This is a genomic window from Enterococcus sp. DIV0183, assembly GCF_050541505.1.
GTDB lineage: Bacteria > Bacillota > Bacilli > Lactobacillales > Enterococcaceae > Enterococcus > Enterococcus faecalis.
The window spans coordinates 2,588,187-2,645,857 of sequence record NZ_CP172932.1; the positions used below are offsets into that span (position 1 = coordinate 2,588,187).

Genomic DNA, 57,671 nt, shown 5'->3' on the forward strand with positions numbered 1-57,671 from the left:
TTCTTCACGAGGCGTAAACGGTAATTGCTTGAATAACGGCACTAGCTCCGCCTCATTGACATCACCTAAAACAAAAATATCCACTTGATCTTCCGCCAGCATTTTTTGATAATACGCTGCTAATGACGCCGCAGTTTCCTCAGCTAACGCCGCAACGGTCCCGAAACTAGGGATTTTTTGATCCTCCGATTGATTGAAATAGACACTTTGAAGCGCCAAAGAAGCATAGGTTTGCTTATCCTCCACAATACTTTCCAAGTACGCTTTCAAGTTCTCTTTCTCCCGTTGGAAGGTTTCCGCTTCGAATTGACCTGCTTGAATATTGGGGGCAAAAATAATTTCCTTCAAAAAGTACACCGCTTCGGCGAGAACCTGACTATCCTGTAAATAATGATCATTGACAATGTTCATAGAAATATTAAACCAATGTTGATTGCCTTTTTTGGAAACGCCAATCCCGAAGCTGGCGCCGTAAAGTTCCGCCAAACGCTCACTTAACTTGACTTGATTCGGGTAATTCAAGCTGTTGGTTTCCATCAAACTGGACAACAGCGTTCTTTTTGTAATGGTTTCATGATTTAATCGTGTATTAAAGCGGACTAAAAGACGCACCGTTTTATATTTTTCTGTAGGAATGACGTGTAAATTCACGCCTTTAACTAATTGAACAGACATTGCCGCATCGCTCCTTCATTTGCTTCATCTTACCTAAAGAATGCTGTGAAATATATGTATCGCGTAAATTCTAAAGCATTTTTTAATGTTTTTTCCAATAGCTCCATTATAACACAGCTTCAGGTGCTTTCTGAATGATAAGAGTTTTTCAGTTCAAATTTTCAAGAAGATTCGGTATACTGTTTTTAAAGTGAGGAGGGAAAAAAGAATGATTAAAGAATTTAAAGAGTTTATCATGCGCGGGAGTGTCTTAGACCTAGCCGTTGGTGTTGTCATTGGTAGTGCGTTTACAGCGATTGTGACACAAGTGGTGGAAGGCTTGATTACCCCGTTAATTAGTCTGATTTTTGTCTTGACGACTGGGAAAAAGAGTGCCGACGATGCATTGGGTGCCCTTGTTTATAAAGTCGAAGGCGTTGAATTCAATATTGGTAGCGTGATTAGTGCACTTATTACATTTTTAATTACGGCCTTCGTCCTCTTCTTGATTGTCAAAGCGGCCAACAAAATGAAAAACCGCGGCAAAAAAGAAGAAGCGGCAGAAGAAGAAGTGGTACCAACGAGCGAAGATTACTTAAAAGAAATTCGCGACTTATTAGCGGCGCAAACACCGCCTGCTGAAACTGTCAAAACAGACAGCACCGTCACAGAGAAATAAGCAAAAAGTCATCCTGAGGAGATGACTTTTTTGTTTGGACTTAGATTGATGGTCCTGCGACGAGGTTCCAAGTGATGTTACCTGTGTAGGCTCCTTTTTTCAATTCTTGCATTGGTGTTGTGACGTTTAATGTCATATTTTCGAAACGTCCTGACCAAGTTCCTTGCCCTTTACCCACAGTGGCATTCATTAATACAGCGGCGCCACCACCAATTTTTATGCTGGTGCCAATAGCACTAGGGGCTGTTGGATCATTAGCAATATTTACGCCATTTAAAGTATCATTTTCTCTATAATAATGAACATCTTCTGAATTAGTATGAGTCCAATATTCTGCATAGGAAACTTTCAACCCAAAGTTAATATCACCCGTTAGTTCATCTGTTCCATTACTCATTTTCGTTAGTTCACCCGTTACATGCCAACCTTCTTTAGTACCACGCACATCTCCGACCATGACAGATCTGGAAAAACCTACATTTTCTTCGATAGCAGATAAATCATCATTAATTTTCATGGGAGAAAAACCAAATCTTCTTGGAATGGCTAATAAGTCAAAATCTGTATTTGGTTGAGTAGGATCTGGATCTACATTTCCAGTAATAGTGTTGTTATCTTGGTCTGGCAACGTGCCTCCCTCAAGCTCCACCTGCACAGGCGTATTCCCTGTCGTTACAGCCTGTGCTGAAAGTGGTGCCAAACTTGCGCCAACTACGGCGCTACCAACCAATAAACTTGCCATTATTTTCTTTTTCATCTATGTACGCTCCTTTGCTTTCAATTCGTCTATAAAGTACAGAACAGCAAAAGTGACGATTGCTGTTCTGTACTTGATTCTTTCAATCTTTGTGTTTAGACAGACGGTCCTGCGACGAGGTTCCAGGTGATGTTACCTGTGTAGGCGCCTTTTTTCAGTTCTTGCATTGGGGTTGTGACGTTTAATGTCATATCATCAATACGCCCTGCCCAAGTTCCTTGCCCTTTACCAACAGTTGCATTCATTAATATAGTGGCGCCACCACCAATTTTTATACTGGTTCCAATGAAGTCAGGCGCTGTTGGATCATTATCAATATTTATTCCGTTTAGGGCAAATTGGACTCCATAATATCCACTTCCAGGTTCAGGAATCATATATCGTGCATAACCAGCAGTTAAATCTATATTGATAGTCCCATCTAATTGATCTGTGCCGTTATTCAATCCAGATATCTCACTTGTCACATGCCAACCTTCTTTAGTACCTCGTAAGTCCCCTACCATGACACTTCTAAACCGTTCACTAGTAAGTAACTTGATAGCTGATAAATCTTCGCCAATCTTCATAGAAGAAAAATTCAAACTTTTCGGAATTGCTAATAAATCAAAATCCGTATTCGAAGTACTGGGATCTGGGTCTACGCTACCAACCACACCACCATGATCTGGCAATGTTCCTCCGCCAAACTCCACCTGCACCGGCGTATTCCCTGTCGTCACCGCCTGTGCCGAAAGTGGTGCCAAACTAGCGCCAACTACGGCGCTACCAACCAATAAACTTGCCATGATTTTCTTTTTCATATGTACATCTCCTTTAACATCCTGAATTCCCAGAGCGCACTAGTTGTTTCTTCGGCGCTGCTGAAGCTATGGCTTTATTATACAAGATTCCCCCTTGTCTGTGATTTTAAATATTGAACAGTTCTTGCAAAAAAACAACATTTCCTTTAAAAGCAACGTTTTCCCTTAGTTTAAAGGCTTTTTTTCAACACTGATTGATATTTTTGGCTGTTATTTAATGGTTTTTCCGAGAAAATACTTTAATAAACAACGAGAAAACGTCACAAAGTAGAGGTCAAACTCTAACTTTGTGACGTTTTCTCCTAAAATCTTATACATTTATTCGCAGATGCAGCGAAAAAACCGTAATTTTTTATTTAATGACAGCCGTTTTTATATTTGTTCGTCACTAAGACTTACAATTTACGGCGACGAGCGAATTCCACAAACTTAAATTTGTTTAAGCGGTGACGAGATTCCGTATAGCCAAAACAGCGGGTATCTTCCAAGTTCATGATACTGCGGACCACGACGACATGATTGCCTTCCACTTCACCAATCAGCTGCTTGTCCATCTCTGTGAGCGGTTCCACGGTAATTTCTTTCTGGGCGTAACTAATCGCCAAGCCAAGATCGTTTTCCAGATAATCGAAAATCGAATCTTCGGCACGGTGCTTCGGCAGTTCTGGGACAATCTCTTTAATCAAGTAATCAATATCTAAAATATCGACTTCCCCTTCAATCTCCCGTTGCCGAACTAAGCGCCACACAGGGGCCCCTTCCGTCCAACCAGTCAACTGAGCCAAGTTGCGCTCCACAGGAATTTCTTCTAAGGAAACCACATGCGTATGACTTTCAATATGTTGCGTTTGTTGTAACTCCTTGTAACTGGTCACCCCTGAAATAGGAAAATTAAACTTTTTAAAGTTGAGCACAATCGAGCCTTTGCCTTGTTTTTTCTGAATGTAGCCAGCGTTAATTAGTAAATTCAAGGCTTTCCGAATTGTTTCACGGGAAACATTGTAGGTTTCCACTAATTGATTTTCACTAGGTAATAAATCGCCTGGCTGATAGTCGCCTTGGACAATTTGTTGTTCTAATTCTAAAAATATGTCATGAAACTTGTTCATGCCGATCCTCCTCTACCAACAATTTCTTTTCTAAAAGCATAGCATATTCCCTCCGAAAAACCTAGAGCTGGTCAGAAAAATCCACCGCACTTTCTGCCTTACTTACGCCACAAACTCCCCCAGCCAAACCACTACTTGACCGCCTTTTTTTCGGACCCAGCGCAGTCGGTTGCTGCCCCCTTCTGGAAAAGTTTTCCCAAGAATCTAGGGAAAATCCTTGTAATTCTGATTCGTTCATACTATACTGTAGTCAAACGAAACATGTCTATACAAGTTCACAAGGAGGCGCCAAACATGACTATTTTAGAATTAACATTCGCAACGAACCAACTAACGACGACTTTTTTTAACCATAAATTGGAACCGCTTCACCAAAAAACGTTCCCTTTTGAAGCCTTGACTATCGAAGAAACGGTTCCTGAACTGTGCCAATTGATTGTGGCAGAGGCTGCGCCGATTCTGGGGGGGATTGTGGCTGATTTCCCAGCGGATTTCTTTTCGCCAGAGGAAACGTTGGCGCTGGTTCCGCAAGCGGTGATTCAAGCATTCGCGGAACAGTTGAACACGCCACTTTTAACGGCAGCCGAACAAGCGTCGGCACCGAATCTGCTGGCAGCATTTGAAGAAAAACGGCAATATCTGGCTTGGCATTTGGACTATTATGGCTACGTGCCTGGGAAAAATGAATATGCGGTGGAGTCCCTGTTAACTGTCGGCAATGGCTTTTTAGGCTTGCGCGGCACAACACCTGAGATGACGATTTCTGATGATCATTATCCAGCGACCTACATTGCGGGACTTTATAATACAGCGGCTTCGGAAGTTGCGGGTCAAGTAGTGGAAAATGAAGATTTCGTCAATGCTCCTGACAACCAACACATCGCTTTAAAAATTGGCGATGCCACTGACTGGTTAACGATTTCTCCAGACACGCTACAACAATTACATCGTCAATTGAACTTGAAAACGGGATTGTTTGTCGCAGAAATGATTTTGAAAGATGCGGACAATCAGCAAATTAAATTAACGACGAAAAAAATCGCCAATATGGCACAGCCGAATGACTATCATCTGCAATATACGTTTGAGCCGTTAAACTTTTCGGCCCCGATTACTTTGAAAACCGTCACGGATGGCAGTGTCTACAACTATAACGTGGCGCGGTATCGCAACTTAACAGCCAAACATTTTCAGGTGACAGCATTAAGCGCGCAGGAAAACAAAACCGTGATTGAGGTTTGTACCAATCAATCCAACTTGAGCGTCCGAGAAACGGCCTTGATAACTGGTGATTTTTTTGAAAAAGAAGCCATTATGATTCAAGAAGAAGCGGAAAAAATCGCCCAAGTGGTGACCGTGATGGCGCACCAAGGAACACGCTATACGCTAGAAAAACAAGTCTTTGTGCAAGCCAGCCACGCCGAACAAAGTTGGCAGGTACCGTTTACGCCGAAGGACTCTTTTGCGGCCGCCGCTCAGGAAAGCGCCCGCGCTTGGCAAACTCTTTGGCAACAAGCCAACATTACCGTGACAGGCGATTTGATGTCTCAAAAACTTTTACGGATTCACAGTTATCACTTGCTGGCTTCGGCTTCGCCTTTTAGTAACCAAGCCCAAGCATTGGACGTCTCGATTACCGCCCGAGGCTTGCATGGTGAAGCGTATCGTGGACATATTTTCTGGGATGAAATTTTTATTTTACCTTTTTATATTCAACATTATCCTGACACAGCGAAACAATTGTTGCTGTATCGCTACCATCGATTAGAGAAGGCGAAGGAAAATGCGGCGGCCAGCCAGTATCGTGGCGCAATGTATCCGTGGCAATCAGGTCGTGATGGGCGTGAAACCACGCAAAAACTTCACTTAAATCCGTTGAATGGACATTGGGGCGAGGATCATAGCATTCTACAACGGCATGTGTCCCTAGCGATTGCTTACAATGCTTGGTTGTATTGGCATAGTACACAGGATCATGAATTTATGAAACAATATGGCGGCGAAATGTTGTTAGAAATCGCTCAATTTTGGAACAGCGCTGCGACGTTAGATGACGCAACAGGACGGTTTTTTATTGATAAAGTGATGGGACCTGATGAATTTCACGAGGGCTATCCAGACCAAGCGGAAAGCGGCTTGAAAAACAACGCCTATACGAATTTGATGGTGGTTTGGCTATTCGAAGAATTAACCAACATTTTGGCACTTTTCTCCGAGGAAGAACAGGCACAACTTTTTGCCAAAACGCAGACCTCTTCGGCTGATCTAGCCCGCATGCAGCAAATTCAAAATTCACTGGAAATTGAAGTTAATTCTGACGGCATTATTGCGCAATATGAAGGGTATTTCGGCTTAAAAGAGATTGACTGGGCGGCGATGAAAGAGAAATACGGCAATATTTACCGCATGGATCGAATTTTAAAAGCCGAAGGGGAATCTCCCGATGATTACAAAGTGGCGAAACAAGCCGACACGTTAATGTTGTTCTACAACTTAGACAAAACTCGGGTGGATCAAATTTTAGAAGATTTAGGGTATCAATTGCCTGCGGATTATTTAGAAAAAAATCTTTTGTATTATCTAAAACGGACGTCTCATGGTTCGACTTTGTCACGAATTGTTCATGCCCAATTGGCAGAAATGGCGCAATTCCATGAGCTATCTTGGCAACTTTATCAAGAAGCGTTGTATTCCGATTATCGTGACATTCAAGGTGGCACGACCGCTGAAGGGATTCATACAGGGGTCATGGCTGCGACGATCCACGTTACTTTAGCGACGTATGCAGGCGTTGACACGCGCCAGAACGAGTTATCAATTTGTCCAAACTTACCTGAACATTGGCAATCGCTGGCCTTCCAGTTTATTCATCAAGGCGTGACGTATCAATTTTCATTAACACAAACCAGTGTCACGATTACAGCAGATAAAGACACACAATTATTGGTTCAGGGCGCGTTGATTCCGTTAACCGCCGAACGACCAAAAGAAGTACATTATCAATAAAGGAGCGAACCACAATGACGATTGGATTTATTTTTGATTTGGATGGTGTCATTACTGACACCGCCAAATTTCATTATCAAGCTTGGAAAGCATTGGCCGATTCGCTAGGCATTTCCATTGACGAAACCTTCAACGAAACATTAAAAGGCATTAGTCGGATGGATTCCTTGGACCGCATTTTAGCCCATGGCCACCGTGAAAATGCGTTTACTCCAGCAGAAAAAGAAGCCTTAGCTCAGCAAAAAAATGACCACTACGTTCAATTATTAGAACATTTAACGACAGAAGATGTTTTACCTGGTGTCGTGCCATTGCTACAGCAAGCCCAAGCACGTCACATTCCCTGTGCCGTGGCTTCGGCTTCAAAAAACGCGCCCCTGATTTTGGAAAAATTAGGCGTGCGCGCGTACTTCGCCACAATTGTCGATCCCGACTCGTTAAGCAAAGGCAAACCTGATCCTGAAATCTTTTTAGCCGCCGCTGACAGTATTGGCGTGCTACCGCAAAACGCCATTGGCTTTGAGGATGCACAATCAGGCATTGACGGCTTGAAAGCCGCGGGCATCTATGCCGTCGGCTTGTCGGCCAGCCAACCCTTAATCGGAGCCGACATGCAAGTTTCTGAAATGACTGAACTAAGCGTTGATGCACTGCTCAATCGCTAAAGAAGGACAAGAACCTTTAGCAGCAGGCACCTCTTTTCATCTACATTGTATCTATGCTAGAATGTAGATGAAAAGAGAGAGATGCGTCAACATACCTCTCTGATGTAGAGCCGTTTGAGACGGTGACTTTTTGAATTATTTAAAAATAACCGTGCTTGGTCAAAGTAAACGGTTATTTTTTATTGTCATTTTTAACAGCTTTTATAATTTCACGGATTAACGCTAAATTTATTCGTACTTTTCGGGAAAATGTGCTATAATGAAAACGAAAAGAGAGAGATGCGTCAACATACCTCTCTGATGTAGAGCCGTTTAAGACGGTGACCGATTTTGTTACAAAAAATAACCGTACTCGATCAAAGTAAACGGTTATTTTTTATTGTCATTTTTAAGCAATTTCACAATCAGCGCAATCAAAGCAATGGTAAACATACCAAACCCTAGGATCGTCTGAATTGTTTCATATGCTGACAACAGGCCTCTCCTTTCTGTAAATTTTGGAAGTACGCTCATACGCACCACCTCACTTTCAGATTAGATAGCCACCGTGTTAACTTCTCTACACTTAGATTATACCATGCAAAACTAAAAAATAATTAGTTTCAAATATATTTTTTTAGGGAAATGTGCTATAATGAAAACGAAAAGAGAGATATGCTTCAACATACCTCTCTGATGTAGAGCCGTTTAAGACGGTGACCGATTGTATTATTTAAAAATAACCGTACTGGTCAAAGTAGACGGTTATTTTTTATTGTCATTTTTAAGCAATTTCACAATCAGTGCAATCAAAGCAATGGTAAACATACCAAACCCTAGGATCGTCTGAATTGTTTCATATGCTGACAAAAGGCCTCTCCTTTCCGTAAATTTTGGAAGTACGCTCATACGCACCACCTCACCGAAAGAGGAAAGTCTCTGCTCCTACGCTTCTCACTTTGTTGCGATGCTCGTCGCAAAGCGCATGTTCCTTTGCGCTTGCCTCCGCCTTAACTACTCTACACTTATCGTATATCATGAATGCCTAATAAATATTCAGGTTACAATATATTTTTAGATAAAATGATTTAGAGAAAAACCCGCCCACATCAGAAAAATGATGTGGGCGGATTTTATAATTATTTATTTTTTGTTTCAAATAACGGACTAACTGGTTTGTTTTCGTGGATACGTTTAATCGCATCTCCGATTAATTCACCAACGCTGACTTCGTCAATTTTAGCAATTTTACGATCATCAGATAGGTAAATAGAGTCTGTTACAACTAAGCGTTCAATTGCTGAATCTTCAATACGTTGTAAGGCTGGTCCTGATAAAACGGGATGTGTACAAGAAGCGTAAACGTCTTTTGCTCCGGCTTCTTTCAATGCGTTTGCAGCAAGAGAAATTGTCCCCGCTGTGTCAATCATGTCATCAATTAAGACACATGTTTTGCCTTCCACATGACCAATGATATTCATTACTTCTGCTACGTTCGCTTTTGGACGACGTTTGTCAATGATCGCAATTGGTGCTTTTAAGAATTCTGCCAATTTACGCGCACGCGTTACACCACCATGGTCAGGGGAAACAACAACGACGTCATCGCCTTGAATGCCGTGTTCGATGAAGTAATCGGCAATTAATGGTGCACCCATCAAATGATCCACTGGAATATCAAAGAATCCTTGAATTTGGACCGCATGTAAGTCCAATGTCAACATTCTTGTTGCACCAGCTTTTTCAATCATGTTTGCAACAAGTTTAGCAGTGATTGGTTCCCGGGCACGTGCTTTACGGTCTTGACGTGCATACCCATAATAAGGCATAACCACGTTAATTGTTTTAGCACTCGCACGTTTTAACGCATCAATCATGATTAATAGTTCCATTAAGTTATCGTTAACAGGGCTACTTGTTGATTGAATGACGTAAACATGTGCACCACGAATACTTTCTTCAATATTCACTTGAATTTCGCCATCACTAAATTGTGTTACAGAGCACTTTCCTAGCTCCACACCCACAGCATCCGCAATTTTTTCTGCTAAGGGACGATTAGAGTTCAAAGAAAAGATTTTCAATCTTGGATCAAAATAATGTTTCGACATTAGAACCTCCACTTTCTATTTCAGCCAATTCGTTAAAACTGAACAATACTTTCCTTCTAAAATAATAGTAGTCCTAGCCAAATAAATCAAGAGATTTTCTGTATTTCATACAAGATATTCATCAAAAGTCGCTTTCTTCTAACTATTTTATCGTATTTGTCTAAAAAATGAGGATTATTTGAATAAAGAAAGGTACTCGCCATAGCCTTCTTTTTCTAAATCTGCCACTGGCACAAATCTCAAAGCTGCCGCATTAATGCAATAACGTAAGCCACCTTCTTGGAGTGGGCCATCAGTGAAAACATGCCCTAAATGTGAATCCGCTTCTTGACTGCGAACTTCTACTCGGTGCATGCCGTGACTAAAATCAGCTTTTTCTTTGACGCCACGTTTTTCAATTGGTTTGGTAAAGGATGGCCAGCCGCAACCAGCATCGTATTTGTCCAGGGAGCTAAACAACGGTTCGCCACTAACAATGTCTACATAGATTCCGTCTTGGTAAAAGTCATCATATTCTCCTGAAAAAGGGCGTTCTGTTGCGTTTTCTTGTGTGACGGCATATTGAAGATCCGTCAAGGTTTGTTTTAATTCTTCTTCTGTTGGTTTTGTCATTCTGTCCACTCCTTTTCTTCTGTTCAATTTATTGGGTTCAATGATACCACGTTTGCCAAACAGGCACCTAATAGTTTGCATAGTAAAAGACAGTCCTTTCTCTTTTTGACGAATGAAAAGGACTGTCTTTTATTAGTTGAATTCTTTTAGCAGTCGGGCTACTTTGGCAATTGGTAAGCCCATAATGGCGTAATAATCGCCAGCGATTGCTTCAATTAGTAATGCTCCTTGTCCTTGGATACCATAAGCGCCTGCTTTGTCGGCATATTCTGCGGTGTCTAAGTAAGCATGGATTTCCGTGTCTGTCAGTGGATAAAACGTCACGGTTGAATGAACTGTCGCGGAGCGTTCTTTTTCCCCTTGTTTCAACGTCACACTTGTATACACGTCATGTGTTTTGCCACTTAGAAGGCGCAACATGCGATAACCGTCTTCCCGAGAAGTGGGTTTGCCGAGGATTTCTCCCGCCAATGCCACAATTGTATCGCAGCCAATGACTAGTGCTTCGGGGGATTGCTCTGCTATAGCCGCTGCTTTTTGGGCAGCCATTTGCGCCACATATTCTGCTGGTAAGCCGTCTTTGCCAACAGTTTCATCGATATCGGCTGGTGCAATCGTAAAAGTTGGGACCACACGCTTTAATAACTCCTGACGGCGAGGAGATTGGGATGCTAAAATAATTTGCATAAAATGATGACGCCTCGTTTCTTTTTAATGGGGGTCTTGAATGCGTTTAAACATTCGTTCCATATCTGAATTCGTAAAATGAATCAGTACCGGACGTCCATGCGGACAATTAAACGGATTTTCGCACAAGGCTAAATCTTTTAATAGCACGCGTGCTTGTTGCTCGTTGAGGTAATGATTGGCTTTGATGGATCGCTTACAACTCATCATAATGGCAGTTGCTTCACGGAATTTTTTCACGCTGACCGAGCCAGTTGTTAGCAACATGTCAATCATCTCGCGAACAATGCTTTCCTCTTCGCCTGCAGGATACCAAGTTGGGTGCGCCCGCACAATGAAACTATTTTGTCCAAAATCTTCCAAATGGATGCCGACTTCCGCAAGGGTTTCTTTCTGCTCTTTAATTTTCAAGGCATCGCTATTTGGATAATCAATAACGATTGGTACCAATAGTTCTTGTAAATCATCACTGACTTCGCCAATTTTTTCACGGAAGTACTCGTATTTAATTCGTTCTTGGGCAGCGTGTTGGTCGATAATAAACAGGCCATCTTTGCTTTGTGCGAATAAATAAGTTCCGTGCATTTGACCGAAGTATTCTAGCTCAGGAAAACGCTCTGTCGGTCGTTCTTCTTCCAACTTGTTCAGGGCTTGTTTCAGTTCTCTTTGACTCGCAGCGCTATTGGCATCGAATTCTGGGTGAAGTTTCATTTCTTCTTGGAAAACCTCGTCAGCAGCCTCTGATGAACGCAGAGAAGGTTCTGAATCAGGCACTTCAGTTATTTTCGTTTCTTCGGCTATTACCTGTTGCTCATTACTAGCTGTTTCCCAATGATTTGCGGAATCAGCAGCTGCCGAAGAGGTTTCGTAAGCTGACGTTTCTTCCGCTACACTCGTTGATTCTGGCACTGGCGGCGCAAATGGATCGTCCATTGGGTCCACTGCTCTTTCTGTCTGGTTGACAGATTCAGGGGCGCTTGAGGCTGGTGTTTTGTCTGTCGCATGTTCCGCATAGAAGCGGCCTGTTGCGGGATTATAGCTTAAGCTGCCCGGTCGTTGTTTTACCGCAGGTTGTTCAGTCGATAAAGGAATTTCCATTTGTTCGGCTTTAGGTTCTGGCGGTAGTTTCTTTTTAAAACGCAAATTGTCTGCCGCATTGGGAATCAACTGTTCTTGGCTCAACACTTCTTGAATCGCCTGTTCAATTAATGCCATTAAATCTTTTTCTTTACTTAAACGAACTTCTTGCTTAGTAGGATGGACATTGACATCGACTAACAGCGGATCCATTTCAATTTCTAACACAGCAATTGGAAAACGCCCCACCATTAGTTTCGAACCATAGCCGGCTACAATTGCTTTATTTAACGCGAAATTTTTAATATAACGACCATTGATAATCGTTGATAAATAGTTGCGGCTGGCCCGTGTGACTTCTGGCAATGAAACATACCCTGTCAAAGTAAAATCAAGGTCTTTTCCTTCAATTTTCAACATTTTCTTTGCGGTACTAATGCCATAAATCCCGGCAATCGTTTGTTTTAAATCACCATTGCCTGTTGTACTCATCATTTTGTGGCCGTCATGAACTAAGCGAAAAGCGACTTTAGGGTGGCTTAACGCCAGACGATTGACAATGTCACCGATATTGGCCAATTCCGTTTGGATCGTTTTGACGTATTTCAAACGAGCGGGCGTATTATAAAATAAATTAGAAACGGTCATTTTTGTGCCTTTACGGAGGGCTGCTGGTCGGTTTTCTTCGACCTTTCCCCCTTTTAGAATCACATAGCTGCCTTCTTCTTCCTCAGCTGTGGCAGTTTCGACAATCATTTCAGAAACTGAGGCAATACTTGGTAAGGCTTCGCCTCGGAACCCCAAGCTGCGAATTCGAAACAAATCATCTCTTGTATGAATTTTGCTTGTGGCATGGCGTTTGAAGGCATTCAGTACATCTTCTTTGGCAATTCCTTCACCATTATCAATAATTTGAATGGTGTTCAAGCCAGCTTCTTCAATAAAAATATCAATTTGAGTGCTTCCTGCATCCAGTGCATTTTCCACCAATTCTTTGACGACAGAAGCGGGACGTTCAACAACTTCACCAGCAGCAATCTGGTTGGCTAGTTGTTCGGATAGTTCTTGAATTTTCCCCATTTCACGACCTCCTAACCGGTTCGGTTCCTAATTAGATACGTTTTTGCAATTGATGAAGCATGTTTAACGCATCTAGTGGTGTCATTTCTAATAAATTCATTTTCTTCAATGTGTCAATGACACTTAATTCTTCTGTTGAAACTTCTTTAAATAATGAAAGTTGCTCGGTTTCTTCATGGACTTCTGAAACTTCTTCATGATGAACTGAACTTGGAATCGTTGTTTCTTCCGCTTCTAAAGCGGATAAAATGGTGGCTGCTCGTTCTAAAAGCGGGCTTGGTAAACCAGCGATTTTAGCAACATGTATCCCATAGCTCTTATCAGCAGGTCCTTCCATCATTTTATGAAGAAAGACCACTTCGCCATCTTTTTCGACAGCGCCCACGTGAATATTCTTCAAGCCTTTTAAGGTTTCATCTAGAACAGTTAGTTCATGATAATGTGTAGAAAATAGCGTTTTGGCTTGTACTTCACGATGGATATATTCAATGATGGCTTGCGCTAGCGCCATTCCATCATAGGTTGCCGTGCCGCGTCCTAATTCATCAAATAAAATTAGGCTGTTAGGCGTGGCGTGCCGCAGTGCTTGGTTGGCTTCCATCATTTCTACCATAAAGGTACTTTGCCCTGCAATTAGATCATCAGAGGCCCCAATCCGTGTAAAAATTTGATCGAAAATTGGCATTTCAGCACTTTCCGCTGGTACAAAACAGCCAATTTGCGCCATGACCACCGTCAAAGCCAATTGACGCATGTAGGTACTTTTCCCTGACATGTTTGGTCCAGTAATCAAGAGAATATCTGTTTCTGGGTTCATGCGGATACTGTTTGGAATGTATTCTTGATGCCCTAAAACTTTTTCCACGACTGGGTGTCGTCCTTCGACAATCGCCAAATTTTTCGTGTTACTTCTTAACGTTGGTCGAACGTATTGATACCGTTCACTAATTGTTGCAAAAGATTGTAAAACATCAACCGCACTAATGGTTTTAGCCAGTGTTTGCAATCGATCAATATTCGTTTTCACTTGTTCTCTCACGGCCAAGAACAATTGATATTCTAGTTCAACTGATTTTTCTTCGGCTTCTAAGATTAAACGTTCTAGTTCTTTTAGTTCGGGCGTAATAAAGCGCTCCGCATTAGCTAATGTTTGCTTACGCTCGTATTTTCCTTCTTCTAAATTCGCTAAATTTGACTTAGTGATTTCAATGAAATAACCAAAGACCCGATTGTAGCCAATCTTCAAGTTTTTAATCCCTGTTTCTTGGCGTTCTTTCGCTTCTAACTCCGCTAACCATTGCTTACCATTGCGCATGGCATCACGGTATTCATCTAATTGGTCGTTATAGCCGTCTTTAATAACATTTCCTTCAGTAATTTGTAAAGGGGCTTCTTCATTAATCGCCGTCGCAATCAATGCCACTAAATCTTCAACAGGGTTTAAGTCGACTAACAAATCATCCCATTCCCCTTGATTGATCCCGACAATTAACTGTCGAATCGTTGGTACTTGTTCTAAAGAGGTCCGTAATTGAATTAAATCACGCCCATTCACACTGCCGAATGCCACGCGTCCTGCTAACCGCTCTAAATCATAAACGTTCGTCAATGCTGCTTGCAAATCTAAGCGTTCAAAATAGGCATTTAATAAGGATTGCACCATTTCTTGACGCGTCTTAATTTGACGTTCCTGAATCAGCGGACGATCCAACCATTGTTTTAATAAACGGCCGCCCATAGCTGTTTTCGTTTCATCTAATAGCCACAATAGAGTCCCTTTTTTCTGTCCTGTTCGAATCGACTGACTCAATTCTAAATTGAATTTAGAATAATGATCCATTTTCAAGAAATGATCTGGCTGATATTCCACAGCTTTCTGAATATGGGACAAGCTCCGCTTTTGGGTAACGGATAAATAAGATAATAATTTGCCTGTAATTTCAATTTCTAATGGATTAATCAGTTCATTGGTTAAAAAACTAAACTCGGCATTTTCTTCCACCGTTTCTTGTGTCGAAAAGATGATATTTAAACGTAAACTTAAGTTCTCTTTTAACGATTCAGGGATCCCTGAACCTAGGACCATTTCTTTTGTTTGCAACGCAGAAGCTTCGTTCAAAACGCCCTCTTCATCAGCCAAGACTGCTGTTTTTAATTCGCCTGTACTCAAATCTACATAGGCAAAACCGAACTGATTACCATCTGTTAGCACAGCGGTTAAGTAATTATTGTCTTTGGCTTCCAAGCCTTTACTATTCATCACCGTCCCTGGCGTTACCAACTGGACCACTTCTCGTTTGACCATGCCCTTGGTAGTCTTTGGATCTTCCACTTGCTCACAAATCGCTACTTTATAGCCTTGCTCAATCAACGTATCAATATAGCCTTGCGCGGCATGATAAGGAACGCCACACATAGGAATCGGATCATCCGCATTGCGGTTACGACTGGTTAACGTCAATTCTAAGATTTGCGCCGCATTGATAGCATCTTCATAAAATAATTCATAAAAATCACCTAAGCGATAAAATAAAAACGCATCCTTGTATTGGGCCTTAATGGATAAATATTGTTCCATCATGGGTGTATTTTTTGTCTTTTGTGGCATTTAATTCCCTTCCTTCTCTAGCTCTTCGTTCACGCGGTATTGAATGAGCGCCGTGACATGTTGGACTAAGTCATTGGCTTCGATCAGTTGTTCGCGGTAGGCTACAACGAGTGGGTGCTCATCAAACTCTTTTGTTTTCGCATCAGCTCGTTGAATGGCTTCTTTTTCAGCAGTTGGTTTGCCATAGTGAGCAAATTGAACCGCATCTTTTTGCGCAGCTTTAATTTCTTCCACTAATTCTGTCAGCTTTTTGTTTTTCTTTACCTTTTCTTCAATCGCTTGGTAGCGCTGAATGACTTCATCTTGTCCAATTAAATGTAACAATTTTTCTAATTCTTTATTACTTTGTGCATCTAAATTCAACGGCTCCATTTTTTTCACCTTCATCTTTCACCGGCACTTTTTCTATAAGAGCAGAAAAAGTTAACCTCTTAATGATCCGAGATTAACTTTTCTTCTATTATTCTTGAAACGGGCGATCTTCGCTAATCTGAATCGGCTCAATCATCTTCGCTTGGCCCGTTTGGTCATCAATCTCTAAAATACAGGCAGATAAAATTGTCCGCCCTGTTTCGACTACCTCAAAGCGCTTCGGCAATGCTGTCATAAACTTCTCAATAATCGGTTCACGCTTCATTCCTAGAATCCCATCATAAGGTCCGGTCATACCGACATCACTTAAGAAGGCTGTCCCTTTCGGTAAAATCCGAGCGTCATTTGTTTGAACATGCGTATGTGTTCCAACAACGGCTGAAACTTGGCCATCTAAAAACCAGCTCATGGCTTGTTTTTCACTTGTCGTTTCGCCATGAAAATCCACAAAAATGAGCGGTGTCCGTTTGCGAGCGATAGCCACTAGCTCGGCGGCTTTCTTGAAAGGATCTTCCAATGGCACCATAAATGTGCGGGCCTGTAAATTAATCACCGCTAGTTCCAATTGATTGACTTTCACAAAAACCATTCCTTGACCAGGCACATCTTCTGGAAAGTTCGCTGGACGAACCATTTTCTTCGCATCATCAATGAATTCAAAGATATCCTTGTTGTCCCACGTATGGTTACCCATCGTAACAACATCGACACCATCTTGCAAAAATTTCTTATAAATCTTGCCAGTAATTCCCCGACCAGATGCCGCATTTTCACCATTGGCAATGGTCACTTGTGGACGATATTTTTTCTTTAATTTAGGGACATACGTTGCTAGGGCTTCTCTTCCTAAAGAACCGACAACATCTCCTATAAATAATATACGCAAAAAGGTTCCTCTTCTCTTTTTAACATCTCTTGTTTATTATAGTTGTTTTCGCTTTGAAAAGAAAGTTTTGGTTTTAAAAGATTAAAAAAAGTGTCTCAACGAACAATCCTTGCAATTGTTCGTTGAGACACTACACGCGATACTTATTCGCTTTTTATTTTATTTCGCATAGTCAACGGCACGTGTTTCACGGATAACCGTTACTTTGATATGTCCTGGATAATCCAAGTCATCTTCAATTTTCTTCCGGATGTCTCGAACTAAACGAACAGATTCTAAATCAGAAATTTCTTCTGGTTTCACCATGACACGAACTTCACGTCCTGCTTGAACAGCAAAACTTGAATCAACGCCTTCAAAACTATTAGAAATATTTTCTAAGTTTTCTAAGCGGCGAATGTAGTTTTCTAACGATTCACTACGTGCACCTGGACGGGCTGCAGATAACGCATCTGCGGCTGCCACTAAAACAGAAATAACTGAGGTTGCTTCCACATCACCATGATGCGAGGCAATGGCATTAATAACTACTGAATTTTCTTTATATTTCGCAGCTAATTCTGCGCCAATCTCAACGTGAGAACCTTCAATTTCATGATCCAATGCTTTCCCAATATCATGTAGTAAACCTGCACGTTTGGCTAATTGAACATCTTCGCCTAATTCGGCGGCTAAAACGCCAGCCAGTTTTGCTACTTCGATTGAGTGGTTCAAGACATTTTGACCATAACTTGTTCTGAAACGTAAACGGCCTAAAATTTTAATTAAATCAGGATGTAACGTATGAGCACCTACTTCAAAGGCTGCTTGTTCTCCGTATTCACGAATCCGTTCATCCATTTCTTTACGTGATTTTTCTACCATTTCTTCGATACGAGCGGGATGAATCCGACCATCTTGGATTAATTTTTCCAAGGTCATTCGAGCGATTTCTCGTCTGATTGGATCAAATCCGGATAACACAACCGCTTCTGGCGTATCATCAATGATTAAGTCAATCCCTGTTAATGTTTCCAATGTACGAATATTACGTCCTTCACGACCAATAATGCGACCTTTCATCTCATCATTTGGTAAAGTGACCACGGAAACAGTTGTTTCAGAAACAGAATCGGCGGCGCAACGTTGAATTGCTAGGGAAAGCAAGTTCTTCGCTTTGCGATCAGATTCTTCTTTGGCACGTTGTTCTGACTCCTTGACCATCAAGGTTAGTTCATGATTCAACTCTTCTTCTGTTGACTTCATAATAATCGATTTTGCTTCTTCTTTTGAAAGGGAAGCAATTCGTTCTAATTCTTGATGTTGCTGATTAATTAAGTTTTCTACTTCTTTTTCTCGCTCATCAATTAATTGCTGTCTAGCACCAAGTTTCTCTTCTTTTTCTTCCAGTGAGCCTTCACGTTTTTCAAGAGAGTCATCTTTACGATCCAACGTTTGTTCCCGTTGAATTAAACGATTTTCTTGAGATTTAAGTTCTAATCTGCTTTCTTTCAACTCACTTTCAATTTCTGAACGATACTTCTGGTTCTCTTCCTTAGCTTCTAGCAATGCTTCTTTTTTCAGTGTTTCTGATTCTTTCCGAGCGTTCTCGAGAATACTCGACGCTGAAATTTTTGCACCATTTATTGCTTTATCATGACGTGACTTTGCAATAACAAATCCTAAACCAAGACCGACAATCAAACCGACGATAGCGAGGAGAATATTTAAAACCATATTTCCACCTCCATACTATCTTTTTGTTAATTCATATCTTGTAGTTTTTTGATAAACTAAAATCAATTATCAATATGCCTACTTGCATATTTGTGCATACACACAATTTTATTCTAATGTTTGTCGCGAAAGGTGTCAACTTAAAAAAGCCCTTTCTTTTGGAAAGGGCAGCAAATATTAGACAACGTCACATTTTTAGGTTTCCGCCGTCACGAATTGTTTAAATTTTAGAACAAACGCCGCATAGTCTGCTGTTTGACTAAGCTGCTTGATGTGGATGGGTTCGGACATGATTTCAATAAATTTTTCAAAAAAGTCATCAAAGATTGGTGCGTCTTCTTGACGAATTGCTACTAAAGCCACCAATTTCACCTCATAATTGGCCCACCGAATAGGCTCTTGTAAGGTCATGATTGAAATACCACTTTTCTCGGCTGTTCGATCAATAGCATGGGGGACAGCGATACCTGATGGAAAGCTTGTTGGAGAAAGCTGTTCTCGTTTTTTCACACTTTTTTTAAAATCACTCGAACAATATTTTTGTATACTCATTCGTTGAATCATTTGATCAAGTAACATTTCAGGGGTTAAATCTGCTGGATCAATCTGGCTAAAATATAACTCCTTAGCAATGAACTGATCTGTTCTAATTTCCATCTGCCGCTTTCGCTTTTGTCCTTTTAAAAGATACATTCGATTTTCAATTTTCCGCAGTTCTTTTGTTGTAATAAAGGAATGAATAAAGATTGCTCCTTCATATTTTGTGGCTAACCTACGATTAGTAGTGACTAGCAAATCAAATTTTTTCTGATCAATATTGGTCTGACGAACGACTTGTATATTTATTTGATTTCCAAAATGTTCTTGAAGTTTTTTCTGAAGCACTTCACGCATATTATGATAGTCCTCCACCACCAGTAAAAGGAGAAATGGTTGCTGTTCTGTTCGCTGACTTTCCAAAAATGAGCCAAGATGTAAAGCGATAAAAGAAATCTCATCTTCTGTAAACCAAATATTTAAACGTTCTTGAATAAAGGAAGAAATGTAAACAGAAATGTCATAAATCAAAGGATAGCCTGTCTTTAAGTCCCATAAACGACTATTTCTTGTAAAAGCTTCAACATTTGAACGATCGTATAGTCCCTGTAAATGAATTGCTAATTTATTGAAAAACTCTTTGTTTTTCAATTGAATAAAATAGATTTGCTCAACCTTTTGTAAAACTTCTTCTAACACTTCAATAATTTTCGGATTCACAATCTGTTGTAATTGTGTTTTTTCACTATTCACTGTGTGTTCTTTTTGAATTCCTACAAATAATAATGAAAGTTGCGCTAACTCTTCTTTCGAGAATAGAATGTCGTAAGTTTCTTCTAAACGTAGGGCAATTTCTTTGGCCATTTGATATTCTTCTGAGTGATTTTCTGCTAATTTTGGTTTCGTTAACAAGGTGTGGCCTTGTCGGATACGCTCAATGCTAATCGCATAATGTAAAACAATATTGTTCAAGACATACTGGTTTAACCTTCTTTCATAATTAAAAAAAGTTTGTTGAATCATTTCCTCTAACTCTTCTAACGAAATATAGCCAATCATTTCCCGTACACTACGGGTCAATTTTTCTTGAAAATCACTTTCTGCATATAATAATGAAACCATGTATTGCCGTTTAGCGCGTTCTGTTCCTGTTAACCAAATATTCGCTCCTTTAAAACAAATCGTTGTTTGTTGATTTGCTAACTCTTCTTTTAATTGTTGAAGGTCATTTTTGGCGGTTGATTCAGAAATGTATAAACAATCTGCTAAATCATACAGGTTCACTCCTTCAGAGGAATGTTTTAATAGTTCAAGAAAAATTCTAGCTTTTCGTTCCTTACTGGGCGTTTCCTGTAAAATCGAAATTTGATCATTTCTACGATAGCCCCGTTGACTAGACAAAATAGCTTCTGGGTAGGCTTCATTGATTTTTGCGACACGGTTGCGAATTGTTCTTGTTGTACAGCCACAAAATTCTGCTAACTCTTTGGCTGTCACCCAATGATGTTGCTGACTTTCTAAAAAAAGTATTATCTCTCTTTGCTTACTTTCCAACCTTCCCACATCCCTTTAAAAGAAAAGAAGAAGACGATTGCTTTTTATTAAAACAATAATCAACTTCTTCAATTAATCTAGATTTCTTCACCATTGGTTGCAATCACTTTTTGATACCAAGTAAAGCTATCTTTTTTCATACGTTTTCCTGTTCCCTTCCCTTCATTATCCAAATCAACATAAACAAACCCATATCGTTTTTCCATTTGCGCTGAAGAACAACTAATGATATCAATCGGTCCCCAAGCACAATAAGCAATCACATCTACGCCATCATACATGGCTTTTTTCATTTGTTGGATGTGTTCAGATAAATAAGAAATTCGATAATCATCATGGATTTGACCATCTGTCACTTTATCATACATACCAAACCCATTTTCCGCTATAATCATCGGTTTCCCATAACGATCCCAATATTGAGAAAGTGAGTTGTATAATCCCTGAGGGTCTACTGCCCAGCCCCAAGGATTGACTTTCAGTGTTGGATTTAGAGTGACAGATGCTGGATTCATTGAATTTTTTTCTGAATTAACCATCTGTGAATAATAATAAGAAATTGCTAAATAGTCCATCGTATTTTCTTTTAATATCTGTTGATCTTCAAGTGTAATATCTATCTCAATTCCGTGTTCTTCAAAATAGTTCAACGCATATTGCGGGTACTCACCACGAAATTGAACATCTGTATAAAAGTATTCCATTCGATTTCGCTTCATAGCTAAAATGACGTCATCTGGCTTACACGAAAAAGGATAGGCAGTACAGTCGGCAACCATTGTTCCCATTTGCATTTGGGGATTAATTTTTTTAGCGTACGCAACTAATTGTGCACTTGCGATAAACTGATGGTGAATCGCTTGAAAACTTGCTTCTTCATAATTATCCACTGTATCATAAGGAATTGCTGTTGAGTTAAACGGCTCAAATTGAATCAGATTAATTTGATTAATGACAATCCAATATTTTACTTTTTCTTTGTAACGTTCCAAAAGAACTTTGCCATATTTTACAAATAAATCAATAACTTTTCGATTGTTCCAACCACCATATTTCAATGAAATTTGAATTGGTGTCTCATAATGTAGAATAGTGATGATTGGTTCCATCCCTAATTCAATGATTTTGTCGATTAATCGATCATAATAAGCCAATCCCGCTTCGTTTGGTGTTTCTTCTTCCCCTGTTGGAAAAATCCGTGTCCAATCAATAGAAGTTCGGAATGTTTTGAAACCTAATTCTTTAAGCAATGCTAAATCTTCTGGATAAGTATGATAAAAATCAATCCCATGACGTTTAGGATAGTAGCCATCAGTATCTGCTAGATTCGCTTGAATGTCTGCTACAGACATGCCTTTTATTTGTTCTTGGCTGATTTCTGCATTTGTTTTATCTGGATAGTATTTGTGTACATCCGCTAAACTGATGCCTTTACCATCTACTTGAAACGCTCCTTCTGCTTGATTTGCGGCAATTGCGCCACCCCATAAAAAATCCTTTGGCATCTGATAATCTTTAAACATTATTTTTCCTCCTGACATAATTGTTGACTAAACTTTTTAAAAAGCTTCACTAAATGCTCACCAATTAAGATTTCACTTTGAGCCGTCATTAAGGTATCTTGTGCATGACAAAACAGCGTCGAGTAACGAATTTGTTCTCCTGAAGCTTCTAATTGTAACGTATCTGTCTGTATGCCATGTGCTAAAACGACTTCTTTTCGTGCCTCTATTAACTCCTTTTGTGCCTGCTCATACGAAGTCTCTTCTAATTTTTCTAACGCTTGAACTAGATGGTCTCTCGCATTTCCTGCATGAATTAAAATATTCATTGATAACTGATTTAACTGCTCATTTTCTTCCATAATAACCTCTCCTTTAACCTTAAATAATTACTTCTTTTTGCGCTTCTTTTTCTTGCTTAAGCAGTGATTGATCATATGCTTTGAAAAATGGCAAGAATACCAGCCATGTAATGACAAAAATAAGCACGCAAACAACAACCGCTCGAATATCTTGTGTCGCTAAATAAGAGGTAAATGGATATGGCATATACCATAATAAAAAGCTTTGCGTAGGAATATTGACGAATCCCCAATACATCGTAGCGTAGGCAATTGATGGAACAACGAGTGCATTAATCCACATAGGAATCATCAAGTATGGATTAAAGGCAATTGGCGCACCAAAAACTAGTGGCTCGTTGATATTAAAAATTGAAGGAATCAACACGGCTTTGCCAATTGCTTTTAGTTGTGCAGATTTGCTAAGTAAAACCATCATGACAGACAAGGACAATGTGGCACCAATCCCGCCCATCGATGAAAAAGCGTAACACGTTTCTTGTGTCGCAATATTCACTGCATGACCACCATTCGCTACAGCTTCCGCATTTGCAGCTAAACCAGCCATATAAACCGGATAGATTACAGGCATCATCACCCAACCAGAGATTCCAAATGTATAAAGAAAGACTGGAATAAACACGGATAAAACAAACCCCGGATATGATTGCACAATATTTGCTAATGGACTGAAAATTAGAATAACGATATCAAAAAAATCAATCTTAAATTGAATAGTGACCAACCAACCGACAAACAAGATAAAGGTAATTGGCAGCAGACTATTAAACCAACCAACCACAAAATCGGGAATTGGTGTATCTTCATCAAAAAAAGATTTTTTGGCAGCCAAATGCATCACAAGACTAACAAAAAGGCCTGTAATCATCGCTAAAAACATCCCTGTTGCACCAAACCTTGAAAGAATAAAGGTAATTTCGCCTTTCTCAGATAACGTTGGAAAGAGCAACATCATAAACAAAACAATGCTAGTAGCACCTGCTATTAATTTTTGTCCGCTATGACCTTTCTTCTCCATCAAATAATAAGGAATCATAAACGAAACGATTAACCCAAACATTCCAAAAGAAAAATTACTAATCATTGAAAAATCCGGCATGCTTGGAAAGAGATTTTTTAACAAAGAGACCACTGTAACTAACGAACCTACAAAAACCAATGGAAGAGCCGCCATAATTGCATCCTGTATAGCAGAAATCCAAGGATTTTTAACTACTTTATTCACTTTCGGCGCGAAAGAGTTCGTCATAAAATCCATAATTTTTTTCATTCACTCATTCCTCCATTGTCATTATTAGGTCTAAGGCTTTTTCTCCATCTAAGCTTCCATAAATAGCTTGTGGAATAACCATAGCCTTCACTTTTTTCTCAGCCATTTGCTCTTGAATATCATTTAACATATAAGCTAAATGTGGTCCAATTAACAAACAATCAATTTCATTTATACGTTCATCCAGTTGAGATTCACTTGTCGCTTTAACTGTCACTTCAATCTGTCTTTTTTTAGCAGCTTTTCTAATCGCTGCAGCCATGAATCCACTTGATGCACCCGAACCACAAATTAGTAAAATATTTTTCATTTTCTCCACCACTTTCTTTTTTGTGTCTTAATTATAGAAAAAACTTGTATCCGCTTACAAATAAATATTTTTCCTATCCTTAGGAAACAAAGAAAGACAACACCTGTCCTGTTCAGTAAGTGTTGTCTTTCTTCTTAACGAGTCGTATTCACTCGTTATTTATTCATCTAAGGGTAATTCTTCTTGACCTTCTGCTTCTTCTGTAATGGTTGAACCGTCACCGATGCCGTATGCATCACGGACCAATTTAGACACTTCTGCCATCATTTCAGGATGATCCGCCATGTATTGTTTGGCATTTTCACGGCCTTGGCCAATTCGTTCTTCTTTGTAGCCATACCAAGCACCACTTTTGCTGATAAGGTCTTTTTCCACAGCCATATCTAGTAATTCGCCTTCTTGGGAAATCCCTTGGCCATACATGATATCAACTTCTGCCACTTTAAATGGTGGCGCCACTTTGTTTTTAACGACTTTAATTTTTGTGCGGTTACCGACGATGTCTGTTCCTTGTTTTAACTGTTCTGCACGACGGACTTCTAGACGAACCGTTGCGTAGAATTTCAATGCACGTCCACCAGGAGTTGTTTCAGGATTTCCGAACATCACGCCAACTTTTTCACGAATTTGGTTAATGAAAATAGCAATTGTTTTTGTCTTATTAATTGAGCCTGATAATTTACGTAGTGCTTGAGACATTAGTCGAGCTTGTAAGCCGACATGGCTCGCTCCCATCTCACCATCAATCTCTGCACGAGGAACTAACGCAGCAACCGAGTCGATAACAACGATGTCAATCGCACCACTTGAAACTAAGGCATCGGCAATCTCTAAGCCTTGCTCGCCCGTATCTGGTTGAGATAAAAGTAATTCATCGATGTTAACGCCTAGTTTCTCCGCATATTGAGGATCCAATGCATGCTCAGCATCGATAAAAGCGGCTGTTCCACCATTTCGTTGCACTTCTGCAATTGCGTGTAAAGAAACAGTTGTTTTACCTGAACTCTCAGGACCATATACTTCAATAATTCGGCCACGTGGATACCCACCTACGCCCAATGCAACATCTAACGCTAAAGAACCACTAGGGATAGTTGAAATTTTTTGATCAGCTTTTTCGCCTAATTTCATAATAGAGCCTTTCCCAAAGTTCTTTTCAATTTTTTTCAGTGCGGCATCTAAAGCCACTTTACGATCATCTGCCAATGGATAATCCTCCTTTAATTTATATAAACTTATTTTTCATTTCCTGTTAGTAGGTCTATCATATCTCTTTTGTACCAAAAAAGCAAGAAAAAACCGAACAAACATTCGCATATTTATTTTTTATTAATGATTCGGCGCCGCAAAAGATCTAACCCTCGCATAACCGCACTCTGTCTAATATAATTTCGGTCACGGTTAAAATGGAAACATTCTGCAACGGTTGGTTGGCCTTCTTCCGCCAGCCCAATCCAAACAGTGCCTGTCGGTTGACCTTCGAGTGGGTCACCAGCGACCCCAGTAAATGATAAACCATAGTTAGATTTAGCTAACTGACGCGCTTTCTCTGCCATTTCTTTGGCACACGCTTCACTTACCGTGCCATGTTCTTCTAAAAGTTCATGAGAAATTCCTAAAAAGTTCTCTTTTGTTTCTTGCGAATACGTCACGAAGCCTCCCTTAAAAATCTTCGAAGCGCCCGCAATTTCCCCCAGTGTACTTTGGAATAGGCCAGCGGTGAGGCTCTCAGCAGCCGTGACGGTTTGTCCGTTTTGTAATAACAAATCCACTGTTACCTTGGCTAAACTATTGTCATCCCCATACCCATAAAAATAGTCTCCCACTTTAGCTAAAACCTTTTCTTCCGTCGCTGTTAATAATTCTTCGCCAGCTACTAAGTCTTTTGTTTTAACTGTTAAACGAAGTGTCACTTCATTAGGCTTAGCATAAGGCGCAATGGTTGGATTCGTTTGGTGCGCAATCAACGATTGAATCTCGGTCACCAGCTGGGATTCACCAATGCCATAAAAACGCAAGACTCTCGAAATCAATTGTTCTTCTTGTGGAAACGCATCAATCAATAAAGGTCGTGCCGCTTGTTGGAACATCGGAATTAATTCATTGGGCGGCCCTGGTAAGAGCAAATAGCTTGTTGTGCCTTCTGTTACGAAAGAACCAACCGCTAATCCTGTCGGGTTTTGAAGAACTTGTCCACCTTCAATGGCTAACACTTGTCGTAGATTATTTTCCGTCATTGGCCGCTTAGACTGTTGGAAAAACTGGTGCAAGCGGTTCAATCCTTCTTGATCTTCTACTAATGATTTATGGAGATGTTGTGCGACAACTTGCTTGGTTAAATCGTCTTCTGTAGGTCCTAGCCCTCCACAAAAGACAATTAAATCACTTCTTTGTTCTGCTTCTGTTAGTAGCGTTTCTAAGCGGCCGCCGTTATCGCCAACAACGGTCTGATAGTAAACATCGATGCCTAGCGCAGCTAACTCTTCTGATAAAAAGGTGGCGTTGGTATTCACTACTTGTCCCAGTAATAATTCTGTTCCGACTGCAATGATTTCTGCTTTCATTGATTTCCCCTTCTCTAATAACATACGTAGTTAAACTCACTTTCCATTTTAGCACAACAAAATTTTTACAAAAGAATTTGAGCTTCAGGAAATAATTTTTTTATCAGGAAATTTATTAATTATTACGAAAAAAATGTTCATTTCCTCACAATACATTGTATAATAACGTTATATCGAAAGGAGAGAAATGAATGAGTGTAGTATTAGTACTTTTGGGTCTATTAGGGTTACTTGTCAGCGGGGGACTGACTATCAAAGCATTAATTAAGAAACAACCGAAAAAACAATATGGCTATGCCGCGTTAGCAAGTGCCGCTCTATTTATTGGTGGGGTTGCCACGACAGATTCTTCCCCGACACTTTCACTTGATGCAGAGAGTGTTGAAACCGATGCCAATGGCTCAGCCACCATCAAAGGCGAATACGACGGCAACAGCAAACTAACGGCCAATGGCAAGGAAGTAAAAACGAAAGACAAAACGTTTGCTTACAAAGTAAAACTGTCCGATGAAAAAACGCAAAAAATCACTTTTGTTGCTGAGAAGAAAGATACCAAAGTTGAAAAATCAGTCGAAGTCACACCATCAAAAGAATTTATTGCGAGCATCACAGATTCTGAGCAAGAATTGGCCAAAACAGAAAAAGCCTTAGCTTACGCTGAAAAACAACCTTCTCAGAAAAACTATGATGAAGCCGCAACCTTAGTATCTTCATTAAGTCAAGAATACGAGGAATACAATGATCGCCTTGAAAAAATCAAAGAAGCAGTACCTGTTGATGAAGCAGTTACAACTGCTGAAAAATCTAAAAGTAAAAGCGATTATCAAGCAGCTGAAAAATTAGTAGCTGCTGCCCCAGTTGGCAAAGAAGGATTTCAACAACGGTTAACGACTGTTCAAACCGCTATCGTTGAAAAAGAAAAAAATGAACAATTAGTCGCCAGTGCAACTGCCGCTGTTGAAAAAGCTGAACAAGAACCAACTAATGAAGCTTACTATAATGAAGCGATCAAACAAATTGACGCTTTAAACTCCCCAAATCAAGCTTTAACAAAACGGGTAGCCGTTGTTAAAACTCAATTAGATGCCCACAAAGAAAAACAACGAAAAGAAGCAGAAGCTCAGAAACTAGCCGCTGAAAAAGCGCAAAAAGAACAAGCCGAAGCGGCAGCAAAAGCGCAAGCTGAAGCAGAGGCGCAACAAGCCGCACAGGCGCCGGCAGAAGTCGAGACGGCTGCTGCGGAAGCACCAAGCGGTAACGCCTTAATTAAAGGGTCACGTAATGGAATTTATCATGTACCTGGAAGTAGATATTATAATAGAACTACGAATCCAGTAGCTTGGTTCTCTACTGTTGAAGAAGCAGAAGCAGCAGGATACCGAGCACCCAAACAGTAAATACATTAGCAATAATTAATCAAACAAGAAAATGGGGCCTCCGTTGTTTTAACGGAGGCCCCATTTTTCTTGTTTCTTTTATTGATACACACTAATTCGTTGATTTGGGTGTGCATTACTTTCCACTTCATCTAACATGGCAACGGCGTAGTCTGCGTAACTAATGTAGCTGTCACCTTGACTATTGGTTGTTAATTCTTCGCCAGCGACTTCATAATGGCCTGTCGCAGGACCATCAGCATCAAACATGGCTGCAGGACTAATATAGGTCCAGTGGATGTTTTGAGCTTCTTTCAATAAGTTTAAAGCTTCGCCCATCGCCGAAGCTAATGGCTGAATTTCTGCTGGGAATGATGGTGTATCTTTTAATTGAGTTGTGTGTTCTGGGTCCACATACAAGGTTCCAGCGCCCCCAACGACAAACAAGCGCGTTTTTTGATTGGTTAAAATCTCAATCAAATGCTGGGTAGATTTTGGGAAATCTTGCACATCAGGGAATCCTAAGGCACTAATTAATACATCAAACGCTTGAATATCTTCTGTTGTTAATTGATAAACATCTTTTTCAATGGTCGGTGTGCCATCTGTTATTTTTGAGGCATTACGAACGATGGCTGTCACGTCCATCCCACGACGTTTAGCTTCTGCTAAAAGTAATTGTCCTTCTTTTCCTGTTGCTCCTAATACTGCTACTTTCATGTAAATCATCCTTTCATTTTTAAATAGAACTAAAATAGTTACATTTAATACTTTAAAAGTAGAGAGATTACTTATCTCTCTTAACTTCTATTTCATGAATCACATCTGCTAAGGTGATGCTTTTCAATTCTTCTTCCATTTTTTGTTGCACTTTAGTAAATTCAGTTTCTAGTACCGATTGGATATTTGCCCCAACTGAACAGTTTGGATTAGGATTTTGATGGATATTGAAAATCTCTCGTTCCAATTCAACCGCTGTATAAATTTCATACAGTGAGATCTCTTCTGGTTTCTTTAATAAGGTATTTTTATTGGCTCCACGCATGGAATGAATCAAGCCGGCTTTTTTTAACTGACTCATTAGTCGTCGAACAACGACTGGATTCGTATTCACGCTCGAAGCAATGTATTCAGAAGTCACTTGTTCTTGAGGACCTGTTTCAATCAAACTTAAAATATGAATCGCAACACTTAATTTCGTTGACATGGCCATGTCTAATCACTCCAAACCAAATGTAACGTTATTTGTTACATTTAAAGAATACGCTGTTTCGTTTTATTTGTCAATGAGAAACCTCTGACTATTCAAAATAAAAATCATTTGTTGAAACAACACGGGCCCCAAACGGCATTAACGCTAATTTCGCCAATTTAAAGGATTGTTGCCCAAACGGAATACCGATGATTGTCAGACAAAGCAACAAGCCACTAATACAATGCCCAATTGCTAATGGTAGTCCACTGATAATCAGCCAAATAATGTTTACCACCAAAGATACGCCGCTATCACTATACACGACTCGCTTTTTAAACGGCCAAAAGCTCAACCCCGCTAATTTAAAACATTGTAAACCAATCGGAATACCGATAATTGTAATACACCAAATCACGCCTGCGAATAGCCAAGATAAGCCACCAAAAAAGCCGCCAAAGATGAACCATAAAATATTGCCAAGTGTTTTCATTCTTGTTCCTCTACTTTCCTCATTAAAAATTATGTATGTGAGTAAGTATACCACGAAAGCTTCTTTTTGTTTCAAACAATATTGTAAGGTCGCTGACTCGTTAAAAGACGAAGACGCTGTTTCATGATACAATGAAGAAACTAACGATAAAGGAGTAGACTTCATGGACTTACATTTAACCGTTGATCTAAAAAAAACAAAGACACTCATTGATTTAGCCGATCAGGCCCACTTAATCATTGAACAAACAACTAAATTACCGAAAAAAGAGGCAGCGATTCTTTTCTTGCTAAGAGATAACCAACTAGTTGCTTTAGGACTTGCTGAAGAAAAAGCTACATATAAAGAAGTTTCTTTTGATCACTCGATTTTATTGAAACCGACTTGGGACACAGAACTTGCCTATTTAGCGCAAGCTTTCCTAGATGATGCGAAAGAAAGTGGTTTAACATTGGAAGCAACCCCAACGACAGTCAAAATTCCGAAAAGTGCGGTAGCGACAGTGACTAACTATAAAGAAACAGTCACCTTTATCTTGGAACGTTTTGGCTACTCTCTGTTTAAAAAACCGGCGCCGAAGAAAGCCAGACCAGCCAAAGCACGCCACAAATGGACAAAAGAAGTTAGCCAAATTCCTTTTTATATTGATACTCGACAAAGCAAAGCAACTGTTTTTTGGCAAAAGCGCAATGAAATGCTTATTAAAGCTGGCGCGACAATGATGCCAGAAGCCCCTTTAAATAAAGACGGGTCTGTCGGTTTCTCCGCTAGATTTGGTGAAAAACTTCGTGATGAACGCAAGGGCCAATTTAAAGACTTTGTCACAACGGAAGATATCGTCTTAAAAAGCGTTAATGAAGTCGGCTTGTTTCTCTATTTTGCTGGAACAAACAGCTGGTTAGAGCTAGTTGATGAGAACGGCAAAACCTTAAATGAATGGACTGTGGTGGAATAAACCTTATAAAAAATGTCGCACCTGATTTTTATGATTCAGGCGCGACATTTTTTTAATTTAAATAACTTTTTGCTATCGCTTGATACTTATCAATCATATCTAAATAATTATCAATTTCGACATATTCGTCGACTTGGTGTGCAGTAGTGGTCACACCTGGTCCAAAGACAACGCAATCAAATGTATTGTCTGATTTAGTAAATTCAGCTAAGTCTGTGGTCCCAGCGCTTGTCACTAATGGTAATGGTTGATCAAATTGGGCTTGAATGGCTTGAATTAACGCAGAATCTTTCTCAGCTTTTACAGGAATTTTATTATAATCAATCGTTAATTCTAACTGATGTTTTTCTTTTTTGTTCAATTCATCGACAATTTTTTGTAATAATGCAATGACTTGGTCGTTGCTGAATTCTGGAATTGAACGGATATTCCCTTGCAAGGCTGCTTGACCTGGAATACTGTTCACTTGTGTGCCACCTTTAATGACGGTTACATTGTGAATCGTTCGACCTAATTCAGGATTTTCATAGTTTGCTGTGACTTCCGCCATTTGTTGGTTTGCTTCTGTAATAAATTCGTTCAAATTATTAATCGCGTTAATGCCTTCTTCTGGCATCGAACTGTGGGCTTCTTTTCCGTGTGACACAACAGAATAGTTAATTGAACCCATGTGCGCATACATCAAGTTATAATTGGTTGGTTCTCCAATGACTAAGGCACTTAAATCATCCGCATAGCCTTTTTCAGTTAATTGGCCAGCACCTAGCTCACCGACTTCTTCACCAACTGTACCTAAAAATTTAACCGCTCCATTTAATGGAACTTCCTTTTCTTTTAATTCAATCATTGCTAAAACCATTGCGACTAAGCCGCTTTTCATGTCCGTTGCGCCACGGCCATACAATTTATTTCCTTCAATATGGGCCGCAAATGGTGGGAAAGTCCATTGACTTTCATCCCCTTCAGAAACCACGTCCATGTGGCCACTAAACCCTAAGACTTTTTCTCGGTTTTCACCTAAATAAGCAACCAAACTACTACGATTTGGTGCATAAGAAACAAGTTCAGAAGGGATCTCATATTTTTTCAAAAGATTTTGTAAATAGATTGCCACTTCTTCTTCGTTTCCATTTACAGATTTAATTTTAACCACATCTTGTAAAATACTAATTTTTTCTGATTTTTCCATTGCCATTCGCCCTTTCTTGTTATGCTTAATTCTAGTGTACGCTTCTCTCAGTAAAACCGCAACTGACTTGGTTAGGTCAGCAAAAAACACGCGACAGTTTTAAGAAATGTCGCGTGTTTTTTACTGAGTTTATTTTAAATAATTAGGCGCTGCCAATTCATTCTCAATGACTTGATTAGGGATCACAAATTCAGGGGTGCCCATATAGTAAGGCGCAATTTCTCCTTGAGGAAACACAATCACTAATTGGTGTTTTTCATTGATATAGAAAGGTTGGTCCTTTTTAATTTTTTTGAAGGGTTGAACATCACTGGGGGCATCCTCTTTTTCGGACCAGTATATTTTATTGCTATCGTTCTTCATTTGGTCTGCTATTTGTTGTTTAATTTCACTACTAATGACATCAATGTAAAAATCATTTTTAAAAATTAAGGGGAGTGAAACGACAACATTGGCTCGTTTGTCGATGGTGTCATATTTCGTTGTCGTCACAGAGCTGCCTTTAATTTCTGTGAAGGTTCGTTTGACCACTAGGAAGCGACGGTCGTCCACGACTTTTTCATAATCTCCAGTGACTGAAACACGAGAACCATCAAACAATTGCCCTTTGACTTGTTGAAATTCTGTTTGGGCTTCTTTCAAGTATTTTTTGTTGAGCGTGTCGGCTACTGAAGATTCTTGGGATGTTTGGATTTTAGGGACATCGATGTTTACTTCACTTTCCTGTTTTTTCGCTGTCAACGTTTTGATGGTGACTAATTGAACAATTTTATCTAACACAGGAATGTTGCGGGCTGCTTCACTAAAACCTGGAAACAAATTGACTGATAAGACAAAGCCACAAGCCACCACTAAACTACTTTGCAGTGAGCGGTTTCTAAAACGAAGCCAGGTGTACCGCTTTTTCTCTTTATGAAAACGCGCTTTGACTTCCGCTTGTAGATCCGTTGGCAACGGTTGCTGGCGGTATTCTTTTGAAAAGTTTTTAACAACACTTTTTACAAAATCTTCCATTATTTTTTCGCTTCCTTTCTTTTACTAATTCAATAGACTTCGGAGTTCATTCAAACTGCGGTACATCTTCGTTTTAATCGTATTTTCGTTAATATCCAGGATCAAGGCGATTTCTTTTAGCGTAAATCCTTCAAAAAATTTTAATAGAATAATTTCACGATTGGGACTATCTAATTGATTAATAATTTCTTCAATTTCTAAAAAACTGCGTTGGGGATTATTTAAAAGGGCTAACACATGTTCATCTTTTTCAATATGAACAGCTTCTCGTTTCTTTTTACGCCAATAATCTGTCGCTACAGAAAGCAGAATTCGAAAGAACCACGCTTCAAAATCCTTAATATCGGGTCCTTTTTGGATGGCCTTCAGTGCCTTTTCAAAGCTTTCTTGAATCACATCCAAGGCATCTTCTTTCGAATGTGTATAGTTAAAGGCAATGCGATACATTTTTTCATATTTGGTATCCACAAGCGTTTCTAACGCGCGAATTTGTTTTTTTCTTTTCCAACCATCGAAAACCATCGATTTCTGGAACCTCCTTTCCTGTACACTTATATAGACGAATCACAAGCATAAAAAGTTTCAACTTTTTTTATTATTTTTAATTTTTATATTCTAAAAGAAAAAGCGTGGTACAAAAATCACTTTGGATTTTTGCTCCACGCTCAAAATCTGATAAACGGCGGGAACAGAACCAGCTCCTTCGGAAATAAGCCGAAATTATCCAAAAATTAAAGAACAATTTCCGGAAATTTCTTCTTATTTCTCGGAGCTAAGCGGTGCTGTCCCGACCTTGTTTTCTTCTCCCGAGTGCGGTCTTAGTGCACTCAGCGTTTTAATAAAATGCGACCAATCAACAGGACGTGGTGGCGCTAGCCAAATAATTTGAGTAATCTCAGGCCAATCGACAAAATGAATATCCGATAAAATTAATTGTACACTTTCATCTACATGTGCTTTGAAAATGATATTCCATTCCGTAATTTTTTCAATATTTTTTTGTATCATACGATTATAGGCTTCACCAAAGGAAAAGTCGACACACAATGTAATCGGAGCCAAAACTTTTTTCAATGGTAACGCATCCACCATTAACAACAGATACCGATAAAATAAAAACTGTCTGGCATCCCAAACAGCGGGATTCGTTTTTTGTTCTTGAATAAATTGTCGACTAGCAGAAAAATACTCTGTATACGTTTCTGCAAAGTAGGTTATATCCATTTTGCGATAACTATAGTTTGCTTCTATTGGAAAATGGAACAATTTAAAATGTACGATTGTTACTTTTTGTTCAAAACCTTGCAGGACTTCCTCGGAAAGCTGAAATTGTATTTTTAAATAGCTTAACAAGTCACGATTCAATTGTTGAATTTCTGCAAATCTTTGGCAAAGTGCTGCTGAAGCTACTTGAAGCCACTCTTCAGCAATTAAAAATAAGAGTAAATAATTGCCTTCGTTTGTTCGTTGTGGTTCTGGGATTTGAAGACTCTCTAACCAATTGAAAACATTCTGCTGATTGTCACCGGCTAATTGTTTTAACACTTGCGAATCTACTTTTTTCTCTACATAAAACTGTTGCTGCGTTCGTACTAAAGAAACCGCCAAAAAATGAAAACATTTAGCTTGTGCATAGCCCGCACGCTGATTAAGATGAACCTTCTCAGAAAAAAATAGCTCAAAGTTCCGAATCTGCTCTAAAACTTTTTTACCGTACAATGAAAAATCACGTTGGTATAATTGTAAAAAAACCAGTGTTGTTACTTCGCGTAAATTGGTTTCATTTCCCACCAAGTGAAATTCTTTATTAATTGTAATTTGATAATTTTCCAGCATTTTCTTTAATTCCTTGAACTCCTTATAAGCCAATGTGTGACTAACAAAGTGTTCTAAAGCAAACTCATTCACAGAATCAAAACGCTGAAAAAAGAAATCTTGAAACATAGCAAAACGTAACGACTCTTTAATATAGCAATCAATCAAAGTAGCGGAAGTTTCCGTTCCTGATTCATTAAGCGTTAAGAAAATACCATCGCTCACAATTTGAAAATCCTCTGATAAACCAAATTCAATAAAATCGGCATTTAATTCAGCGACCGTTTTGTTCACGATAAATTCAGATAATTCTAACTCCTGCATTACGGTTTCTTTTGACTCTGTTAACATCGGTGCATTTTCCAGTAACTGAAATAAGGCGATTTTTCTTTTATCCACTTTATTTAAAAACATCATCAATATCATAGACTTCTCTCACATCCATTTTTTTCCCATACAATCCATTTCCTGAAAGAAAGTACCCAACCGCTGCTAAATAGCTTTCAGATTCTTCATCGCCGCCTGCACCAAGTCCGTTAGGAAAGACAAAATCTTTATTCACTTGTAAGGGATGAGCCGTTGTTTCTTTTGTTTGTTTCTTTTTTTCTTTTGACATTGCCGGTTTCTCCACAGGTTTGTCTTTTTTCTTGGGTGAAGGCTTTTTTTCTTCAGAAGGAACCGTAGTTTTTTGATCTTCCGGAGGGATCGGCGCAGGTTGTTCCGGTTCTGACTTTTCCTGAGGGGTGATTGATTCTGGTTTTGGTTGAATTTCTTCCGTTGGTTCTAAGGGATTATAAATAGGTGTCGCCAATGTTTGAATTGGTTCTATTTCGACAGCCGTAAAAATTAGCAAAGAACTAAATAAAAAAAGATACTTTTTTCTCATGGCTTCTCACTCTCTCTACCTCTACTTTATGGGAAGCAATTCCTTGTAAAAGTACCTTTACTTTTACAAGGAAAACCCTTTTTGTCAATAGATAGCCCTTTTTATTGCTCAGATTGTTGTTCTTCCTCTTTTTTCTTTTTACGATACAAGAAGAAAATCAATAAGAGCAGCGCTAGAATGATTAATGCAATCAGTAGATACAACCACCAATTGGTTCCTTTAATGGTTACGTCTTTTTCATTTAATTCTTTAGCAACGTCCCCAGAAATAGTAAATTCTTTTGTAAATTCCCATTTGTACAGGTACCGTTCTTCACCATTGGCGCCTTTGACTTGATAGGTGCCCTTTTCATCTTTTACACCATAGGCCGTTGATTTCAAGACATATTTCCCTGGCGTTAATCGTTCCCCTTTTAAAGAAATTGGGTAACTAAAGTTAGAGTTTGGCGCCACCTGCATATCCTCAGTATCGGATTGGTAAAGCGTTTCGCCTCCTTTTGAAACAGTATTGATTAAATGTAATTGGTTTAAGTAGGCCGCTTGTGGGTTTTGTAAAGAAACATTGATGACGTTTCGCGCGTTGACTTGGCCTGGTTTAACCCCCAGTAATTTTAAATCTGGTTGAACCTTTGTCTCATTTTGCTGAAGAATAATAGCCACAACATAGGAGTATTCATTATTAATAGCTAACCCTTTTGATTGATCCGCAGAAGTCGTGGTTTCTTTCTTTTTCTCTTTGAGTGTTATGCCGCCAGCCATCACGCCATCAAAAGAATCTTTAGGCATCGTGATGGTTAAAGGTAAGGTCTTTTGGGAATGCTTCGGCAAGATGATTTCTTTCGGTGTTTCCACATAATCTTTTAAGTTAAAGCGTAAAGTTTTGTCAGGTTTGATCCCGTTTTGGCCATATTCTACTACGCCATTTAAATTTGTTGTCGCTGAGTTCACCGTATTTTCAATGGTAATGTCTTCATCTGTATCATTGCGTAACTGAATTTCTACGGTTTGTTTGGCACCAGGCGCCATTTTTAAGTCAAAGTAGGTTTTTGATTTGTCCACTTGATTTTCGGGAATTGTTGGTGTGACCGCAAAATTAAATTCAGAAGCGTGCGCCTCCACGCCAATCCAGCCAAATAACATACAAGCGATTACCGTTGCATATACTTTCCATCTGTTCATATTCATTCTCCTATGTCTGTCATTCTTTGTTGTATTATAAGCACCAAAAGACCGAAAGATAAGCCAAAAATTTTTGACTTATATCCCGATCTTGCGTGTATGCTGTCGTTCTTAGTTTCCTGTGTTAGCAGGTGTATCTGTCAAAGTCCAAGTAAAAGTTGTCGTGTACTTTTTCGCATATTTTGTGGTTGAACCAGGTACTTCTAATGAAATACTTGTTTTAGCGGCATCTACACTATCGCCCCAGCTCATTAAGTACGTACCCGCACCTTCTTTATCGCCAGCAGCCATGACCACTGATTCAGCCCCAGTTGGGTTTAATTCAATCGTAGCTGGCGCTGTCGTTGGTTTTGCAGATTGTGAAGCTGAAACCACGCGTCCGTTGCTTAAAGTTACTTTGGCCGCTGTTAGTTCTTGGTTGGCTTCAGTTTTGAATTGACCATTTTGTTTTACTTTTAACGTCCAACCTGTTTCAGTCCCACGATTATCTGAGACTTGAACAAAGTTTGGGCCTTCTTGGTCGGCACCAGCGTTATCTTTGTATTTTTGTGTTTCTGCATAGTAGGTCATATTTTTTGAGGTAATCGTTTGTTCCCCAAAAGATAAGCTAGATGCATAGTCAATGGATAACGGACCTGCTGTCCCTGGCTTAGGCCCTGTCGGATCAGTTGGATCAACTGGCGTAATTGGTTTATCCGGATCTGGATTCGTCGGATCAACTGGATTCGTTGGGTTCGTATTTGGTGCAAATTGAATCGCTCCGTTTGTTTGGTATTCACCACCGTCGACTGCTAATGCACTCATTGGTACAAGTGCCAGTGCGCCTAAAGTTGTGGTTGCCATCAATGTCATTACTTTTGTCTTTTTCATTTATTTCCCTCCATTATTTACTGGTACATCTGAAAGTAGCCAAGTCAAAGTTGTTTTATATTGTACTGCATCCTTAGGGGTTTTCCCGGGAACAGTTAGTGAGATTGCCCGTGTGATTGTGGCATTTACTTGCTGTCCTTGTTGATTTTTTTCGGTCACTTTTTCTGCTTGCCCCCACAGCGTGATCCACGTTCCGGCGCCGGTCTTTTCTGGGGCTTGCATGACAACAGTTTCTGCGCCCGCAGCATCTAATTGAATGTTTGCGGTAGCAGTTGGCGGCAATACGTCCGTCGCATTTGAGCGCACACTGGGCTCAGTAAAGGCAACGGTGGCGCCTGTTAATTCTTTGTGTAATGTTTCTGCATTACGAAATTGACCATTTTGTTTCACTTTTAAAACCCAGCCAGCATTGGTTCCCCGTAAATCACTTACTTGTACATAATTAGCAGTTGCTAATTCACTTGCTGAACCATCTGGATTTCTATAGGTTTGCGCTCTGGCAAAATACGTTTGATCCTTATTCGATATCTCATTACTCCCAAAATCCAAACTTGAGGCATAATCGATGGAAAGTGGACCAGGGGTACCTGGATTAGGTCCATCAGGATTCGTTGGATCGACTGGTCGAACTGGTTTTTCTGGATCGGGATTTTCTGGATTTACTGGATCCGTCCCATCTGTGCTTGGGGTAAAAACAATCGACTGTTCGCTATCAAAAACGACCGTCGCCGCTTCAGCAGGAACAGTGGCGCCAAGCAACATTGTTCCGAATAACAAGGAGTAGACGACTGTTTTTTTCATTTACTTAGCCTCCAACATTCGTTGGTACAGATTTCAATGTCCATGTTAAGGTCGTACGATATTCTTTTGCTAATTTAATCGCTTTACCTGGGACATTTAATTTCACGGCAGTAGCACCTTCTGTCGCATCTTTCCCAAAACGATAGACCCAAGTCCCCATTCCTTTGCCATCTTCTGCTTTGACTAATTCTACTTCTGTTCCAGGAACAAAGGTATGTGCTGCTGTTGGTGTTGGCGCGTATGCGGCATCAACAATCGATGTCACACCTGCATTGGCAATCGATAAAGCGGCCCCCACTAATTCTTCATTTTGGGCTGTTTTGAATTGCGCATTTTGTACAGCGCTTAACGTCCAGCCTTCTTGTGTCCCACGTTTATCCGTTACCTGAACATAGTTGGGACCTGTTGTTCCATCTTTAAATGTTTGAATTTGTGCGTAATAATCTTTCGTATCGGAAGTGATTTTTTGGGCGCCAAATTGAAAGCTTGAAGCATAGTCAATTGATAAGGGGCCTGCAGTCCCTGGTTTTGGTCCAGTTGGGTCAGTTGGATCTTCTGGTTCAACTTTTTCATCTGGATTGGTTGGGTTAACTGGCTTCGTTGGATCTGTATCTGGTTCAAATGTAATGGCGCCATTACTTGTATAGTTCACGTTAATGTCTTCCGCAAATGCTTGTTGTGTCGCTAGGACACCGCTAAATCCTACAATCCCTACTACTGCTAATACTGTTTTTTTCATCTTCTCTTCTCCTTTTAATAAATAATATGCCTATAGTGATAAGGCTGATTCCCAAATAAATAAATGGTTCTTGATTGGTGGTACCTGTCGCTGGTAATCTTCCTTGTCGCGATCCATATACGCCAGAAGAAAGGACGGATGAAGCGCCTCCGTCAGCTGGCTTGGTGGGTTCGGTCGTTGTGGAAGAATTACTAGTCGCTGTTGTCGACTCTTCTGTGGGATATTCATACGTTCCATAAAAGGAGACAACACCACTATTTTCATAAGCTGCTTCCCCAAACGCAGTGTCTGAATGACAGAAGCTGAAAAGACCTAAAAAACAACTAAGCAAAAGGTATTTTTTCATCTCACTTCTCTCCTCCTTGTTATGGTGCCATGACTAATGACCATGACAATGTCCCTTTGAATTCGCCAACTTTTTGTTTCTCGACTGGCACAGATAGTTTAAGTCCCCGTTGGTTTGCCGCACCCCAACCTTGGTTAATTGTATAACTACCTGAACCGGAGCCTTCATTTTCTGTAACAACCGTATCTCCTTTATTGAGTAAAAATTCTCCTTTGTCTGTAACCAATGACAAATCTTCCAATTGATCTGTGCCGTTCGTTAAGGGATTCGTTACCTGAACATTCAGTTTCCAAGGCGTACTTTCTGTCCCACGTGTGTCTTGAACGACTAAATCATCTGAAAGAGTTGGCCAGTAAACTTCTGGCTTGGCAGAAATTTTTTGTTTGCCAAAATCAATTGTTTTAGGTACTTTTTCTAACGTTAATTCACCTGAAATAGACACATTGACTTTTTTATTTAACGTTTCACCAACTTCTGTAAATTGATAATTGGCTGGCACCGTTTTGGCTAATTCTTCTGGTTTCGCTTGCTGAATGGCTTGGAAGGTTGCGGCATCAAGACTTGGTGTTTGATTGGCCCGACCATCTGCGAAAATCACCGTTGCTTGTGTCCATTGTGCCAACTCGTCTGAATTCGTTAAGCCATTTGCTTCTTTTAATTTCAAATGCGCACTTGTCGCATACAAGGCAAACGAACGATCTTTGGCAAGGACACTTTCATTTTTCACAACAACTAAATGAACCGTTTTGTTTTGCAAATTATCTCCTGACGTCCCTGCTTCTAATTGAATATCATGTGTCCGCGATACAGTTTTTTCTGCTAACGGCGCTTGAATTTGTGGTAAATCCGTCTCTTTTAATGAGGTCTTGAAAAACGGCCGACCTTTTGCGCCAAGCATTTCCACTACCTTATCAACAGTTGTTAGTTGCGCTGCCTCATCTTCTGTGACAATCACCGATTGCCCCGAAAGTTCCACTTTATTTGAAAATTGAACTTTCACCTGATAACTGTAGTTCATATTCGTCGCTTTCCATGAAAGCGGGGTGGTATCTTTTTGCTCTGGAATTTGCTCTATCGCGCTCCCAACTTCACTAGACTTAACCGTTCCTTGGTGCAACCAAGAACCTGTTACTTCGTCAGGAAGGAAGCTTAGGGTTGGTGTTAAAGCACTTGAGGTCGGAATCATCAAACGTCCTTTTTGAACTTTTTGTCCAGCTACTTCGGTGCCCCACGCTTGTAAGGTTAATGGCGCATTGCCGGCTTTGACCTCTTTTACATCATGAGAAATAGTACCTGCACCTGCCACAATTCCAGGCGTTTCCACTTCGTAATCGATGATGGAGCCAGGAATTGCTATCCCATAGCCATTGGCGCCCTTGGTCACATCGTTATCGCCAATAAATGTTTTTCCAGTCGCTTTTTCAATCCCATGAAACGTTGTTGGCGTAAGTTTTGTAGCATTATTGACCGTTGGATTAATCGTCAAGACCTGATAGGCTTTGACATTTCCAAACCAAGTCCCTGTGCTATCCACCAAAGCAGTTGTATCTGTCGTTGGTTTAATCCATAAAAGTTCATCTTTTGTTGGATCGACAGCTTCAAAATCCGCAATGTTTACTTTACCTGTACCAGGAATTGTTTCTAATGTTGCATGATCCTGAACCGTTAGTTTGCTAGCTGAAATTAAATTGGCCGTGTTGGTGATCCCAATTCCAGCGTTTTTAGATAGATGAATTGATCCGAATTCATTGTAAGTCGTACTGTGGTTCGCGGCAGTAGCAGAAACGCCATTTTTGATGTTCCCACCATTAGCCATTAATTTAATGCCATTGGTGACATTTAATTCCGTAAAGTTGACAACGCCTAAGCCTGTCGCATTTAGTGGTTCTGTTTGATAGTTATTGGTGCCGTCAACGTTAGTCCCAAAGTTAAAGGCCACTTTATTTGAACTAGCATTCACAATTGCATTAGTGAAATTATCTGTTGATGAACCACCGGATAAACCGTTAATACTAACTGCACCTTGAACATTTGCGGTAACATCACGTAAGATTTTTCCGCCACTGATATTGGAATACTGTGTCGCATATAAATTTCCAATACTAGAACCCGCTGCTTGAATATTCATTGTAATCTTGCCGTTCTTGGTATACGCAGCATTGGTTCCACCATCACCGTAAATGCTGGCCCCATTTAGAGATTCCACACCTGTTTTAGTGAAAATATTTAAAGTAATTGTGTTTGATTCATCCGTTCCTAGTGTCGTATTTTGACCATAGGGCCGACCACCAGTAATGTAGGTATTACCAGGCAACTTAAACTCTCCGTTGTAATTTCTTAAATCAATTAAGAGTTTGGCATTTCCAAGAAGTGAGCCCGCATTGGTAATCCCACCTGAAAAACCGTTCGCGCCTGTCCGAGGAGTTCCTGAGAAATTTCCTCCGTAGATGCGATTGTCTGAATTACCAGTAATTGTATGGCCACCGCTTGCTCCATAAGAAGCGCCCATCGAAGCATTAATTACTCCTTCATAAACCGTTACACCGACATTCCCAACATTTTTGGCATCATTCCAGCCACCGCCTGAAAGAAACCAATCGACTTGACCATTATTAACGATTGTTTGACCGTTTCCATAAACTCGAGCTGCTTGATAGCCTGTTCCTTCTAATGTGTCAGCAATCCCGCCATTCAATGTGTTAGAAGTATTGCCTTCAACGACACCTGAAAAAGAGCCACCATATGTCCAGCGAGCAATGGTATTATTTAAAACAGTCTTAGTATCTCCTTTTATATAGATATCCCAAGTATCATTACTAGCAGGATAGCCGCCGCCACCAACAATATCCCAACCTGAACTATACCCACGACTTTTATCGGTCGTTGAATAATCTAAACTCGTCGGTTTTGCGCCTGAATAAGCCATACCATCGCCACCTAAAGACCCATCACCATTCGCTGTTCCCACTTCAATTGTTGTATTTCCTTCAATATAGCCGCCGCGGCCAGCTGCAGTTGAGTAAATTGCACCATTATTAAACGAACCGCTGACTAATTTAGAAGAAATATTTCCAAAAACTTTAAAAGCTGCTGCTGATTTGGCTAATTCTGCTCTTTGTTGTGGTGTATAAGCATCATACGTTGCTTCATTTGAGGCCCCAATTTGACTCTTGTTAAATTTCGAAACATTGTTACCAGCACCGCCGTTAAAATCATTAATACCACCAGCGGAATTCGTTCCTGCTGTAACCACATTCGTAATATCTCCGATGATCGTTCCAGAATATTGGTTGCCTCCTTCAAAATCTGCACGACCCGCACTATACAACTGTGTATTTAAATTTGTAGTAATTCCATCAGTCGCACGATTCGTTCCTATATCGCCACGGGAAGAGCCACCAATAAAACGTTGACCCGCTGTATACCAACGGCCATATCCAGAAATATCGTTTGTTACTTTTCCACCAATATTTCCGTATTGAACACCGCCATAATACGTACTTAATTGGAAACCTGTAGCAGCATTCGTAATTGCAACCTTTGTTGAGACGTTACCAGTAACATTCGCTGTGTTGGTTGCGTTGGTCCCATAACCGCCCCCATAAATTGAAGCAATTCTGCCACCAGAATCATTGACAACCAATGAAGTATTCCCAGTCACTGTCCCAATATTGGCGCCCCCACTTAATGTATTTAGTCCGCTCCGTGTATTGTTAATAACAATCGTAGGATTTCCAGCTAAATTACCACCATTTTGGTTTCCGCCATAGAAATTCCATGTCCCTGTACCTGTACTATTTACTGTTAAAGTTGGGTTTCCTGAAACATCTCCTGTATCCGTTCCACCGTATACGGTCAGACCGTTTCCACTAGAACCGCCATTCAAGTTCAAACTGTAACCATTTAAATACATATTCGTACCTGTATAGTTTAGATTTCTCAAAGTGATGTTTGAGCCAAAAAAGATATTTTGATTAAATCCTAACGTCTTAGAACCCGTTGGCGCCGTTTGATCCATACTAATCGGATCCGCGCTGTTTCCAGTAATCACTAAATGATTGACCTTGCCTTGCAAGGCGTAAAAGGTCATATTACTTGCCGTAACGGTGTCAGGAATCACTTTAGCGGTGGTCGCCGCACTCGTCGTAATATTGTTTCCTATATAAAGAGTGAAATCGCCATTGTTCCCCTGTTGATACAAATCAAACAAGGCTTCTTTCAAGCCAGCCTCTGTCGATGCATATTCTTTGTACGCTGCTCCATCTCCTGCAGGACTTGGCACAACAATCACTTTTGTTTTATCTGCAGGAGCAATTGTGTCCGCAATGGACTGATCAATTGAAACAGCTCTGGCCATGCGTGTCAGTTTCTGTTTAAAGACAGCCGTAAGTTGTGTATCTTCTGAAAACTCTAATTGAAGAAGTTCTTCATTTGTATATGTTTTTCCTTGGTAAGACCAGCCAACGAAAGTCGCATTTTCCTCACTATTCGCCCATTTTGGTAATTCTTCTGTCCGAAGTAGCTGATTTTTTTCTTTTACCACTTGATAACTTTTGGCATCATTTAGAAACAAAGCTTGATCCGTTGTTTCAAAGGTCAACGTGATTTGCTTCTGCTCTTCGCTTGGTTTTGTTTCTGTGGAAGAGGTGGTTACTTTTTCTGTGATAGCACTAGATTCCGTCATTGATGACTGTTCTATAGAATGTGCGCTGCTTTCTTTTGTTGCTTCACTTGTACTGGTTTCTGCTGTTTTTGGCTGTGTCTGCGTACGTTCTGTTTGTTGCTCCCCTTCAATCGCCCACGCTGAAACAGATAAAAATGGTTGTACAAGTAAACAAGTTGCCAATAAAACAGCGATTTTCTTTTTCATTAACTTCATCACTCCTCCCTCGAAGTAAACTTTCCACAACCAACCTATGGCTCAAGTATACGAAGTTTTCTTCTGATTTTTTTAAAGATATTTTCTTAATTTCAAAAAAAAAATTTATTTTTTAATTTTCTTTTTGTTAACTAAACGAATTTTTTGCTGTTTTTGTAAGATAAAAATGTTAATTTGTTCACAAAAATAACAAAAACGTTGTTTTTAACATTAAAATTAACAAACGAGTTCGTAGTATAGCACGGATTTTTTCTCATGTAAACATCATTAAATAAACATTTTTGTTTAATTTATACATATTTCCCAGCTAAAAAAATGACAAAAATAAATAAACAGAGGCCTTAGAAATATTTCTAAGGCCTCTGTTTATTTATACGTATTCACAAACTGGACTGTTTCTTGGTAACATTGTTTAGCTTCTTTTGTTTGATAGTCGAATTGATATTCATGGGTGATCGTTGCTTTCTTATCTTTGAAAAAGAGAGCTGAAACTGGAACATTTAAAGTTTTTAACCGCTGAACCAAGGCTAGTCCTTGCTCTTGGAATGAAAAACTATTGCCATCTGTTAGATACGTCGGGGGAAATTCTTTGGTGACTTTATCCACTAAACTCACTTCTTGCAGTTCTGCACTCGTCTGCCAGTCTTTAGTGCCGAGCAAGGACCAAGCCACTGTTTTAACGAAAAATTTCATAAAACGATTATCACTTTGTTGGTTGGCCATTTGTTTCAAATCCACCGGACCACAATACGAGAGCGTGCCTTTTAAATGGCTAGCCGGCAACGCTGCAGTCATCCCTAGTTCTTTGGCATAGTTGGCATTGGTTTGAACTGTTGCATATTGTAGAGCAATCTGTGCACCCGCACTGTCCCCGCCAATAAAAAGCTTAGATAAATCTAACATGGGATACGCTTGTTTCTTTTCTAATAAAAATTGAACAAGTTCATTGACCTGCTGGAGCTGGCTTGGATAAGGTGCATCTGGTGCTAATTCATAATTCATTGAAATAAAGGCAACTGAGGAATCAGCCACTAAACGTGTCGCAAACTCTTTCATCCCAGACTTATCTCCTCCCACATAGCCACCACCATGGACCCATAAAACGACTGGTACCGCTTGTTTTGACGTTTGGGGATAATACAAATCAAAGGTATTCTTTTTTCTTGAAGAAGGGTATGTTTGATTTTCTTGCAATTGGACATTGGGCAATGCTTTATCATAGGAAGCTGAATCTTTTATTTCAACTTCACCTGCGAATAACTGGTTGATGACCCAAGCGCCTGGCTTAGGAGATAATTGAAAGGCGAGAAACACGCCTAAGCAAATAACCACAAGGATTCCTAACAACCAAAGGATAAAACGTACGATTTTTCTTTTCACTCTATTCACCTGCTTTAATTTGTAGCAAAATTATAGCATGTTTTTTAGCCAAAGCGTTTATTTTGAAACAGCTTTTTTAGAATTTGATGTACTTTTATCATTTGAAATGCTTTCTTAAAAGCTGTAAAATGAACAAAATGACTTTAACCTTTAGGAGGTTGCCAAATGAAAGCTCTGATTTCCATTGATTATACGAATGATTTTGTCGCCACAGACGGAAAACTAACCACTGGTGCCGCTGGACAAGCCATTGAAACGGCCCTTGTTCAACAAACAAAGCACTATTTTGACAATGGCGATTTTGTGGTTTTTGCCATTGATGGGCATGACCCCCTAGATCGCTATCATCCTGAAAATAAACTTTTCCCGCCCCACAATGTCTTAGGAACTGACGGGCGTAATCTGTTTGGCTCGCTAGCTGATTTTTATCAAGCTCACAAAAATGAGGCAAGCGTTTATTGGATGGACAAACGGCACTATTCTGCTTTTAGTGGTACAGATTTGGACATTCGATTACGAGAACGAGGAATTACAGAGCTTTGTTTAACTGGTGTTTGTACAGATATTTGCGTGTTGCATACGGCTGTCGATGCCTATAATTTAGGCTATCAATTAATGATTCCTGAACGCGCCGTTGCTAGTTTTGATGAACAAGGACACGAATGGGCGTTACGCCACTTTAAACAAACTTTAGGAGCAACCATTCTATAAAAAGACTGGTCAATCCTTCCACGCGCCCTATCTATACTCAAAAAATCGTGTAAACAACACAAACATACTAAGAGTAGAGGGGAAATTCATCGACGGATGAATTTCCCCTCTACTGCTCTTTTAAGCGTATAGTTGTAAGTGAAAGGATGACCGAACATGGCCTCTTGGGCTTCGAGCCCGTGTGAAGGAAATTAGGAACGAGATGAATCAGTGAAGAACCTTTCAACACTTTTCAGGAGATGAAAATCATGTATGTACTTGCTTTAGATGTCTCAATGGGAAAAAGTTACGCCGTTATTTATCATGAAACTACTTGTCTTTTTGAACAAGAAATTCTTCACGATAAAACACATTTCAATGCACTTCTTCAAGAAATCTATGCTCTTCCAGAACGACCACAGATTGTTTTTGAAGCAACCGGGGTTTATTCAATAGCCATTGAAACGTTTTGTCAAAAGAATCATTTCACTTATTGTTTATTCAACCCTTTAGAAGCAAAAAGGCAACTGAATAGTGACTTACGTTCAGTAAAAACGAATAAACGAGATGCCCATCGTCTCGCACAAACGCACGGTCAATTTCTGCGGAAACAAAAACAATCACAATCAGAAATCTATGAACAAACACGTGATTTAGCACGCTTTTATCAACAAATTGAAAGTGACATTAAACACATGAGAATGAACCTTCATACCGCTTTACAACTACCATTTCCAGAATTCGAACAGGTTATCAAAACTCGCCTTAAATCTTGTAGAACTTTTCCCTCATCCCGATTACTTGGCACACTTAAGTCAAAACAAGCTGAAAAATGTGTTAAAGAAAATACGGATAAAAAAATTTCCAATCAAAAAGCCTTGGCTAAAGCACAAAATTCTTATCCAGCAGAACCTATTCAAAGCATTTCTGTTCAAAAAGTCGTGTATTATGCCCGACAATTGAAACAATTACTGATGACGAAAGATCAACTCACCAAACAGCTAGTTGAAACTGCAAAACGAACAATAGAATTTGATTTCTATCAAAGTATCCCTGGAATTGGGGAACTTTCTGCAGGACTAATTATTGGTGAACTAGAGAATATTCGGCGTTTTACGAGTTAAGCGGTCTAGCTTGTAAATTTGTAAAGTAACCGATTTGCCAGACAGAGATAACTGTTTTGCTAGTTCTATTGGATTAGCTAGTTCTGGGCGGTTGCCGTTGTCTCTCGATTGTTTCTCACTGAAAATAATGTTACAACTCTTTAACGCTTCTTTCTAAACTTCAAAGCCTAACTTTTGTCTGTCGTCTATGCTACTAACTCGTGCATATCCGATTTTATCTTGTCAAGTTTATCCAAATTATTGGATTGTTGTGTCTTTAGTCTCCGCATATTGAAAACCTCCTAAGTATATATTTATTGTTACATCTATATAGTAAGGCTTACTAATTGGGAAGACTAATAAATTGGACAAGAAAAAAGCTTATAATGGTTGGAGTTGTGAGGCTTTGCGACAATAATGTATGATTTGCTCTTTAATGTTTATTTTCAAAATATTATTTAATAGATAATTGCTATAGTTAATATTTGCTAACATGATATAATAAATACAAATTGAAAATATTCATTAATTTAGAAGATAAGGAGTGAAACAGGAAATGAAAAAGGTGGATTTTCATATTCACACATTACCTAACAAGTTTAGCGATGTAAATTTTGAATTTTCATTTGAGTTTTTAGAGTCTTACGTCAACGATATGAGGCTAGATGCAATCGCTATCACTAATCATAATCTATTTGACATCAAACAATACGAAGACATAAAAAGTAAACTTCCTTGTATTGTTCTTCCAGGCGTCGAAGTAGATATTGATAACGCCCATTTATTAGTTTTATGTCCAGAAAATAAGGTAGATGTGTTTAATGAACAATGTTTAAAACTGAATGAGTCCATTAATGATAATAAAAAGTGGATTGATTTTGAAGAGTTCGAGGAAATTTTTTCTAATTATGAAGAATATCTTTTGATTCCTCACTACAAGAAGAAACCAAAAATAAATCAGACCACGCTTAAAAAATTTGGTAACAACATTTTTGCTGGAGAAGTAAATAGTCCAAAAAAATTTCAAGTTGTAAAGAATAACCCTAATGACCTAGTGCCAGTTTTATTCAGTGATTTAAGAATATCAAAAGATAATTTAAATGAGTATCAAAATAATGAGAGAAATAAAAAATTTCCAATCAGACTAACTTATTTAGAAATTGAAGACATTAATGTTGGAAGCTTAAAACTAATTCTTGGAGATAGAAGAAATGTATTTTTGTCTAGCAGTAAAAATGATGATTTATTTCAAATTTTATCTGACGGAACTGTAGCATCTACAAAATTGAATTTAATTGTAGGAAAACGTTCTTCTGGTAAAACATATACGTTAGATCAAATTATTGAGTCTTTCTCATCTGAAAACGTGAAGTATATAAAACAGTTCCAGATTACGAATGAAAGTACTGATAAAAAATTTGAAAAGGTTATTAAGTCCAAGCAAGAGAATATTGTGGAAAACTACTTGTCTCCAGTCAAAAATCTCATCACAGAGATGATGGAGATTAGTCACAATTACTCCGATGAACTAGAAAAATACCTATCATCATTAATAGATTTTGCAGAACAAGAGTATTTAAATGATGAGTATTCTAAACAAAGATTGTATACCGAAGTTAAATTTAACCCCCTAAAGCCTTCTGAACTCAAGAAAGTGATTGATTCATTAATTAACTTATATACTACAAAAACCTATAAAGAAATGATTTCAGAATATATTGATGAAAGTAGTTTGAAGCAGCTTTTAGATAAAGCAATTATTAAATATAAGTATTTGTATTTGGAATACAAGTTAAAAATGGAGGTAGATTTAATTAGTTCAGAGGTTAAAAAGGCATTAAGGAATAAATCATCAAGAAATCTTATTGATGAAGTAGATTTCTATAAAGCGTACAAGCAAGATGAAATCGTTCGCAGATTTAACCGAACTATTAATGCTTTAAAAAAAGAAAGTGTTATTAAGGAAACAAAGTTAAATAGATTTAAGTCTATAGTAAAAAAACAACCATTCGAAAATACATCAGAGGTAAAAGCGGCTTTAAAAACAGGTACTGGAATTGCAACTGAATTTAAGAGTTTATATGAACAGCCTTTTCATTTTATTTTGTCCTTAAAAGATAAAGGTATTCCTGAAAGTGATTTATATAAAGCCCTTTTCAAAATCCAATATAGCGTTGTAAATAAAAACGGTTCTCCTATTTCTGGAGGAGAAAGAGCAGAATTCAATTTGTTGGATAGTATTGATGATGCTAGGAATTATGATGTTCTACTCTTAGATGAACCCGAAGCATCATTTGACAATGTTTTTATAAACGAAAGTATAATCCCTAAAATAAATGAAATAGCAGAGAACTCAATAGTATTTGTTGTAACTCACAATAGCACTATGGGTACACTGATGAACCCAAATTATATAATTTATACTGATTTTGACGAAGATGAGTTTGGAAATGGAGTAGAAAAGGAAGAATGCTATAAGGTTTACACAGGAGCATTTTCATCAAAGGAACTTAAATCTCAGTGCGGAAAAACTATGAAGAACTTTGTTGCATTGATTTCAACTATGGAAGCAGGAGAAAAAGCATTTAAGAATAGGAGAAGAATATATGATAATCTTGAAAATTGAAGAAGGAAATCCCACATTTTCTATCGATGGGATAAAATATGAAAATATCAATAAAGTTAATAAAAATGCAATACTCAATCTAATGAAAGTAATATATGAAAGCGAACTAACAGATATTTCTGATTTTTGTAATACTGATATAGAAACGATCCAAAATCCAGCTGATAAAATTGTATATGAAAATATATTAAATAATTTAGAGGATTTTATTTCTAAAAGAGATGTGCTAAAGAAGGAAGTTAATGAATTATACAAGGAAGTAGATTCTCTATAGCAATTAGTATTTTTTGATTTCATCTTGGTAAAATGTTGTATCTTCGAATACTATTTCACTGAATGAGCTAATAGAAATAAATAGACCTTCTTTTACGAAGGTCTATTTATATGGGCGAGTCCATCTCATTTAGTATTATTATTTGTCCTTATGAAAGTTAACACTTCTGTCCCACGCTCTTTTTTACACTCATTTTAACTCCGAGCCTGCGGATTAGTGATAACTAGCATTCACAGAATAAGCAGAGACTGTTAGCTGATAGAAATTAGCTACTCATAAAAGAGTGGGGAAGCCCACTTTTTTATAGACCAATGACCGTTGCAAAGAAAGGAACTACTAAAACAGTAACTACGCCAACCACTACGACAGAAATACTAGCCATAGCAGCCTCTGTTTCGCCCATTTCCATGCCTACTGCCACACCTAGGGCATGTCCGGCCGCACCTAAAGCTAAACCTTTGGCGATTGGATTGTTAATTTTAAACCATTTCAATGCAATTCGGCCCAAGGCATAGGTTAGTACACCATTGAAGATTACAGTAAACGCCGTAATGGAAGCAATGCCGCCAACAGTTTGAGAAATAGGTACGGCAATCGCTGTTGTAGCTGCTTGTGGTAAGATTGAGGCCACTAAATGATTATCCATGCCAATCACTTTTCCTGCAAAATAAACAGCCACTAGCGAACCAAAAGAACCAATTGTTAACGCCGTTAAAATTTCTAACCAATATTTTTTCAACACGTCTCTCTTTTTATATAAAGGAATCGCAAACGCTACTGTCGCAGGCTCTAGAAAGAAGCTGATATATTTGCCACCTTCATTGTATTGCTCGTAACTAATTCCTGTTACTTTTAAAACGACAACGCCTAAAATCATCGCAACGAATAATGGCGTAAATAAGAAGAAACCTTTACTTTTTTTAAACAACCAAGTACCTATGCCAAATACAGCTAATGAAATAATAATGCCAACATACGGATTCATGCGCGAACCTCTCCTTTCGCTTTCTTCGTTGCTGCGGGTTCTTTTTCTTTTCGAGCATCTTTCATATGCAATAAAAAGGCGCCCGTCCAACCAGTCGTTGCTAGTAACGCTAGTGTCGCTACTAAAATAACAAAAACAATTTGAACGCCAAATTGTTGCATAATCCCTAAAGAATTAACTAAGGAAATCCCTGAAGGAACAAATAAAAATGTAATAACTGTTGATAAGCTATTTCCTAGCCCTTCCACTTGCTCCAATTTAACAACTTTTGTACATAAACCAATGAACAATAACACCATGCCAATTACTGAAGCAGGCATTGGTATTGGGGAAATGAACGCCAAGCCGTTGGCGATTAACATAATAATGGCAAAAACTGCTGCTTGTTGTAAAAATGAATATACTTTCTTTTCCATTCTTCTTCGCTCCCTTTTGTCTGTTTTCTATGGGTTAAGTATATAAAGAAAACGTTTTTTTAAGGGCTTTTTTTCATGAAATGCCAGAATTTCTTCACCAAATGCAAAAATCACCACTTGAAATGCATTCGACATTTCAAGTGGTGATTTTTTAACTTAAGCCAAGTTTTTCTTTAAATTCTTTGACGTATGAACGGCTAACAGGTACTTTTGAGCCGTTGGTTAAAATTACTTGCAACGTGTTATTAAACCACGGCTGAATTTCTTGAATTTTTGTTCGATTCAAGATGAAACTTCGATGCGTTTTAATAAAGAGCGTGGTAGGTAATTTCTGTTCGATACTGTTGAGGGTCCCTGTCATCTTGTAGACCTGTTGATCCACAAAAATGCTCAGTTGCCGTTCTTCGACAGAAACGAGGTAAATATCTTCTGGCGCCACAAGATAAATGCGGTCTTCCCCTTGAATAGGTATTGCTTCAGATTTCGGTCCTTTTTCAGCAGTATTTTCTGGGACAGCTTGAACCATTTCTTTCGATGCTTTTTCAATGACTTGTGTTATTTTTTCTTCTTCAAAAGGTTTCAAAATATAATCTTTTGCATTCACTTGAAAGGCCTTTAACGCATATTGATCATAGGCGGTTGCAAAGACCAAGTAGGGCGCTTTTTTAAGATGGGTTAATTTTTCCGCTAAATCAAACCCGCTTTCATCGGTCAAATGAATATCTAAAAATAACAAATCTGGCTTTTGATCCATCATCTCTTCCATTGCCTCCGCTACAGAATCCGCTTCTGCAACGCTCGTCACTTGCGGATGTTGGGAAACAAGATAGCTCAATTCTTCTCGTGCTAAGGGCTCATCATCAACGATTAATACGTGCATCTAATTCCTCCTGTTCCATCGGGATTTCTAAATGAACATGGCTCCCGCCTGTCTCTAAATTTTCAATTAAAAAACAACCTTCTGATCCATAAAGGTTCGCCATTCTGCGGGACAAGTTTTCCAGTGCCGTGCCGGTGCCTTTTTCCGAAGTCACTGTCGTCTTTCCTAATAGCAAGCGGCGTTCTTCAGGAATCCCTTGCCCATTGTCATACACATCCACATGTAATTTATGTTGTTTTGCTTTGACCACTACCCGAACTTGATTGTTCTCCTTCCGGCTGCCAAATGCATGCTTGATGGTATTTTCCACTAACACCTGAATCGCATACGGCGGTACTTTTTCTGAAGCAACCGCTTCTTCCACGTCAAATGTTACTTGATAACGATTCGGAAACCGTGCTTGTTCTAATGACAAATAGGCTTTTACTTGTTCTAGTTCTTGTGAAACTGGGATCGTAGTTTGCACGGCTCCCTGCAAGTTACCTCGAAAGTATTTGCTTAATTGGAGCAATAGTTTCCGCGCTTTTTCACTGTCTTTCCGCATTAATGCGGAAATAGTATTGATGGCATTAAAGAAGAAATGCGGGTTCACTTGCGCTTGCAAGGATTTAATTTCAGCTTCTTTAAGTAATTTTGATTGTACTTCCGCTTCCCCTAATTCAATTTGTGAAGAAAAAATTGTCCCAAGACCTTCTGCTAACTGTTCCTCGACATGCGTTAACTGCGCTGGATCCGTAAAGTACATTTTTAAGGTGCCAACAATTTGCTGATGGGAAAATAATGGAATCACAATCGCCGCTTGCAACGGACAATTAGGGTCCGAACAACCAACTTCTTCTTTGGCATGCGCGATGGTCATTTGGCCCGTCCGTAACACTTCCCGAGAAAGTTCCGTGATGACTTCTAGCTCTGGAATATGATGGTCGCTTCCTGCGCCAACATGAGCTAAAATTTGATGACTGTTTGTCATGCTAATCGCACTGACTTTTGTATAATGCTTAATAATCTCCGCAACTTTTTTGCTGGAATTTTTATTGAGTCCTTCTCGAAAATATGGCAGTGTTTCCGCTGCTAATTCCAAAACATCGTGCGTCTGAACCGCTTTGGCCTGCTCTTCTTGTTTCAATGTCGTTGTTAGAATCGACATAAAAATGAACGTTCCTACGCTATTTAACAAAATCATCGGCAGCGCAATAAAACGAACCAACGTGGCCCCATCCGCTAGATCACCGCTGAAAAAGAAAATAAAAATCATCTGAATCATTTCCATGCACGCTCCGACAATGGCAGAAAAGCCGGCAGACGGAAAAACGGTTTGCTTTGCCATGCGGCTCCCTAAAAAACCGGCAATTAAGCCAACAATTAAAGAAGCAGGCACATAAAAGAAACTATGCCCTCCACCTTGAATAACCCGATGAAAGCCAGCAATTAAACCAACCGTACTGCCGACAATCGGACCACCTACTAATCCAGAAACGCCAATTACTAACGTACGCGTATTCGCAATGGAAGCATTGCTGCTTAAATAGGTTAGTAAATTATTGGGGACAATCTGATTCTTAGCGATTTCGATACCTGTAAAATTAGAAATAATAGCAAATAAACCAAAAATCAAAATCAACTGAACTTTTGAAGACATTTTTTCACGACTTAATAAAACACGCTTAAAATAAGGCACATTCACTAAAAGAAAGGCCAGTAAAATAATTAAGCCCACCCGTTCCATCATTAAAATAAATAATTCGACCACACCGGCACCTCCTTCCTATTAACTATACTATAAATCAAGGAAAAGAAAAAAATGAAGCTTCTCAAAAAAGAGGCTTCATTTTTTCTATTCATTAAAACGCAGGAATATTGGCACCTTTAGAATTTTTCTTGATGTATTCAGCAACTTCTTTTGTTGTCATCGCTTCTTTTAAAACCTTGATCTTTTCGCTATCTTTTTCGCCTTTACGTGTCACAACTTGCAATGCGTAATGTTTACTTGCTTCTTCATCTTCTAACAAAATCGCATCTTTCGTTGTTAAACCAGCAGGTTCTAAGTAGGCTGGGTAGCAGAACACCATAGCAATGTCTTTTTCATCATAGGCTTTAGCTAAATTCAGTAAATCAATGCTTTCAAAAGTGATGTTTTTAGGATTTTCCACGACATCTGCCACCGTGCCGTTAAAGCCGACACCTTCTTTTAATTTAATCACGCCGTTTGCATTTAAAATTGCTAAAGCACGACCTTCATTGGTTGGATCGCTAGGAATCCCCACTTTGGCATTTTCAGGTAAATCTTTCGCATCTTGGTATTCTTTTGAATAGAAACCACCAGCAAAATAATAAATCGGTTGCACAGCCACTAAATCAGCTTTTTTCTCTTTGTTAAACATTTCCATGAAGGGTTGATGTTGCGCAAAATTAGCATCCGCTTCGTCATGTTGCACGGCATCGTTGTAGGCAACATTGTCGCTCACTTCCATAATGTTAATTTTGTACCCTTTTTTCTCAGCTTCTTTCTTGGCAATCTCCAAGATATCTTTTGAAGATTCCAATTGCACGGCCACGGTAATCTCCTTGTCTTCTTTCTGGTCTGCTTGTTTATTTCCCCCACAGGCAGCTAAAATAACTGTTGCAATAACAGCGAATGTTGCTAAATAAAACTTCTTCATTCTTTTGTCCTCCTACTTTCTTTTGTCTAGTTTTTGGGCAATGAAGTTCCCAAGCATTTGTAAAATGAAGACCAGTGCAATCATAATCACAATGGCAACATACATAATACCGTATTCATACCGTTGATACCCGACACGAACTGCAAAATCGCCAATCCCGCCGCCACCAACAACACCCATCACCGTGGAATATGAAACCATACTCACTGTCGTGGTTGTGTAAGCAAGAACCAATCCGCTACGTGCTTCCACCAATAAAAAGTGCCAAATGTATTGGACTTTCGAGGTACCTAACGAATTAGCTAAAAAATAAATTTCTTCTGGAACATCCAACAGCACTTGTTCAACCAAGCGAGCAAAAATCGCGATCGCAACAATACTCAATGGCACAGATGAAGGAATTGGGCCAAATGCCTTTCCTAAAACAGAACGAGTGACTGGAATCAACGCAATCACAAATAATAAATAAGGAAACGAGCGAATAACAGTTACAATGAAATTTAAAACCCAATACAGCCAAGGTTGATGCCCTTTGACTTTCGGATTAGCCAAAAATAGTCCTAAGCCTAAAGGCAAGCCAACAAGCAAACAGATAGCCATCGAAATCGACATCATAATCCCTGTTTCTTTTAAACCAATCAGCATAGATGGCCAATATTCGGCAAAGGTTTCTGAAAAAGTCATGGACGCAAACTCCTTTCCACTTTTTCTAAATAGGAAAGCGGTTCTTCCTCATATTGCTGAGGATTATTCAGAAATTCGCCAATTAACTGACCTTTTTCCATCACTAAGATACGATTACATAAGCGCTTCACGGTTTCTAATTCGTGACTAACAAAGAAAATAGTCGGTCGGAATTCCTGATGCGTCTTATGTAATAGTCGAACGACACTTTCTGTATTTTCTTCATCTAATGAACTCGTTGCCTCGTCACATAATAACCATTTTGGATTACGGCTCAACGCTCGAGCAATAGAGACACGCTGTTTTTCCCCACCAGAAAGCTGAGCAGGATACGCTTCTGCCTTATGGGCCATATCAACAAACGTTAATAAACGCTCAATTTTTTCAGGCTGTTTCTCTTTTAAAAGTTTCAAAGGCAACGCAACATTATCATAAATTTTCAAATTTTCTAACAAATTGTAATGCTGAAACACCATCCCCATTTGTTGTTGCTGCTGGCGAACTTCTTTTTTAGAGAAGGTTTGAACATTTCTGCCATCAATACGAATCTCCCCTTCACTCGGTTGTTCCATTAAATTCAACAAACGTAACAACGTGGACTTGCCAGAGCCACTTTTCCCAACAATCCCAACGATTTCTCCTGGTTGGACAGAAAAGTGAATATTTTTTAACGCGTGTGTCTCTTGATAGACTTTCGACACATTCACTAACTCAATCATGATTACCTCCTAAAGGCCGACAAACAAACTATAACAACTAAAAAAACTGTATAACAATTAAAGTAATTCTGTGAAACGATTTAAAAAAACTATTACGAATTAAAAAATAACACACGTTTCGAAAAACAGCGTTATATCAGAGATGTAACTACTTACATCATCTACTAAAACAGAAAAAAAAGCAACCTTTTTATTTGTGAAAAAAACACTATCTGTTTTTTGTCTGTATTATTTTGTACAAATGAATTAAAAATTTCCTGTTTCTACAGCTATTTCCCTACGCTCCTCTAAAAAAAGACATTCTCAGAAACGAGGCATCCAAAAAGGGAAAAGCGCTCGTAACGATAATGTCTCTAATGGTTTACTTTTTAAATACAACTGTTTCTTCGACAGTAATTCTTTCAGCCAATGATTGAATCACTGGACAGTTTGGGGAGACAAGCTTCAAACACCGTGTCGCCCGTTCTTGAAAGGCTTCTGGAACAGTCACATAAAAGAGAATCGTCACCTGTTTTAATGGTTGTGCGCGTCTCTCTACTTCTCTTGAATACGTGACTTCTATTTTTTCAAACTCAAAGGGAATGTGCGAATTTTCCAAAACGGATTGATACACGTATCCCC

52 protein-coding genes and 1 pseudogene (2 of these 53 cut by a window edge) are annotated in these 57,671 nt (G+C 39.2%); 9 read left to right on the forward strand and 44 right to left on the reverse strand.

Going from position 1 to position 57,671, the window contains the following annotated elements:
* Window positions 1-675 carry the 5' portion of an EF-P 5-aminopentanol modification-associated protein YfmF gene (gene yfmF / locus IGK72_RS12520; RefSeq protein ID WP_070416069.1) on the reverse strand. Its footprint begins 594 nt before the window's first position, so the window shows 675 of its 1,269 coding nt (coding positions 1-675); it begins with the start codon at window positions 673-675; the stop codon falls past the left edge of the window.
* Window positions 676-883: 208 nt separating this feature from the next.
* Here yfmF and mscL point away from each other — a divergent pair, with 208 nt between their 5' ends.
* Window positions 884-1,333, forward strand: a complete 450-nt coding sequence (gene mscL, locus IGK72_RS12525) for a large conductance mechanosensitive channel protein MscL (RefSeq protein WP_002359018.1) — start codon at window positions 884-886, stop codon at window positions 1,331-1,333.
* Between the two features lie 40 nt (window positions 1,334-1,373).
* Here mscL and IGK72_RS12530 read toward each other — a convergent pair whose 3' ends face one another.
* The 3 genes from IGK72_RS12530 to treR all read right to left on the reverse strand — a co-directional run bounded on the left by IGK72_RS12530 (window position 1,374) and on the right by treR (window position 4,002).
* The gene (locus tag IGK72_RS12530) at window positions 1,374-2,090 is read right to left on the reverse strand and encodes a WxL domain-containing protein (RefSeq protein WP_002406495.1); all 717 of its coding nucleotides are present in this window, start codon (window positions 2,088-2,090) and stop codon (window positions 1,374-1,376) included.
* Window positions 2,091-2,185: 95 nt separating this feature from the next.
* Window positions 2,186-2,893 carry a WxL domain-containing protein gene (locus IGK72_RS12535; protein WP_002406496.1) on the reverse strand — a complete coding sequence of 236 codons (708 nt, stop codon included), beginning with the start codon at window positions 2,891-2,893 and terminating at the stop codon, window positions 2,186-2,188.
* 395 nt (window positions 2,894-3,288) lie between these two features.
* Entirely contained in the window at window positions 3,289-4,002 is a 714-nt protein-coding gene (treR, locus tag IGK72_RS12540; RefSeq protein ID WP_002354877.1) for a trehalose operon repressor, read from the reverse strand.
* A 261-nt stretch (window positions 4,003-4,263) separates the two neighbouring features.
* Here treR and IGK72_RS12545 point away from each other — a divergent pair, with 261 nt between their 5' ends.
* Both IGK72_RS12545 and pgmB read left to right on the forward strand, forming a co-directional pair.
* Window positions 4,264-7,008, forward strand: a complete 2,745-nt coding sequence (locus tag IGK72_RS12545) for a glycoside hydrolase family 65 protein (RefSeq protein WP_353967933.1) — start codon at window positions 4,264-4,266, stop codon at window positions 7,006-7,008.
* Between the two features lie 14 nt (window positions 7,009-7,022).
* On the forward strand, window positions 7,023-7,673 hold the full coding sequence (gene pgmB / locus IGK72_RS12550) for a beta-phosphoglucomutase (protein WP_002354875.1): 651 nt from the start codon (window positions 7,023-7,025) through the stop codon (window positions 7,671-7,673).
* A gap of 369 nt (window positions 7,674-8,042) precedes the next feature.
* Here pgmB and pepG1 (IGK72_RS12555) read toward each other — a convergent pair whose 3' ends face one another.
* From pepG1 (IGK72_RS12555) to IGK72_RS12635, 17 genes are all read right to left on the reverse strand, one after another.
* A complete protein-coding gene (gene pepG1, locus IGK72_RS12555) occupies window positions 8,043-8,186 on the reverse strand; it encodes a type I toxin-antitoxin system toxin PepG1 (RefSeq protein WP_002392696.1) in 144 nt (47 codons plus the stop codon).
* Between the two features lie 231 nt (window positions 8,187-8,417).
* A complete protein-coding gene (pepG1, locus tag IGK72_RS12560; RefSeq protein ID WP_002392696.1) occupies window positions 8,418-8,561 on the reverse strand; it encodes a type I toxin-antitoxin system toxin PepG1 in 144 nt (47 codons plus the stop codon).
* A 230-nt stretch (window positions 8,562-8,791) separates the two neighbouring features.
* Window positions 8,792-9,763, reverse strand: coding sequence for a ribose-phosphate diphosphokinase (locus tag IGK72_RS12565; protein ID WP_002381060.1), 972 nt, complete (start codon window positions 9,761-9,763; stop codon window positions 8,792-8,794).
* Window positions 9,764-9,937: 174 nt separating this feature from the next.
* Window positions 9,938-10,375, reverse strand: coding sequence for a peptide-methionine (R)-S-oxide reductase MsrB (gene msrB / locus IGK72_RS12570; protein WP_002354871.1), 438 nt, complete (start codon window positions 10,373-10,375; stop codon window positions 9,938-9,940).
* A 132-nt stretch (window positions 10,376-10,507) separates the two neighbouring features.
* On the reverse strand, window positions 10,508-11,062 hold the full coding sequence (locus IGK72_RS12575; protein ID WP_002354869.1) for a Maf family protein: 555 nt from the start codon (window positions 11,060-11,062) through the stop codon (window positions 10,508-10,510).
* Between the two features lie 24 nt (window positions 11,063-11,086).
* Window positions 11,087-13,219, reverse strand: a complete 2,133-nt coding sequence (gene mutL / locus IGK72_RS12580) for a DNA mismatch repair endonuclease MutL (protein WP_070416067.1) — start codon at window positions 13,217-13,219, stop codon at window positions 11,087-11,089.
* 31 nt (window positions 13,220-13,250) lie between these two features.
* Window positions 13,251-15,827: a DNA mismatch repair protein MutS gene (mutS, locus tag IGK72_RS12585; RefSeq protein ID WP_002359009.1), complete on the reverse strand. Its 2,577-nt coding sequence runs from the start codon at window positions 15,825-15,827 to the stop codon at window positions 13,251-13,253.
* Window positions 15,828-16,214, reverse strand: a complete 387-nt coding sequence (locus IGK72_RS12590; protein ID WP_002359008.1) for a RicAFT regulatory complex protein RicA family protein — start codon at window positions 16,212-16,214, stop codon at window positions 15,828-15,830. It abuts the gene before it with no gap.
* Window positions 16,215-16,287: 73 nt separating this feature from the next.
* Window positions 16,288-17,085: a TIGR00282 family metallophosphoesterase gene (locus IGK72_RS12595; protein WP_002354864.1), complete on the reverse strand. Its 798-nt coding sequence runs from the start codon at window positions 17,083-17,085 to the stop codon at window positions 16,288-16,290.
* Window positions 17,086-17,244: 159 nt separating this feature from the next.
* A complete protein-coding gene (gene rny, locus IGK72_RS12600; RefSeq protein ID WP_002354863.1) occupies window positions 17,245-18,801 on the reverse strand; it encodes a ribonuclease Y in 1,557 nt (518 codons plus the stop codon).
* A gap of 195 nt (window positions 18,802-18,996) precedes the next feature.
* Window positions 18,997-20,901 carry a BglG family transcription antiterminator gene (locus IGK72_RS12605; protein ID WP_002404789.1) on the reverse strand — a complete coding sequence of 635 codons (1,905 nt, stop codon included), beginning with the start codon at window positions 20,899-20,901 and terminating at the stop codon, window positions 18,997-18,999.
* Window positions 20,902-20,969: 68 nt separating this feature from the next.
* Window positions 20,970-22,433, reverse strand: a complete 1,464-nt coding sequence (locus tag IGK72_RS12610; RefSeq protein WP_216095076.1) for a glycoside hydrolase family 1 protein — start codon at window positions 22,431-22,433, stop codon at window positions 20,970-20,972.
* A complete protein-coding gene (locus IGK72_RS12615) occupies window positions 22,415-22,756 on the reverse strand; it encodes a PTS lactose/cellobiose transporter subunit IIA (RefSeq protein WP_002359005.1) in 342 nt (113 codons plus the stop codon). The genes IGK72_RS12610 and IGK72_RS12615 overlap by 19 nt, the downstream gene beginning before the upstream one ends.
* A gap of 19 nt (window positions 22,757-22,775) precedes the next feature.
* Window positions 22,776-24,026 carry a PTS sugar transporter subunit IIC gene (locus IGK72_RS12620; RefSeq protein ID WP_016627527.1) on the reverse strand — a complete coding sequence of 417 codons (1,251 nt, stop codon included), beginning with the start codon at window positions 24,024-24,026 and terminating at the stop codon, window positions 22,776-22,778.
* Between the two features lie 4 nt (window positions 24,027-24,030).
* Entirely contained in the window at window positions 24,031-24,336 is a 306-nt protein-coding gene (locus tag IGK72_RS12625; protein ID WP_010821936.1) for a hypothetical protein, read from the reverse strand.
* 159 nt (window positions 24,337-24,495) lie between these two features.
* Window positions 24,496-25,542: a recombinase RecA gene (recA, locus tag IGK72_RS12630; protein ID WP_002354860.1), complete on the reverse strand. Its 1,047-nt coding sequence runs from the start codon at window positions 25,540-25,542 to the stop codon at window positions 24,496-24,498.
* Between the two features lie 113 nt (window positions 25,543-25,655).
* On the reverse strand, window positions 25,656-26,900 hold the full coding sequence (locus tag IGK72_RS12635; RefSeq protein WP_070416065.1) for a competence/damage-inducible protein A: 1,245 nt from the start codon (window positions 26,898-26,900) through the stop codon (window positions 25,656-25,658).
* Window positions 26,901-27,091: 191 nt separating this feature from the next.
* Between IGK72_RS12635 and IGK72_RS12640 the strand changes: the two genes are divergently transcribed.
* Window positions 27,092-28,297, forward strand: a complete 1,206-nt coding sequence (locus IGK72_RS12640; protein ID WP_002365396.1) for a hypothetical protein — start codon at window positions 27,092-27,094, stop codon at window positions 28,295-28,297.
* A gap of 78 nt (window positions 28,298-28,375) precedes the next feature.
* Here IGK72_RS12640 and IGK72_RS12645 read toward each other — a convergent pair whose 3' ends face one another.
* The 3 genes from IGK72_RS12645 to IGK72_RS12655 all read right to left on the reverse strand — a co-directional run bounded on the left by IGK72_RS12645 (window position 28,376) and on the right by IGK72_RS12655 (window position 29,961).
* Window positions 28,376-29,005 (reverse strand): NAD(P)-dependent oxidoreductase, encoded by a 630-nt coding sequence (locus tag IGK72_RS12645; protein WP_002365397.1) that lies wholly within the window; start codon window positions 29,003-29,005, stop codon window positions 28,376-28,378.
* 58 nt (window positions 29,006-29,063) lie between these two features.
* Entirely contained in the window at window positions 29,064-29,489 is a 426-nt protein-coding gene (locus IGK72_RS12650; RefSeq protein WP_002383201.1) for an Rrf2 family transcriptional regulator, read from the reverse strand.
* An 88-nt stretch (window positions 29,490-29,577) separates the two neighbouring features.
* Window positions 29,578-29,961, reverse strand: coding sequence for a YccF domain-containing protein (locus IGK72_RS12655; protein ID WP_002358999.1), 384 nt, complete (start codon window positions 29,959-29,961; stop codon window positions 29,578-29,580).
* A 163-nt stretch (window positions 29,962-30,124) separates the two neighbouring features.
* Between IGK72_RS12655 and IGK72_RS12660 the strand changes: the two genes are divergently transcribed.
* Complete coding sequence (locus IGK72_RS12660) at window positions 30,125-30,916, forward strand: hypothetical protein (RefSeq protein WP_002367471.1); 792 nt, start codon at window positions 30,125-30,127, stop codon at window positions 30,914-30,916.
* 52 nt (window positions 30,917-30,968) lie between these two features.
* Here the strand turns inward: IGK72_RS12660 and IGK72_RS12665 are convergent, their stop codons facing one another.
* The 12 genes from IGK72_RS12665 to IGK72_RS12720 all read right to left on the reverse strand — a co-directional run bounded on the left by IGK72_RS12665 (window position 30,969) and on the right by IGK72_RS12720 (window position 46,013).
* Window positions 30,969-32,105 (reverse strand): ArgE/DapE family deacylase, encoded by a 1,137-nt coding sequence (locus IGK72_RS12665; RefSeq protein ID WP_002367472.1) that lies wholly within the window; start codon window positions 32,103-32,105, stop codon window positions 30,969-30,971.
* Between the two features lie 129 nt (window positions 32,106-32,234).
* On the reverse strand, window positions 32,235-33,119 hold the full coding sequence (locus IGK72_RS12670) for an RsiV family protein (RefSeq protein WP_368240809.1): 885 nt from the start codon (window positions 33,117-33,119) through the stop codon (window positions 32,235-32,237).
* A gap of 24 nt (window positions 33,120-33,143) precedes the next feature.
* Window positions 33,144-33,641 (reverse strand): RNA polymerase sigma factor, encoded by a 498-nt coding sequence (locus IGK72_RS12675; protein ID WP_002354845.1) that lies wholly within the window; start codon window positions 33,639-33,641, stop codon window positions 33,144-33,146.
* A 237-nt stretch (window positions 33,642-33,878) separates the two neighbouring features.
* Window positions 33,879-35,360 (reverse strand): helix-turn-helix domain-containing protein, encoded by a 1,482-nt coding sequence (locus tag IGK72_RS12680; RefSeq protein WP_002378832.1) that lies wholly within the window; start codon window positions 35,358-35,360, stop codon window positions 33,879-33,881.
* Window positions 35,335-35,820: a hypothetical protein gene (locus IGK72_RS12685; protein WP_002380984.1), complete on the reverse strand. Its 486-nt coding sequence runs from the start codon at window positions 35,818-35,820 to the stop codon at window positions 35,335-35,337. Before IGK72_RS12685 ends, IGK72_RS12680 begins: the two co-directional genes overlap by 26 nt.
* 101 nt (window positions 35,821-35,921) lie before the next feature.
* Complete coding sequence (locus tag IGK72_RS12690; protein WP_002380985.1) at window positions 35,922-37,004, reverse strand: DUF916 and DUF3324 domain-containing protein; 1,083 nt, start codon at window positions 37,002-37,004, stop codon at window positions 35,922-35,924.
* A 105-nt stretch (window positions 37,005-37,109) separates the two neighbouring features.
* On the reverse strand, window positions 37,110-37,868 hold the full coding sequence (locus IGK72_RS12695; protein ID WP_002383195.1) for a WxL domain-containing protein: 759 nt from the start codon (window positions 37,866-37,868) through the stop codon (window positions 37,110-37,112).
* Window positions 37,869-38,669, reverse strand: coding sequence for a WxL domain-containing protein (locus tag IGK72_RS12700; protein ID WP_002386238.1), 801 nt, complete (start codon window positions 38,667-38,669; stop codon window positions 37,869-37,871).
* Window positions 38,670-38,673: 4 nt separating this feature from the next.
* Complete coding sequence (locus tag IGK72_RS12705; protein WP_002354838.1) at window positions 38,674-39,408, reverse strand: WxL domain-containing protein; 735 nt, start codon at window positions 39,406-39,408, stop codon at window positions 38,674-38,676.
* A complete protein-coding gene (locus IGK72_RS12710; protein ID WP_002378834.1) occupies window positions 39,365-39,754 on the reverse strand; it encodes an LPXTG cell wall anchor domain-containing protein in 390 nt (129 codons plus the stop codon). The genes IGK72_RS12705 and IGK72_RS12710 overlap by 44 nt, the downstream gene beginning before the upstream one ends.
* Window positions 39,755-39,773: 19 nt before the next feature.
* Window positions 39,774-44,633 (reverse strand): hypothetical protein, encoded by a 4,860-nt coding sequence (locus IGK72_RS12715; protein ID WP_070416064.1) that lies wholly within the window; start codon window positions 44,631-44,633, stop codon window positions 39,774-39,776.
* A gap of 366 nt (window positions 44,634-44,999) precedes the next feature.
* Window positions 45,000-46,013 (reverse strand): alpha/beta hydrolase, encoded by a 1,014-nt coding sequence (locus IGK72_RS12720; protein ID WP_002370135.1) that lies wholly within the window; start codon window positions 46,011-46,013, stop codon window positions 45,000-45,002.
* Between the two features lie 165 nt (window positions 46,014-46,178).
* Here IGK72_RS12720 and IGK72_RS12725 point away from each other — a divergent pair, with 165 nt between their 5' ends.
* The 4 genes and pseudogenes from IGK72_RS12725 (at window position 46,179) to IGK72_RS12740 (ending at window position 50,706) form a co-directional block, all read left to right on the forward strand.
* Window positions 46,179-46,724 carry a cysteine hydrolase family protein gene (locus tag IGK72_RS12725; RefSeq protein WP_002354831.1) on the forward strand — a complete coding sequence of 182 codons (546 nt, stop codon included), beginning with the start codon at window positions 46,179-46,181 and terminating at the stop codon, window positions 46,722-46,724.
* A gap of 239 nt (window positions 46,725-46,963) precedes the next feature.
* Window positions 46,964-47,824: pseudogene (locus tag IGK72_RS12730) on the forward strand (IS110 family transposase); the annotation flags it as partial.
* Between the two features lie 538 nt (window positions 47,825-48,362).
* A complete protein-coding gene (locus IGK72_RS12735) occupies window positions 48,363-50,432 on the forward strand; it encodes a hypothetical protein (RefSeq protein WP_070416063.1) in 2,070 nt (689 codons plus the stop codon).
* A complete protein-coding gene (locus tag IGK72_RS12740) occupies window positions 50,413-50,706 on the forward strand; it encodes a hypothetical protein (RefSeq protein ID WP_023895429.1) in 294 nt (97 codons plus the stop codon). The genes IGK72_RS12735 and IGK72_RS12740 overlap by 20 nt, the downstream gene beginning before the upstream one ends.
* A gap of 301 nt (window positions 50,707-51,007) precedes the next feature.
* Here IGK72_RS12740 and lrgB read toward each other — a convergent pair whose 3' ends face one another.
* The 8 genes from lrgB to IGK72_RS12780 form a co-directional block, all read right to left on the reverse strand.
* Window positions 51,008-51,691 carry an antiholin-like protein LrgB gene (gene lrgB / locus IGK72_RS12745; RefSeq protein ID WP_002354830.1) on the reverse strand — a complete coding sequence of 228 codons (684 nt, stop codon included), beginning with the start codon at window positions 51,689-51,691 and terminating at the stop codon, window positions 51,008-51,010.
* On the reverse strand, window positions 51,688-52,107 hold the full coding sequence (gene lrgA, locus IGK72_RS12750; RefSeq protein WP_002354829.1) for an antiholin-like murein hydrolase modulator LrgA: 420 nt from the start codon (window positions 52,105-52,107) through the stop codon (window positions 51,688-51,690). The genes lrgB and lrgA overlap by 4 nt, the downstream gene beginning before the upstream one ends.
* 151 nt (window positions 52,108-52,258) lie before the next feature.
* On the reverse strand, window positions 52,259-52,987 hold the full coding sequence (locus IGK72_RS12755; RefSeq protein WP_070416062.1) for a LytR/AlgR family response regulator transcription factor: 729 nt from the start codon (window positions 52,985-52,987) through the stop codon (window positions 52,259-52,261).
* Complete coding sequence (locus tag IGK72_RS12760) at window positions 52,968-54,737, reverse strand: sensor histidine kinase (RefSeq protein WP_002367484.1); 1,770 nt, start codon at window positions 54,735-54,737, stop codon at window positions 52,968-52,970. Before IGK72_RS12760 ends, IGK72_RS12755 begins: the two co-directional genes overlap by 20 nt.
* 91 nt (window positions 54,738-54,828) lie before the next feature.
* Window positions 54,829-55,647: a MetQ/NlpA family ABC transporter substrate-binding protein gene (locus IGK72_RS12765; RefSeq protein ID WP_002354826.1), complete on the reverse strand. Its 819-nt coding sequence runs from the start codon at window positions 55,645-55,647 to the stop codon at window positions 54,829-54,831.
* Between the two features lie 12 nt (window positions 55,648-55,659).
* Window positions 55,660-56,331, reverse strand: a complete 672-nt coding sequence (locus IGK72_RS12770; RefSeq protein WP_002354825.1) for a methionine ABC transporter permease — start codon at window positions 56,329-56,331, stop codon at window positions 55,660-55,662.
* On the reverse strand, window positions 56,328-57,050 hold the full coding sequence (locus IGK72_RS12775) for a methionine ABC transporter ATP-binding protein (protein WP_002354824.1): 723 nt from the start codon (window positions 57,048-57,050) through the stop codon (window positions 56,328-56,330). The genes IGK72_RS12770 and IGK72_RS12775 overlap by 4 nt, the downstream gene beginning before the upstream one ends.
* A gap of 361 nt (window positions 57,051-57,411) precedes the next feature.
* Window positions 57,412-57,671: the 3' portion of an OsmC family protein gene (locus IGK72_RS12780; RefSeq protein WP_002386234.1), read on the reverse strand. 139 nt of this gene lie beyond the right edge of the window; only the last 260 of its 399 coding nucleotides appear in the window; its start codon lies off the right edge, out of view; the stop codon is at window positions 57,412-57,414.

Bases quoted from the DNA above. Each gene is read 5' to 3' on its own strand.
- IGK72_RS12755 (WP_070416062.1), bottom strand. From the start codon at position 52,987: ATGCACGTATTAATCGTTGATGATGAGCCCTTAGCACGAGAAGAATTG.
- IGK72_RS12650 (WP_002383201.1), bottom strand. From the start codon at position 29,489: ATGGCCATGTCAACGAAATTAAGTGTTGCGATTCATATTTTAAGTTTG.
- IGK72_RS12530 (WP_002406495.1), bottom strand. From the start codon at position 2,090: ATGAAAAAGAAAATAATGGCAAGTTTATTGGTTGGTAGCGCCGTAGTT.
- IGK72_RS12685 (WP_002380984.1), bottom strand. From the start codon at position 35,820: ATGAGAAAAAAGTATCTTTTTTTATTTAGTTCTTTGCTAATTTTTACG.
- IGK72_RS12690 (WP_002380985.1), bottom strand. From the start codon at position 37,004: ATGAATATGAACAGATGGAAAGTATATGCAACGGTAATCGCTTGTATG.
- IGK72_RS12545 (WP_353967933.1), top strand. From the start codon at position 4,264: ATGTCTATACAAGTTCACAAGGAGGCGCCAAACATGACTATTTTAGAA.
- IGK72_RS12680 (WP_002378832.1), bottom strand. From the start codon at position 35,360: ATGATATTGATGATGTTTTTAAATAAAGTGGATAAAAGAAAAATCGCC.
- IGK72_RS12640 (WP_002365396.1), top strand. From the start codon at position 27,092: ATGAGTGTAGTATTAGTACTTTTGGGTCTATTAGGGTTACTTGTCAGC.
- IGK72_RS12710 (WP_002378834.1), bottom strand. From the start codon at position 39,754: ATGAAAAAATACCTTTTGCTTAGTTGTTTTTTAGGTCTTTTCAGCTTC.
- IGK72_RS12655 (WP_002358999.1), bottom strand. From the start codon at position 29,961: ATGAAAACACTTGGCAATATTTTATGGTTCATCTTTGGCGGCTTTTTT.
- IGK72_RS12615 (WP_002359005.1), bottom strand. From the start codon at position 22,756: ATGGAAGAAAATGAGCAGTTAAATCAGTTATCAATGAATATTTTAATT.
- mutS (WP_002359009.1), bottom strand. From the start codon at position 15,827: ATGCCACAAAAGACAAAAAATACACCCATGATGGAACAATATTTATCC.
- lrgB (WP_002354830.1), bottom strand. From the start codon at position 51,691: ATGAATCCGTATGTTGGCATTATTATTTCATTAGCTGTATTTGGCATA.
- IGK72_RS12635 (WP_070416065.1), bottom strand. From the start codon at position 26,900: ATGAAAGCAGAAATCATTGCAGTCGGAACAGAATTATTACTGGGACAA.
- IGK72_RS12700 (WP_002386238.1), bottom strand. From the start codon at position 38,669: ATGAAAAAAACAGTCGTCTACTCCTTGTTATTCGGAACAATGTTGCTT.
- mutL (WP_070416067.1), bottom strand. From the start codon at position 13,219: ATGGGGAAAATTCAAGAACTATCCGAACAACTAGCCAACCAGATTGCT.
- IGK72_RS12610 (WP_216095076.1), bottom strand. From the start codon at position 22,433: ATGTCAGGAGGAAAAATAATGTTTAAAGATTATCAGATGCCAAAGGAT.
- mscL (WP_002359018.1), top strand. From the start codon at position 884: ATGATTAAAGAATTTAAAGAGTTTATCATGCGCGGGAGTGTCTTAGAC.
- IGK72_RS12705 (WP_002354838.1), bottom strand. From the start codon at position 39,408: ATGAAAAAAACAGTATTAGCAGTAGTAGGGATTGTAGGATTTAGCGGT.
- IGK72_RS12670 (WP_368240809.1), bottom strand. From the start codon at position 33,119: ATGGAAGATTTTGTAAAAAGTGTTGTTAAAAACTTTTCAAAAGAATAC.
- IGK72_RS12665 (WP_002367472.1), bottom strand. From the start codon at position 32,105: ATGGAAAAATCAGAAAAAATTAGTATTTTACAAGATGTGGTTAAAATT.
- IGK72_RS12735 (WP_070416063.1), top strand. From the start codon at position 48,363: ATGAAAAAGGTGGATTTTCATATTCACACATTACCTAACAAGTTTAGC.
- IGK72_RS12770 (WP_002354825.1), bottom strand. From the start codon at position 56,331: ATGACTTTTTCAGAAACCTTTGCCGAATATTGGCCATCTATGCTGATT.
- pepG1 (WP_002392696.1), bottom strand. From the start codon at position 8,186: ATGAGCGTACTTCCAAAATTTACAGAAAGGAGAGGCCTGTTGTCAGCA.
- IGK72_RS12715 (WP_070416064.1), bottom strand. From the start codon at position 44,633: ATGAAGTTAATGAAAAAGAAAATCGCTGTTTTATTGGCAACTTGTTTA.
- IGK72_RS12775 (WP_002354824.1), bottom strand. From the start codon at position 57,050: ATGATTGAGTTAGTGAATGTGTCGAAAGTCTATCAAGAGACACACGCG.
- IGK72_RS12725 (WP_002354831.1), top strand. From the start codon at position 46,179: ATGAAAGCTCTGATTTCCATTGATTATACGAATGATTTTGTCGCCACA.
- IGK72_RS12740 (WP_023895429.1), top strand. From the start codon at position 50,413: ATGATAATCTTGAAAATTGAAGAAGGAAATCCCACATTTTCTATCGAT.
- treR (WP_002354877.1), bottom strand. From the start codon at position 4,002: ATGAACAAGTTTCATGACATATTTTTAGAATTAGAACAACAAATTGTC.
- IGK72_RS12590 (WP_002359008.1), bottom strand. From the start codon at position 16,214: ATGAAGGTGAAAAAAATGGAGCCGTTGAATTTAGATGCACAAAGTAAT.
- IGK72_RS12575 (WP_002354869.1), bottom strand. From the start codon at position 11,062: ATGCAAATTATTTTAGCATCCCAATCTCCTCGCCGTCAGGAGTTATTA.
- IGK72_RS12675 (WP_002354845.1), bottom strand. From the start codon at position 33,641: ATGGTTTTCGATGGTTGGAAAAGAAAAAAACAAATTCGCGCGTTAGAA.
- IGK72_RS12625 (WP_010821936.1), bottom strand. From the start codon at position 24,336: ATGAAAAATATTTTACTAATTTGTGGTTCGGGTGCATCAAGTGGATTC.
- IGK72_RS12565 (WP_002381060.1), bottom strand. From the start codon at position 9,763: ATGTCGAAACATTATTTTGATCCAAGATTGAAAATCTTTTCTTTGAAC.
- IGK72_RS12645 (WP_002365397.1), bottom strand. From the start codon at position 29,005: ATGATTTACATGAAAGTAGCAGTATTAGGAGCAACAGGAAAAGAAGGA.
- msrB (WP_002354871.1), bottom strand. From the start codon at position 10,375: ATGACAAAACCAACAGAAGAAGAATTAAAACAAACCTTGACGGATCTT.
- pgmB (WP_002354875.1), top strand. From the start codon at position 7,023: ATGACGATTGGATTTATTTTTGATTTGGATGGTGTCATTACTGACACC.
- IGK72_RS12535 (WP_002406496.1), bottom strand. From the start codon at position 2,893: ATGAAAAAGAAAATCATGGCAAGTTTATTGGTTGGTAGCGCCGTAGTT.
- rny (WP_002354863.1), bottom strand. From the start codon at position 18,801: ATGGTTTTAAATATTCTCCTCGCTATCGTCGGTTTGATTGTCGGTCTT.
- pepG1 (WP_002392696.1), bottom strand. From the start codon at position 8,561: ATGAGCGTACTTCCAAAATTTACGGAAAGGAGAGGCCTTTTGTCAGCA.
- IGK72_RS12765 (WP_002354826.1), bottom strand. From the start codon at position 55,647: ATGAAGAAGTTTTATTTAGCAACATTCGCTGTTATTGCAACAGTTATT.
- IGK72_RS12660 (WP_002367471.1), top strand. From the start codon at position 30,125: ATGGACTTACATTTAACCGTTGATCTAAAAAAAACAAAGACACTCATT.
- lrgA (WP_002354829.1), bottom strand. From the start codon at position 52,107: ATGGAAAAGAAAGTATATTCATTTTTACAACAAGCAGCAGTTTTTGCC.
- IGK72_RS12695 (WP_002383195.1), bottom strand. From the start codon at position 37,868: ATGAAAAAGACAAAAGTAATGACATTGATGGCAACCACAACTTTAGGC.
- IGK72_RS12620 (WP_016627527.1), bottom strand. From the start codon at position 24,026: ATGAAAAAAATTATGGATTTTATGACGAACTCTTTCGCGCCGAAAGTG.